61 protein-coding genes and 1 tRNA gene (2 of these 62 cut by a window edge) are annotated in these 55,350 nt (G+C 53.5%); 34 read left to right on the top strand and 28 right to left on the bottom strand.

The window, feature by feature from the left end:
- Positions 1–646, top strand: partial view of a hypothetical protein gene (locus EL386_RS04645; protein WP_126453898.1) — the 3' portion only. Its footprint begins 86 nt before the window's first position; the window shows 646 of its 732 coding nt (coding positions 87–732); the start codon falls outside the window, past its left edge; it ends in the stop codon at positions 644–646.
- Positions 647–1,056: 410 nt separating this feature from the next.
- Positions 1,057–1,677, top strand: a complete 621-nt coding sequence (locus tag EL386_RS04650; RefSeq protein ID WP_126453900.1) for a metallophosphoesterase family protein — start codon at positions 1,057–1,059, stop codon at positions 1,675–1,677.
- 98 nt (positions 1,678–1,775) lie between these two features.
- On the opposite strand, the gene EL386_RS04655 is transcribed toward EL386_RS04650, so the two are convergent.
- The gene (locus EL386_RS04655) at positions 1,776–2,372 is read right to left on the bottom strand and encodes a hypothetical protein (RefSeq protein WP_126453902.1); all 597 of its coding nucleotides are present in this window, start codon (positions 2,370–2,372) and stop codon (positions 1,776–1,778) included.
- 269 nt (positions 2,373–2,641) lie between these two features.
- On the bottom strand, positions 2,642–3,319 hold the full coding sequence (locus tag EL386_RS04660) for a spondin domain-containing protein (protein WP_126453904.1): 678 nt from the start codon (positions 3,317–3,319) through the stop codon (positions 2,642–2,644).
- Positions 3,320–3,743: 424 nt separating this feature from the next.
- Here EL386_RS04660 and EL386_RS04665 point away from each other — a divergent pair, with 424 nt between their 5' ends.
- Genes EL386_RS04665 through EL386_RS04675 form a run of 3 tightly spaced genes read left to right on the top strand, consistent with a single transcriptional unit; the run spans position 3,744 to position 4,527 of the window.
- Entirely contained in the window at positions 3,744–3,965 is a 222-nt protein-coding gene (locus tag EL386_RS04665; RefSeq protein WP_126453906.1) for a hypothetical protein, read from the top strand.
- Complete coding sequence (locus EL386_RS04670) at positions 3,953–4,135, top strand: PA3496 family putative envelope integrity protein (RefSeq protein ID WP_126453908.1); 183 nt, start codon at positions 3,953–3,955, stop codon at positions 4,133–4,135. The genes EL386_RS04665 and EL386_RS04670 overlap by 13 nt, the downstream gene beginning before the upstream one ends.
- A 2-nt stretch (positions 4,136–4,137) precedes the next feature.
- Positions 4,138–4,527: a response regulator gene (locus EL386_RS04675; protein ID WP_126453910.1), complete on the top strand. Its 390-nt coding sequence runs from the start codon at positions 4,138–4,140 to the stop codon at positions 4,525–4,527.
- A gap of 83 nt (positions 4,528–4,610) precedes the next feature.
- On the opposite strand, the gene EL386_RS15865 is transcribed toward EL386_RS04675, so the two are convergent.
- From EL386_RS15865 to purM, 6 genes are read right to left on the bottom strand one after another with little or no spacing between them, the layout of a single operon-like run.
- Positions 4,611–4,733 carry a hypothetical protein gene (locus EL386_RS15865; protein WP_269471116.1) on the bottom strand — a complete coding sequence of 41 codons (123 nt, stop codon included), beginning with the start codon at positions 4,731–4,733 and terminating at the stop codon, positions 4,611–4,613.
- Positions 4,734–4,757: 24 nt separating this feature from the next.
- Entirely contained in the window at positions 4,758–5,660 is a 903-nt protein-coding gene (locus EL386_RS04680; RefSeq protein WP_126453912.1) for a hypothetical protein, read from the bottom strand.
- 54 nt (positions 5,661–5,714) lie between these two features.
- On the bottom strand, positions 5,715–6,104 hold the full coding sequence (locus tag EL386_RS04685) for a hypothetical protein (protein ID WP_126453914.1): 390 nt from the start codon (positions 6,102–6,104) through the stop codon (positions 5,715–5,717).
- 2 nt (positions 6,105–6,106) lie between these two features.
- Positions 6,107–6,865 (bottom strand): DUF3108 domain-containing protein, encoded by a 759-nt coding sequence (locus EL386_RS04690; protein WP_172597616.1) that lies wholly within the window; start codon positions 6,863–6,865, stop codon positions 6,107–6,109.
- Entirely contained in the window at positions 6,801–7,460 is a 660-nt protein-coding gene (gene purN / locus EL386_RS04695) for a phosphoribosylglycinamide formyltransferase (protein ID WP_126457228.1), read from the bottom strand. Before purN ends, EL386_RS04690 begins: the two co-directional genes overlap by 65 nt.
- Positions 7,461–7,489: 29 nt before the next feature.
- Positions 7,490–8,542, bottom strand: coding sequence for a phosphoribosylformylglycinamidine cyclo-ligase (purM, locus tag EL386_RS04700; protein WP_126453918.1), 1,053 nt, complete (start codon positions 8,540–8,542; stop codon positions 7,490–7,492).
- Between the two features lie 167 nt (positions 8,543–8,709).
- Between purM and EL386_RS04705 the strand changes: the two genes are divergently transcribed.
- The 3 genes from EL386_RS04705 to hda are packed head-to-tail and all read left to right on the top strand — an operon-like array spanning position 8,710 to position 11,656.
- A complete protein-coding gene (locus EL386_RS04705; RefSeq protein WP_126453920.1) occupies positions 8,710–9,804 on the top strand; it encodes a DUF2066 domain-containing protein in 1,095 nt (364 codons plus the stop codon).
- 46 nt (positions 9,805–9,850) lie between these two features.
- Positions 9,851–10,945 carry an AI-2E family transporter gene (locus EL386_RS04710; protein ID WP_126453923.1) on the top strand — a complete coding sequence of 365 codons (1,095 nt, stop codon included), beginning with the start codon at positions 9,851–9,853 and terminating at the stop codon, positions 10,943–10,945.
- Positions 10,946–10,966: 21 nt separating this feature from the next.
- Positions 10,967–11,656, top strand: coding sequence for a DnaA regulatory inactivator Hda (gene hda / locus EL386_RS04715; RefSeq protein WP_126453925.1), 690 nt, complete (start codon positions 10,967–10,969; stop codon positions 11,654–11,656).
- Between the two features lie 201 nt (positions 11,657–11,857).
- Here hda and EL386_RS04720 read toward each other — a convergent pair whose 3' ends face one another.
- The 3 genes from EL386_RS04720 to arsC are packed head-to-tail and all read right to left on the bottom strand — an operon-like array spanning position 11,858 to position 13,193.
- Positions 11,858–12,229 (bottom strand): DUF2069 domain-containing protein, encoded by a 372-nt coding sequence (locus tag EL386_RS04720; protein WP_126453927.1) that lies wholly within the window; start codon positions 12,227–12,229, stop codon positions 11,858–11,860.
- A gap of 2 nt (positions 12,230–12,231) precedes the next feature.
- Entirely contained in the window at positions 12,232–12,825 is a 594-nt protein-coding gene (gene wrbA, locus EL386_RS04725; RefSeq protein WP_126453929.1) for an NAD(P)H:quinone oxidoreductase, read from the bottom strand.
- A gap of 20 nt (positions 12,826–12,845) precedes the next feature.
- The gene (gene arsC, locus EL386_RS04730; protein ID WP_126453931.1) at positions 12,846–13,193 is read right to left on the bottom strand and encodes an arsenate reductase (glutaredoxin); all 348 of its coding nucleotides are present in this window, start codon (positions 13,191–13,193) and stop codon (positions 12,846–12,848) included.
- Between the two features lie 422 nt (positions 13,194–13,615).
- On the opposite strand from arsC, the gene EL386_RS15765 reads away from it, so the two are divergent.
- On the top strand, positions 13,616–14,218 hold the full coding sequence (locus EL386_RS15765) for a LysM peptidoglycan-binding domain-containing protein (RefSeq protein WP_232020247.1): 603 nt from the start codon (positions 13,616–13,618) through the stop codon (positions 14,216–14,218).
- Positions 14,219–14,479: 261 nt separating this feature from the next.
- On the opposite strand, the gene EL386_RS04740 is transcribed toward EL386_RS15765, so the two are convergent.
- On the bottom strand, positions 14,480–15,880 hold the full coding sequence (locus tag EL386_RS04740) for an aspartate ammonia-lyase (protein ID WP_126453933.1): 1,401 nt from the start codon (positions 15,878–15,880) through the stop codon (positions 14,480–14,482).
- Between the two features lie 144 nt (positions 15,881–16,024).
- Here EL386_RS04740 and EL386_RS04745 point away from each other — a divergent pair, with 144 nt between their 5' ends.
- The 5 genes from EL386_RS04745 to EL386_RS04765 all read left to right on the top strand — a co-directional run bounded on the left by EL386_RS04745 (position 16,025) and on the right by EL386_RS04765 (position 19,565).
- A complete protein-coding gene (locus tag EL386_RS04745; RefSeq protein WP_197722150.1) occupies positions 16,025–16,525 on the top strand; it encodes a TlpA disulfide reductase family protein in 501 nt (166 codons plus the stop codon).
- 96 nt (positions 16,526–16,621) lie between these two features.
- The gene (locus tag EL386_RS04750) at positions 16,622–17,155 is read left to right on the top strand and encodes a thioredoxin family protein (RefSeq protein WP_126453935.1); all 534 of its coding nucleotides are present in this window, start codon (positions 16,622–16,624) and stop codon (positions 17,153–17,155) included.
- A 33-nt stretch (positions 17,156–17,188) separates the two neighbouring features.
- On the top strand, positions 17,189–18,514 hold the full coding sequence (locus EL386_RS04755; protein WP_126453937.1) for a TolC family protein: 1,326 nt from the start codon (positions 17,189–17,191) through the stop codon (positions 18,512–18,514).
- A complete protein-coding gene (locus EL386_RS04760; RefSeq protein ID WP_126453939.1) occupies positions 18,514–19,293 on the top strand; it encodes an efflux RND transporter periplasmic adaptor subunit in 780 nt (259 codons plus the stop codon). Before EL386_RS04755 ends, EL386_RS04760 begins: the two co-directional genes overlap by 1 nt.
- The gene (locus tag EL386_RS04765; RefSeq protein WP_126453941.1) at positions 19,290–19,565 is read left to right on the top strand and encodes an acylphosphatase; all 276 of its coding nucleotides are present in this window, start codon (positions 19,290–19,292) and stop codon (positions 19,563–19,565) included. Before EL386_RS04760 ends, EL386_RS04765 begins: the two co-directional genes overlap by 4 nt.
- A 60-nt stretch (positions 19,566–19,625) precedes the next feature.
- Here EL386_RS04765 and EL386_RS04770 read toward each other — a convergent pair whose 3' ends face one another.
- From EL386_RS04770 to EL386_RS04780, 3 genes are all read right to left on the bottom strand, one after another.
- Positions 19,626–20,258 carry a lytic transglycosylase domain-containing protein gene (locus tag EL386_RS04770; RefSeq protein WP_126453943.1) on the bottom strand — a complete coding sequence of 211 codons (633 nt, stop codon included), beginning with the start codon at positions 20,256–20,258 and terminating at the stop codon, positions 19,626–19,628.
- 26 nt (positions 20,259–20,284) lie between these two features.
- Complete coding sequence (locus EL386_RS04775; RefSeq protein ID WP_126453945.1) at positions 20,285–21,994, bottom strand: proline--tRNA ligase; 1,710 nt, start codon at positions 21,992–21,994, stop codon at positions 20,285–20,287.
- A gap of 274 nt (positions 21,995–22,268) precedes the next feature.
- The gene (locus EL386_RS04780; RefSeq protein WP_126453946.1) at positions 22,269–22,538 is read right to left on the bottom strand and encodes a DUF4124 domain-containing protein; all 270 of its coding nucleotides are present in this window, start codon (positions 22,536–22,538) and stop codon (positions 22,269–22,271) included.
- Positions 22,539–22,948: 410 nt separating this feature from the next.
- On the opposite strand from EL386_RS04780, the gene EL386_RS04785 reads away from it, so the two are divergent.
- Both EL386_RS04785 and EL386_RS04790 read left to right on the top strand, forming a co-directional pair.
- Positions 22,949–23,024: transfer RNA gene (locus EL386_RS04785), tRNA-Ala, on the top strand.
- A 108-nt stretch (positions 23,025–23,132) separates the two neighbouring features.
- The gene (locus tag EL386_RS04790) at positions 23,133–23,444 is read left to right on the top strand and encodes a hypothetical protein (RefSeq protein ID WP_126453948.1); all 312 of its coding nucleotides are present in this window, start codon (positions 23,133–23,135) and stop codon (positions 23,442–23,444) included.
- A gap of 60 nt (positions 23,445–23,504) precedes the next feature.
- Here EL386_RS04790 and EL386_RS04795 read toward each other — a convergent pair whose 3' ends face one another.
- Positions 23,505–24,188, bottom strand: a complete 684-nt coding sequence (locus EL386_RS04795) for a ParA family protein (RefSeq protein WP_126453951.1) — start codon at positions 24,186–24,188, stop codon at positions 23,505–23,507.
- Positions 24,189–24,431: 243 nt separating this feature from the next.
- On the opposite strand from EL386_RS04795, the gene EL386_RS04800 reads away from it, so the two are divergent.
- Complete coding sequence (locus tag EL386_RS04800) at positions 24,432–25,553, top strand: site-2 protease family protein (protein WP_126453953.1); 1,122 nt, start codon at positions 24,432–24,434, stop codon at positions 25,551–25,553.
- Between the two features lie 210 nt (positions 25,554–25,763).
- Positions 25,764–27,386, top strand: coding sequence for a methyl-accepting chemotaxis protein (locus tag EL386_RS04805; RefSeq protein WP_172597617.1), 1,623 nt, complete (start codon positions 25,764–25,766; stop codon positions 27,384–27,386).
- Positions 27,387–27,486: 100 nt separating this feature from the next.
- On the opposite strand, the gene EL386_RS04810 is transcribed toward EL386_RS04805, so the two are convergent.
- On the bottom strand, positions 27,487–28,077 hold the full coding sequence (locus EL386_RS04810) for a TetR/AcrR family transcriptional regulator (protein ID WP_126453957.1): 591 nt from the start codon (positions 28,075–28,077) through the stop codon (positions 27,487–27,489).
- Between the two features lie 219 nt (positions 28,078–28,296).
- Between EL386_RS04810 and EL386_RS04815 the strand changes: the two genes are divergently transcribed.
- Positions 28,297–28,953 carry a peroxiredoxin-like family protein gene (locus tag EL386_RS04815; RefSeq protein ID WP_126453959.1) on the top strand — a complete coding sequence of 219 codons (657 nt, stop codon included), beginning with the start codon at positions 28,297–28,299 and terminating at the stop codon, positions 28,951–28,953.
- A gap of 53 nt (positions 28,954–29,006) precedes the next feature.
- Positions 29,007–30,083, top strand: coding sequence for an alkene reductase (locus EL386_RS04820; protein ID WP_126453961.1), 1,077 nt, complete (start codon positions 29,007–29,009; stop codon positions 30,081–30,083).
- 138 nt (positions 30,084–30,221) lie between these two features.
- Here the strand turns inward: EL386_RS04820 and EL386_RS04825 are convergent, their stop codons facing one another.
- The gene (locus EL386_RS04825; RefSeq protein ID WP_126453963.1) at positions 30,222–30,566 is read right to left on the bottom strand and encodes a phenylpyruvate tautomerase MIF-related protein; all 345 of its coding nucleotides are present in this window, start codon (positions 30,564–30,566) and stop codon (positions 30,222–30,224) included.
- Between the two features lie 10 nt (positions 30,567–30,576).
- A complete protein-coding gene (locus tag EL386_RS04830; protein ID WP_126453965.1) occupies positions 30,577–31,041 on the bottom strand; it encodes a DUF4124 domain-containing protein in 465 nt (154 codons plus the stop codon).
- A 314-nt stretch (positions 31,042–31,355) separates the two neighbouring features.
- Between EL386_RS04830 and EL386_RS04835 the strand changes: the two genes are divergently transcribed.
- From EL386_RS04835 to EL386_RS04885, 11 genes are all read left to right on the top strand, one after another.
- On the top strand, positions 31,356–33,068 hold the full coding sequence (locus EL386_RS04835) for an acetolactate synthase 3 large subunit (protein ID WP_126453967.1): 1,713 nt from the start codon (positions 31,356–31,358) through the stop codon (positions 33,066–33,068).
- Positions 33,068–33,565 (top strand): acetolactate synthase small subunit, encoded by a 498-nt coding sequence (gene ilvN, locus EL386_RS04840; RefSeq protein ID WP_126453969.1) that lies wholly within the window; start codon positions 33,068–33,070, stop codon positions 33,563–33,565. Before EL386_RS04835 ends, ilvN begins: the two co-directional genes overlap by 1 nt.
- A gap of 35 nt (positions 33,566–33,600) precedes the next feature.
- Positions 33,601–34,617, top strand: coding sequence for a ketol-acid reductoisomerase (ilvC, locus tag EL386_RS04845; protein WP_126453971.1), 1,017 nt, complete (start codon positions 33,601–33,603; stop codon positions 34,615–34,617).
- A 69-nt stretch (positions 34,618–34,686) separates the two neighbouring features.
- Positions 34,687–35,316, top strand: coding sequence for a phosphatidylserine decarboxylase (locus EL386_RS04850; RefSeq protein ID WP_126453973.1), 630 nt, complete (start codon positions 34,687–34,689; stop codon positions 35,314–35,316).
- 36 nt (positions 35,317–35,352) lie between these two features.
- On the top strand, positions 35,353–36,141 hold the full coding sequence (gene pssA / locus EL386_RS04855; RefSeq protein WP_126453975.1) for a CDP-diacylglycerol--serine O-phosphatidyltransferase: 789 nt from the start codon (positions 35,353–35,355) through the stop codon (positions 36,139–36,141).
- A gap of 274 nt (positions 36,142–36,415) precedes the next feature.
- Positions 36,416–37,960 (top strand): 2-isopropylmalate synthase, encoded by a 1,545-nt coding sequence (locus EL386_RS04860; protein ID WP_126453977.1) that lies wholly within the window; start codon positions 36,416–36,418, stop codon positions 37,958–37,960.
- On the top strand, positions 37,960–38,736 hold the full coding sequence (locus tag EL386_RS04865; RefSeq protein WP_172597618.1) for a uracil-DNA glycosylase: 777 nt from the start codon (positions 37,960–37,962) through the stop codon (positions 38,734–38,736). Before EL386_RS04860 ends, EL386_RS04865 begins: the two co-directional genes overlap by 1 nt.
- Positions 38,733–39,212: a ribosomal protein S18-alanine N-acetyltransferase gene (gene rimI / locus EL386_RS04870; protein ID WP_232020248.1), complete on the top strand. Its 480-nt coding sequence runs from the start codon at positions 38,733–38,735 to the stop codon at positions 39,210–39,212. The genes EL386_RS04865 and rimI overlap by 4 nt, the downstream gene beginning before the upstream one ends.
- A 60-nt stretch (positions 39,213–39,272) precedes the next feature.
- Complete coding sequence (locus EL386_RS04875) at positions 39,273–40,853, top strand: peptide chain release factor 3 (protein ID WP_172597620.1); 1,581 nt, start codon at positions 39,273–39,275, stop codon at positions 40,851–40,853.
- A 144-nt stretch (positions 40,854–40,997) separates the two neighbouring features.
- On the top strand, positions 40,998–43,859 hold the full coding sequence (locus tag EL386_RS04880) for a VWA domain-containing protein (protein WP_172597621.1): 2,862 nt from the start codon (positions 40,998–41,000) through the stop codon (positions 43,857–43,859).
- Positions 43,856–44,482, top strand: coding sequence for an EGFR-like transmembrane domain-containing protein (locus EL386_RS04885; protein ID WP_126453983.1), 627 nt, complete (start codon positions 43,856–43,858; stop codon positions 44,480–44,482). The genes EL386_RS04880 and EL386_RS04885 overlap by 4 nt, the downstream gene beginning before the upstream one ends.
- Here EL386_RS04885 and EL386_RS04890 read toward each other — a convergent pair whose 3' ends face one another.
- The 9 genes from EL386_RS04890 to EL386_RS04930 all read right to left on the bottom strand — a co-directional run bounded on the left by EL386_RS04890 (position 44,483) and on the right by EL386_RS04930 (position 51,353).
- Positions 44,483–45,238 carry a sulfite exporter TauE/SafE family protein gene (locus EL386_RS04890; protein ID WP_126453985.1) on the bottom strand — a complete coding sequence of 252 codons (756 nt, stop codon included), beginning with the start codon at positions 45,236–45,238 and terminating at the stop codon, positions 44,483–44,485. It lies immediately after the preceding gene.
- A 15-nt stretch (positions 45,239–45,253) separates the two neighbouring features.
- Positions 45,254–45,745, bottom strand: coding sequence for a FixH family protein (locus tag EL386_RS04895; RefSeq protein ID WP_126453987.1), 492 nt, complete (start codon positions 45,743–45,745; stop codon positions 45,254–45,256).
- 2 nt (positions 45,746–45,747) lie between these two features.
- Positions 45,748–47,142, bottom strand: a complete 1,395-nt coding sequence (gene ccoG / locus EL386_RS04900) for a cytochrome c oxidase accessory protein CcoG (protein ID WP_126453989.1) — start codon at positions 47,140–47,142, stop codon at positions 45,748–45,750.
- A gap of 88 nt (positions 47,143–47,230) precedes the next feature.
- A complete protein-coding gene (locus EL386_RS04905) occupies positions 47,231–47,482 on the bottom strand; it encodes a hypothetical protein (protein ID WP_126453991.1) in 252 nt (83 codons plus the stop codon).
- 48 nt (positions 47,483–47,530) lie between these two features.
- The gene (gene ccoP, locus EL386_RS04910; protein ID WP_126453993.1) at positions 47,531–48,445 is read right to left on the bottom strand and encodes a cytochrome-c oxidase, cbb3-type subunit III; all 915 of its coding nucleotides are present in this window, start codon (positions 48,443–48,445) and stop codon (positions 47,531–47,533) included.
- Positions 48,438–48,614, bottom strand: coding sequence for a cbb3-type cytochrome oxidase subunit 3 (locus EL386_RS04915; protein WP_172597622.1), 177 nt, complete (start codon positions 48,612–48,614; stop codon positions 48,438–48,440). The genes ccoP and EL386_RS04915 overlap by 8 nt, the downstream gene beginning before the upstream one ends.
- A gap of 12 nt (positions 48,615–48,626) precedes the next feature.
- On the bottom strand, positions 48,627–49,244 hold the full coding sequence (gene ccoO, locus EL386_RS04920; protein ID WP_126453997.1) for a cytochrome-c oxidase, cbb3-type subunit II: 618 nt from the start codon (positions 49,242–49,244) through the stop codon (positions 48,627–48,629).
- Positions 49,245–49,254: 10 nt separating this feature from the next.
- Entirely contained in the window at positions 49,255–50,682 is a 1,428-nt protein-coding gene (gene ccoN, locus EL386_RS04925) for a cytochrome-c oxidase, cbb3-type subunit I (protein WP_126453999.1), read from the bottom strand.
- 38 nt (positions 50,683–50,720) lie between these two features.
- Positions 50,721–51,353, bottom strand: coding sequence for a Yip1 family protein (locus tag EL386_RS04930; RefSeq protein WP_126454001.1), 633 nt, complete (start codon positions 51,351–51,353; stop codon positions 50,721–50,723).
- A 330-nt stretch (positions 51,354–51,683) separates the two neighbouring features.
- Here EL386_RS04930 and EL386_RS04935 point away from each other — a divergent pair, with 330 nt between their 5' ends.
- From EL386_RS04935 to EL386_RS04945, 3 genes are all read left to right on the top strand, one after another.
- Positions 51,684–54,137 (top strand): heavy metal translocating P-type ATPase, encoded by a 2,454-nt coding sequence (locus EL386_RS04935; RefSeq protein ID WP_232020249.1) that lies wholly within the window; start codon positions 51,684–51,686, stop codon positions 54,135–54,137.
- A 1-nt stretch (position 54,138) separates the two neighbouring features.
- Entirely contained in the window at positions 54,139–54,297 is a 159-nt protein-coding gene (ccoS, locus tag EL386_RS04940; protein WP_126454004.1) for a cbb3-type cytochrome oxidase assembly protein CcoS, read from the top strand.
- A 195-nt stretch (positions 54,298–54,492) separates the two neighbouring features.
- Positions 54,493–55,350, top strand: partial view of a crotonase/enoyl-CoA hydratase family protein gene (locus EL386_RS04945; RefSeq protein WP_172597623.1) — the 5' portion only. The gene runs 63 nt beyond the window's last position; only the first 858 of its 921 coding nucleotides appear in the window; the start codon lies at positions 54,493–54,495; the stop codon falls past the right edge of the window.

Here is a 55,350-nt window from a genome sequence, read left to right on the forward strand (position 1 = left end):
AGATCTTGATTATCATGTTCATGAATATACAGAAGTTGGATGTACTACATGTAATGTACTATTTCGTGGAGAAGAAGATAGGTATGCAGTTTCTGACTGGAATAGATATGTAATATCAGAGAACGAGAAGAAAGGAATTACAGAGTCACATGCAGACTTATATAGACTTCTACATGAGCACTATATAAATGAGAGAAATGAGAAGGATTCGAGACGAAAAATAGATGATTATTTAAAGGCGCATATTGCATCAACATGCCCTTTTAAAAAAAGTGATAGATTTAAAATACGTACTCGCCAAAACGGAATATGGTCTGTTGAATCAGTATATGCAGTATATGATTATACTAAGGGGCCATTTTGGATCATTAAAGCAATAAATGTTTTAAAAAGTGGCCGGATCGGGGATATTAGGAGAGAGATATGGCAGCGTGATCAACATTTGTTGACACCTCTTAAGCCATTTTGGAAACCATATAAGTGGAGTCAAGTAGTTAAAGGTGATACATGCCTATACAAAAGTAATACTGGTGAAATCGTCAATGTAGATCGCTTCTCGCGAGAAATAGAAATAGAAATAAATGAGAAAATAATAAACTTGAGTAGAATTAGCGATTTAATGGTACCAATATCAAGAGTTGAATAAGATGTCACCTAACAAATTATATGGACTCCCTCCCGAGTCAAGTGATCAATAATAAATAATCATTGCTGATCTCCTATCTGTACTGACACACGCAATAGATGAAGGCAGGATCAATAACTGGGGCCAGAGCACACTTAGAATCTCTAACGAGCTTCATTAAGTACTTTCTTGACCAAAGAACCCTTGCAGGTTTCACCATAGAACCTTCGCAGGTTACACCATAGAGCCTTGCAGGTTCATTATGGATACCCTATTCCTCCGGAGTCAGGGCAATTATGGATACCTTACCCATCTATGAAGGGTCAAGGCAATTATGCTGTCTTGCAGAACCCTTCGGGTCCAGGCAACTCATGATATTCGTTCTGGTCACAGTTTTCTTTAATATAGGGGTGAGGTTAATATAAGTCACCATGACAACCCGAATCGGCCTGATCAGTGATGTCCATGCCACGCCTGCTCCGGTGGCGGAGGCCCTGTCTCTGTTTGGCCTGCAGGGGATCGAGCAGGTCTTCTGCTTGGGGGATATCGCCGGTTACGGTGAGGCACTCGAACCGACCGTCGCCTTGTTAGAGGAGAGCGGCTGCCTGTCTATCCTCGGCAACCATGACCAGTGGTTTCTTGAAGACCATGCCGACAGTCCCCTGGCCGATTTCTTCCAGGCCTTGCCGACCTCAAGGCAACTGACGATTGAAGGCGTGTCGGTTTATATGGTGCACGCCAGCCCACCGGATTCCTGTATCGACGGCATTCGTTTACTCGACCAGCAGGGCGAGAAGATCCTCGTGCAACAACTCGCCTGGGCAGGGGAGTTGGAGGGTTTTCAACATGATGTGTTGATCGTCGGCCACACGCACCAGGTCTTTGCCGAGCCCATGGCCAACACGCTGGTGATTAACCCCGGCAGCACCGTCTTCAACCATAGCTGTGCCATCCTAAGCTTGCCCGACTGCAGCGTGGAATGGTTAGCCTTATCCGGCGAGGAGATACAGCGCAGCTGGAACTGGAGTGGCGGTATGCCCGGCACGCCCTAACAGAAATAAAAGCGGTCGGTGACCAATGGGCATGATCCTGATTGGTCACCGGCCCTTATTCCTATAATGCCGTTAAGAAGCGGGGAAGACAGCTGTAGCTATCGGGTGATATGTCGGCATTCGTACAGGTGCCGGCTTCTTTCTTCGCGTATTCTGAAATCAGGCAGCTCCGGGGTACCCACGTTCTCGCGTCTGCGTATTATTCGCACCAGCACCATATCCGGTTTAAGCACTCTTGATGCGGCAGACCAATCTATCCGCAATTGGATTGGGCGATTATTTCTGGGCAAACTTATATCGCCTATAACATCGTCAAGTGACAGGTGGGCGGTCTGATTGGGCTCTATGATGTTATCGGGGCCGAGTACGTCATTATTAAAAGTCGGTAGTCCACTGATGGCGGTATCGTAAAGCGTTGCCCCCTGGGCATCGAAGAATTGCATGCGGTCAATGCTGATATTACCGTTCGCATAGTTTCTAAACACATAGTTGGCGCGGTGTGCCTCAGTGCCGTTGGCGGCGTTTGCATCGCTCCCCGGCAGGCGGTTGAGTTGGTTACCACCACACACTACGGTACCGCTACGGGCCTTGTCATCTTTGTCGGCATGACCGGCCAGGCTCAAGGCAGGCATGCTTAGTAAGATAGCAGATACGGCGGTGATCAGGGTTTTATTCAATACATTAGATGTGTTCATTGTAGTCCCCCTTGCGAATTGAGTTATTCCACTAGACGTACACAGATTAATGATTGAACGGTGCGATTAATTTGATCTCTGTCAATATTTTTGCCGGGCAAATAAAAATCAAAAGCTATTGTTATGCTTGCAAATTCTCGGTTGAGCAGGCCGTTTAAAGCCTTGGGAACACGTCGGGAAGGTTAGTCATTGCTGATATACGCGGCAAGGGGACGGAGGGATGAACGTCCATCCACTCCGCCCGTTTGGCTTACTGCCGCCGGTTACTGTTAGTCGTCGAGGCGTTTTACAACAATTTGCGCAACCGGGTTACGCCAGTCATTGTCAGCGGCGTTGAGATCGCCAATACCGTGAATGCCCGCATGGATGTGCACGTAGCCTTCACCATCTACCTCGGGTGAGTAGCCCTCGCCACTACAAATGGTGTCGGGGCCGGGGATGGAAACACAGAGTTCGTCATTCGGTTCGCTGCCGGCATCGTAGGCAGGCGAGGTGTAGGTCACGCTGCGCTTGCCCTTGGGTAGTTTGACACCATTGAGGGCAAAGAAGCCGTCGTTGGTGGGCAGGAGCATGGCGACAAGGCTAAGACGCCTGGCGCGTTCACCATCGAGGGTCAGGGTGACGGACTGACCCGGGCCGAGCAGACCCTCCGAATGGGTGATGGCGGTTACATTGCTGCGCGTCGAGAGTTCGGCCGCTAACGGTGCGATATTTCCACCTTCTGCGATCATTGCCAGATTATCGCTGGCGGGTGTGCCGAGGGTGAACAGGTTGATCCCCCCTCTATGTGTGGCCGTCAGGATCGGGGTAAAGTTCTGGCCCCGGGTAATATTGGTAATCGTGACACTGTATAACGTGTCCTCATCAGCGGCCTGTACGAGTGGTGCAGTGACAATCAGCGTTGAGGCGAGTAGTAATGGGCTGACAAATGAAAGGGACTTTTTCATGGTATATCTCCTTATACGTTGTTATATCCAGATTAAAGAACAGCCTGTGGGCACGCTTATAGCGGGCGTGTATTAACACAGAGAAAATATATAGACAGAGTCTAGGGACGTTCGTTCAGCAAAGACGAAAGAAATGTTTCCAAGCGGGTTATGGCGTGGCGTCTTTCAGGTTTTCTATCCATATAGCAAGGATGATCATGGCAAGGGGAGAGGTTGAGGTAACCGCTATCACAGTGGGGTAGAAGGGGCTGGCGACATTTGTTTTTTATCTCCCTGTTGTGACGAAAAGCATAACACCCCGATATTATAGAGCCAAGGTTCCCGTCAGAATGAGATGTCACTAAACTGCCGTGCCGGGTTCATCATCTTGTCATAATCCTTACCGAAAATGTACTTCATCTACTGATGAGAAGGAGTGTACAGGATGAATACACAGACAGAAGTCAACCAGGAAAATATTAAAAAGACCCTCGGCAAGCTGGAGTGGCTATTGGCACGCTCGGAACAGGCAAACCGCCGTTATTCCCGTGCGCAGATGGAGGCCTTTGCCATCCTGCGGGATAGCTTCAAAGAGCGTCTGGATAACAGCGATGTCAGGGGTGCAGGTGTTCACAGGGAGAGGAGAGACGAGACATGTCACGCATAAATGATTATTACGATGAAGCCTTTCCGGAAGACATGGAGCAGCTGGCGAAAAATCTTGACAGGAAAGAGACGTCTGGAAAAAAGCGCCTTAAGGCACGTCGCAAGATTGAAGATATTCGCGAACAGCGACGATTGAAACGGCAACTGGATTTTTATGGAACAGATGGCTGATCATGTCCATGGCGAATAATCATTACACCATACTGGTCGTTGACGATGTGGAAGAAATTGCCGAGCTGGTTGCCCGGGTACTGAAAACGGCAGGTTACCAGACGCTGATCGCCAATGATGCGAAAACGGCACTGGGGTTTATGGAACAGCAGCTCATAGACCTGGCTGTAGTGGATATTAATATGCCGCTGATCAATGGCATTCACCTGCTCAGGCAGATGCGTCAACGAGCAGAGACAGAACGTATCCCGGTTATTATGCTGACCGCATTGAGCGACAGTGATACAACGCTGGAGTGTTTACGCAGTGGGGCCTGTGGTTATATCACCAAGCCCTTTAATATGAAGGGCCTGCTCGGTCAGGTGGATCACTGCATCGCCAGGCCTGCCTAGTCGTTGACGACATCCATTTCCATTTCGGCATCCTTGCGTGGTTGGATACATTCTTTCGGACCGAGGTCGTACAAAGGCACTTTTCAAACGGCTTCTTTGGTGGCATGGAGTTCCTGGGCAAACTCAGGCGGGCTGGGTAAATTCAGATGGCCAGATTTGGCATCGGCAAGAATTTTATTAATCATTTCGGTATCGATTCGTTTCATATGCCATTCCCGGGATGGGCGACACTACTTGTACTTATCGATATCCTTCCAGCGAACATTCACCGGGCTGGCCAGCCAGTCTTTGAGACGACTGTAAAAACCACGGTGCATCCGGTTCTGTTCGGTTTCTGCTTGCGTCTCATCCGGGATGACTTGCTCTTCATTGAGCGCATCACTGCCCAGGTCATAGATCTTACTTTCATCACCCATCTCGATGATCTCAAAGACAATGGGCATCTCTTCAATCGGCCTGCCTGCCAGGAGGTGCTGGCGATTCTTTTGCAGGGAGGCCTTAACTTCTCGCATCTCTTCGCAGGTGGACGCAGGCAGGCCTTCCGTTTTCAGCAGGCTGTCAACATACGTCTCCATAATGTCGATTTCATTCTTGATACGTTGCCGACAGTGTTTCTCCTTGCCTTCCAGTTCAGTGATTTTGTCAGTAATGCTCGATTCGGGTATCGGCAGGCTGAAGGGGGCCGTGTTGATACCGCGTTTACGCAACAGTAGCCTGACAACGACCGCAGTCTGTGACTTGCGGCGAAAGGTATTCAGGCGACTGTGAATGTCTTTGTGTATATTGCCGAGTTTTCCGGCATCAACATCGTCTTCGATAAGCAATGTTTCACCCTGGGCAACTAGGTCCATGACACTATGCAGGGCTGTGTTGATATAGGAGTCCAGGTGTGTGAGGGCGCTTTTTAGCTTGTCTGTCGGCAGGTGCTTGATGCTCTTGCTGATGATCTCAAAGGTTTTTATGTGCCCTTGCGAGAGCTGGCTTGTTTCCTGGCCCAGTATCAGCATGCTTTCCAGGCCGCTTTGCAGGCGAGTAATGGCCAGGCTGATCTTGACGACCTTCTCCAGCGCAGAACGCTGTTCGGTGATCAGGGCCAGCTTATTGGCTGAACTAGCAGCTTTGTTATCATCCATACGGGTTATTATTTTATCTGTGCTTGTTGTTCAGAGTTTAATTACAGCCTGATTTCACTCAATTGCAAGTATTTTATAGCGGATAACCGTATCACCTTGCATCTGGCATTGAAATCGCTGGCGGACCGGGACGTTTTCCTTCGTCGTATAGCGAATCAGGCCATCAATGCTGTTGTTGCCGACAGGGGGTTGAGCCTCTGGTGAACGACTGATGCTGGCATTCTCGGGAATTTCACCCGACTCCAGCAGGGCCTTATTACAGTACAGGTAGGGACAGGCCATAGCGGCATGTTCATCTCGTGGCTGTTCACAATTCACCACGCTAAAGATATTGTTTTTCAGCTTGAGTCCGGGTTGCGACGTCACCTGGTAAAGTCGCAGGCTAAACCAGCTGATGAGAATGAGCAGCGCAATACCAATAATAGTGCCAAGAGTCTTATGCACGCCTAAGGTCCTTCAATTTTCTGGATGAGCATGGTGTAAACCGTGTCTTTTTTATGGCGTTCGATTTTTACCGGCAAGTAACCCAGTGACGGGGCGCACCAGATAAATATCTTGCGATTTTTCTTGCCGACACGAATACGCTGCAGCTTGATGGTCTCAAGTTTACCCAGCACGGTATCGAGCAAGACCTTGCCTTCTGATACGAAGCGATAGGTTTTAAGTCGGCCACCATCGGCAATCTGGTATTCAGGTGCGGTATTGCCCTGTTGCAGGTCGTGCATGAGGGCCAGCATGTAACCGAATTTATCCTGCGTGCCGGTCGGGATATCCATGCCCCAGGGTTTGTCGCCAATGCGATTGGTGACGCGCTGATGCTGCCAGTCAAACTGGAGCCTTGTGGTGCGCGAGTTATCACTACTATCGAGGTATTCGTAATGTTGTGGCTGGACGCGGTTATTGTTGAGCAGCCAATGACTGCGTTCGGTGACTTCGCCCGGTTTTAACAAGGCGGCCAGCCCGGTGGTATGCATGCGTGCCTCGAACAGGTAGCCATCGCCGGTTTTACTGAGTTGGTGTATACGTTCGCCGATCTTGCTGTCATTGCGACTGACCTCATACTGCGCGGTGAACGGGCGGGTAATCGTCTCGGCGTGAAGGAGGCCGGGGAGGCACAGGCTAAACCCCGCAAGCAGCAGGCTAATCGGCCGAATCAGCAGGGATGTCCGCAAAGTCGATGCCGCTTGTCGGTAGAGGTTTATCATCAAGTAAGACTTTATCATATTGCATCTTCAGGCGACCCTCGGCAAACCAGCGAATCGCTTGTGGAAATATCCGGTGCTCCTGTTCCAGTACCCGTGCAGCGAGGTCGTCCGGGCTGTCACCTGCCCGTACCGGCACACGTGCCTGGAGTACCCGTGGGCCGCCATCCACCTCGGTGGTGACAAAGTGCACCGTGGCACCGTGTTCTTGGACACCATCTTGCAGGGCGCGTTCATGTGTATTCAGGCCGGGGAAATGTGGCAGCAGGGCCGGGTGGATGTTGAGCATGCGGCCAAGGTAGTGTTCGACAAACGCGTGGCTGAGGATACGCATGAAACCGGCGAGTATGACCAGCGCCGGCTCGTGGGCATCTATGGCCGCCTGCAGGGCACGGTCAAAGTCTTCCCGGCTCGGGTAGTCACGGTGGTTGACCACCTCGGTATGGATGCCCGCGGCCTTCGCACGTTGTAGCCCGTGGGCCTCGGCCTGGTTGCTGATGACGGCGCGGATGTCGATAGGCAGGTCGCCGGCCTGCACGCCATCAATGATGGATTGCAGGTTACTGCCACTGCCCGAGATCAGGATAACCACCGGCATGGCGTTAGGCGCAGGGGGAGTACTCACGTTTAGTAGAGCACGACCTGTGGGCTGTTACCTTCGGCGGCAACGATCTCGCCAATGCGGCCGGCCTGTTCACCGCTGTCATTCAGAATTTCCAGGGCCTTGTCGGCATCGGCAGCGGTGACACACACGACCATGCCAATGCCGCAGTTAAAGGTGCGATACATCTCGCTGTCTTCGACATTGCCGTGTTGCTGCAGCCAGTCGAACACGGCCGGGCGTTGCCAGCTCGAGGTATCGATACGGGCGACGGCATTGTCCGGCAGCACGCGCGGCAGGTTTTCGGTCAAACCGCCACCGGTAATGTGGGCCATGGCGTGTACATCCACCAGGCGACACAACTCCAGCAAGGGTTTCACATACAGGCGGGTCGGGGCCAGCAGGGTCTGGCCAAGTGTGCTGTCACCGAAATCATCACTGAGTTTGGCGCCGCTGACCTCGATGATCTTGCGGATCAGCGAATAACCGTTTGAATGCGGGCCACTCGATTCCAGGCCAATCAGGACATCGCCGGTGGTGACCTTGCTGCCATCAATAATGGCCGCGCGCTCCACCGCACCAACGCAGAAGCCGGCCAGGTCGTAGTCACCCTCATGGTACATGCCGGGCATTTCGGCGGTCTCGCCACCGATCAGGGCACAGCCGGCCAGTTCACAGCCACGACCAATACCTTTAATAACGTCCGTGGCCGTGTCGAGGTCGAGCTTACCGGTGGCAAAGTAGTCGAGGAAGAACAACGGTTCGGCACCCTGCACGATCAGGTCATTGGCGCACATGGCGACGAGGTCGATGCCGATAGTGTCATGCAGGCCGAGGTCGATGGCCAGTCTCAGCTTGGTGCCGACCCCGTCGGTGCCGGAGACCAGTACCGGGTCAGTGTAATTTTTCGGGATCTCGAACAGGGCGCCAAAACCCCCCAGGCCGTCAAGCATGCCACTGCGCCGGGTGGCGGCGGCAATCGGCTTGATACGCTCGATCAGGGCATTGCCCGCATCGATGTCAACACCTGCATCGCGGTAACTCAGCGATGAAGAAGGCGGTTGGTCGTTTTGGCTCACGTGTATGGCTCCGGCTGGAAGAAATCAGGGCGCTAATGGTATCGGGGCACCCCGCCTTGTGCAAACAAAGCAGACGATTTTGCCTTGCAGGGGGGGCAGATGGGTATAATCAGGACAGGAAAATGGCCATCACCGGGTGGTGGTGCCGAAATCGAGGATGTTGAAACGTGCGAGCGTTGATTTTACTGGTGTTATTGGGGATCGGTGCATGTCCGCTGTGGGCGGTCGAGGTCACCGACCTCTATGAAACCGAATTGCTGGTGAGCGGACAGGGCCGTACCGAGCGCCATAATGCGGTGCGTCAGGCCCTCGCCGAGGTCATTATAAAAGTATCGGGCAATGAACAAGCGGCCCTGCTACCCGGGGTTCCGGGTTTGCTGGATCAGAGTCTGCAACTCCTTCAACAGTACCGCTACCGCAACGAGGCACCGGCGGCCAGCAGTCCGGACGGGGCGCCCCAGCAATGGTTATGGATGCGCTTTAACCAACAGGGACTGGATAAGGCCCTGAGAGCGATCAATATCCCCGTCTGGGGACGGACACGGCCGAGTACCGTGTTATGGCTGGTCGTTGACGAGGGTGGGCAACGTCGCCTGCTGGGGGGCAGTGATGAATCCGAGTTGTTGGCAGGATTACGAGACAGTGCCCGTCGACGTGGGATCCCGCTGGTGTTGCCGCTGTTGGACCTTGAAGACCAGCAGCGATTGAAGGCCACCGATGTATGGATTAACTTTCAGGAGACCATCCGCGCCGCCTCGCAACGTTATGCCCCGGAGGCCATCCTTGTCGGCCGTTTGTTGGAACTGGACGGGGGACGCTGGCAGGCGCGCTGGAGCCTGAACCTGGCCGGGCAGGTTTATGACTGGTCACACACGGGTTTGCTGGAAACGGCCCTGAATATGGGCGTCGAAGGGACCGCCTCAACACTGGCGGCGCGTTTTGTCCGCCAGCCACTGGCGAATAACCAGTCCGGCGTGTTGCGCATCCGCTTGCGGGATATTCGTAACCTGGCCGATTTTGCCCGCAGTGAGCGCTACCTGCGCGGCCTTAGTGGCGTGACCGATGTCCAGGCCGGGCAGATTGATGCCGAGCAGGTGCTTTTTACCATCAAGACACGTGGTGACCGCCAGGGCCTGCTGGATGCGGTGCGCCTCAGCAGTCAGCCGGTTTTACAGCTGGCTGAGACGGCTGGGGAGCAGAGACCCGCACCGCCCGCAGCGGTCACCGATGCCGCCGACATCGTCTTTCGGCTTTTACCCTGAACACAGTCGTTACGGATAAAAATGAAGCATTATGGGGAGACTAGACGTGACTGATAATCGTACCTGGCTGGTGCTGGCCCTGCTCAGCGGGGGCGGGGTCCTGCTTTACCTGTTGGCACCGGTATTGACCCCCTTCCTGCTGGCGGCGCTGCTGTCTTATATCTGTGACCCCCTGGTCGACCGGATGGAGGCCAGAAAATTCTCGCGAACCCTGGCGGTGAGTGTGGTGTTTATCAGCCTGAGCCTGTTGCTCCTGTTATTGCTGCTGATACTGGTGCCCTTGATCGAAAAACAAATGGGCACCTTTATCTCACGCCTGCCCGCATATATCGATTGGTTACAGGCTACGGTCCTGCCTTGGGTGCAGGCGCGCCTTGGCCTGGAGACCGTACCGGATATCAGTGCACTCAAGCAGGCCTTGCAGGCGCACTGGCAACAGGCCGGGGGTCTGGCGGTGAGTGTCCTGACCTCCATCAGCCAGTCCGGTGCCACCCTGTTTGCACTACTGGCGAATATCGTCCTGGTGCCACTGGTGACCTTTTATATGCTGCGCGACTGGGACGTGATGATGGCGCGGATACGCGAGTTGTTACCACGCTCCATCGAACCCCTGTTGGTAAAACTTGCGACGGAGTCGGATGACGTCCTCGGTGCCTTTATGCGTGGCCAGTTACTCGTCATGTTGAGTCTCAGCGTAGTTTACTCGGTAGGTTTATTGCTGATGGGGCTCGACTATGCGGTGCTTATCGGCCTCATCGCGGGTCTGGTGAGTTTCGTGCCCTATCTGGGCATGATCATCGGTGTCTTGCTGGCGGTGGCCGCGGGCCTGTTCCAGTTTCAGGATATTGTTGCCCTCTGGCCACTGCTCGTCGTATTCGGTGTCGGCCAGTTGCTGGAAAGTTTTGTGCTGACGCCGTTGCTGGTCGGTGACAAGATTGGCCTGCACCCGGTGGCCGTGATCTTTGCCATCGCTGCCTTTGGTCAGTTATTCGGTTTCTTTGGCATCCTGCTCGCCTTGCCGGTGGCGGCCGTGATCGTGGTGATTATCCGTCATGCCCATGACAGTTATCGTCGCAGTGAGCTCTACGGCGCGACAAACCAGGGCGAAACGGACAATGGCCAATGTGGTGATGGTTGCTAACGTAGCCTCAATACTTTTTCTATGCCTGCTCAATTACCCCTGCACATCGGCCTGCGTGACAGCGCAACCTTTGACAATTTTTATCCCGCCGATAACGAACAGGTACTGGCGCAGTTGCAACAGTGCGCGCGACTGGAGGGCGAAGGTTTTATCTTTGTGCACGGTGCTGTCGGCAGTGGTAAGAGCCATCTGTTACAGGCGGCCTGTCATGCCGCCAGCGAGTCGGGCCAGTCGGTGGTCTATCTGCCATTGCGCCAGCGCGAACAGTTCAGTGTTGAGATGCTGGAAGGTCTTGAAGACATGCACCTGCTCTGTATCGATGACCTGGATGCCATTGTCGGTGATGCCGACTGGGAAGAGGCGATCTTTCATCTCTATAATCGTGTGCGCGATGCCGGGGCACGGCTGATCGTTGCCGCCAATACGCACCCGACAGCACTGGCCGTGAAACTGCCTGACCTGCAATCACGCCTGGTCTGGGGGCTGGTATTTTTGTTGCAGTCTCTCGATGACGAACAACTCACCGCGGCCTTGCAGTTAAGGGCCAGGGGCCGTGGCCTGGACCTGCCGGGAGAAGTGGTGGCCTACCTGCTCAAGCGTTGCGCGCGGGATATGAACAGCCTGTTTGACCTGCTGGAAAAACTCGATCGCGAATCACTGGTTGCACAACGCAAGCTGACCATTCCCTTCGTGCGGCAGTTTGTTGATTAAACGATAAGCTATAAAAATAACTAACCGCAAAGTTCACGAAGGGACACAAAGTAAATCTTTATAATGTCACGTTCGCATGCTTTAAATATATTCACTTATCAGTAGGGTGCGCTTTGCGCACCACTAACAAACGGACATACTTTTATTTAATGGTGCGCGAAGCGCACCCTACATGCTGACCCAAGAATAATCCGGTTAATCCTATAAGTTCTGTGCGTTCATTCTTTGCTCTCTTGCCCGGTAACGCACATACAACATACTCCCCATAAACAACATGATACTCAGCACCACCTGGGCGATGGCATACCAGCGTTCTTCACGGTTGGCCGCGGCGATCATGACCCCGACGGTAAAATAAAACAGGGCCAGGAAATGCACCCAGGCATGGGTATACAAACGCCCGTGTAGCAGGCCTTGCAGGGGCAGCAATAAAGGTCCGATATAAAACAGCAGGACAATGGCCACCGGGAAGATGGTCGGCGGGTACAGCCACACGTTCCAGACGATTAGCAGACCGAGCAGGCCCAGGTGCCCGCACAGGGCGAGGACATAATAAAACCGGCTGTTACTCATCGTCAGGCTTGTTGTCGGTGGGCAATCGTTGCCAGGCGCTTACCGAGTGCCAGGCAGAGGTGCGCCTCTTCTTCAGACAGGGGCAGTTTGCTTTCGGTACCGGCGAGGTGACTGGCACCATAGGGTGTACCGCCGGTCTGGGTGCTGAGTAATTCGGTTTCCGAATAGGGCAGACCGGTAATGAGCATGCCGTGATGCAACAGCGGTAGCATCATCGACATTAGGGTGGTTTCCTGGCCACCGTGCAGACTGGAGCTGGAGGTAAATACCGCCGCCGGTTTATCAATCAGGGCGCCACTCAACCAGAGACTGCTGGTCGAGTCGATGAAGTACTTCAGGGGCGCGGCCATGTTGCCAAAGCGGGTGGGGCTGCCGAGCGCCAGGCCCGCGCAATCACGCAAGTCATCAAGCGTGACATAAGGGTCACCACTCTCGGGGATAGTGTCTGCCGTGGCCTCGCAAACAGCAGACACCTCGGGCACCGTGCGCAGTTTTGCCTGCATGCCGTCAATTTCACCGACACCGCGGGCGATACGTCGTGCCATTTCAGCGGTGGCACCATAGCGGCTGTAATAAAGGACGAGAATGGTCTGCATAAGGGCTGGCCTTGGGGAATTCAGAGGATGGATTTTACATTAACCGGCGGACGACCAATGACGGCCTTGCCGTTACTGACCACAATCGGTCGTTCTATGAGTTTCGGCATGCGTAGCATGGCATCAATCAGCGCATCGTCGCTGAGCGTCTCATCGTCGAGATGATTCGCCTTGTATTCCTCTTCGTGGCGGCGCATGAGCTGACGTGGCCGCATATCAAGCATCGCCAGGATCTCGACGAGTTCCTCGCGGCTCGGTGGTGTGTTCAGGTATTCGACGATCTCGGCCTCGACATGGGCATCATTTAGCAAGGCCAGGGTCTCGCGACACTTGCTGCAATGTGGATTGTGATAGATGCGGGTGCTCATCGGGTGCTCCTGTCAGTGCAAAGATCAGCATATTTTACCTTGTGCGTGCCTGGCAGCCTAGAGGCCGGCAGCTGGTTTTAGCCGACATTACCCGATATTAGCGGCAAATTGCGGCTGCAGATTATCGGCGCGGGCCTGGTGTACAGAGGATAATGTCTGCTCGCTGAGGTCGCAGGCAGGCTAAGGGCAAGCCACCAGGTCCAGATGACGGCGGTCGTTTGCTGCACGAGGCCGGAAGGCAGGGCTTTGGCAATAAAAAAAACCGCGTTATAACACCAAATAAGCGGGTAGTTACTTGACAGCCCGCGGGAACGGATGCTAGTTTTTGAATTAGATATAAGCTGGAAAACCAGCATCTTAGACACATAGTTTAATGACCTATGTACATTGCTGCGATGAGCGGCCTTTGGAGTTATAACACAATGAAAACAACCAACATTCTCAAGCACGGTGCCCTCAGCGCACTGGTCCTTTCCGTCGCTGTCGGTTGTGCCAGCACTCAACAGGAAGAGCCTGCCGCTGCACCGGCTGCCAAAGACACCACTTGTCAGGCCGAACTGGCCGCTGCCGAGGCTGCCCGTAAAAAGGCTGCCAGTATTGGTGGTGAATGGCGTGATACTGGCAAGATTATCAAAAAGGCCAAGGCTGCCCTGAAAGCAGGTGATGCCAGCAAGTGTGTGAAACTGGCTAACCAGGCGCGCCGTCAGGCAGAACTGGGTTATGCACAGGCCCTGGCCGAACAAACCAAGTCAGCAAACAGCTACACGGTTCAACGGGGCGATAACCTGTGGAACATCTCTGGTAAGGACAGCATCTATGGCGACCCATACCAGTGGCCACTGATCTACAAGGCTAACCGCAGCCAGATCAATGATGCCGACCTGATTTTCCCGGGACAGGACCTCTCCATTGACCGTGCCGCCTCATCTGCTGATGTCGATGCCGCAATTCGTCATGCCAAGACCCGCGGTGCCTGGGCCATTGGTGTTGTCGAGGAATCTGACAAGGCTTACTTAGCACGCTAATAAAGCTAAGGCTTTATGATAAAAACGCCCGGCATTGCCGGGCGTTTTTTTGGATCGATGATTTGTACATGGATGTACTTATGCCGTGAAGGCCATGGATGGCCGGGAACGGCTCGCAGATCGATGGTTGATGAATTCTTAAATTCATCAATGGTGGTACAAGCCTATCTGCCCATGTTGATACAGGCCGTGGATTGCGCGTTATGCGCTGAATTGGCCTTCACAATCATCGATCAGCACTCATATAAATCATCAATCACCTTACTCTACGATCCCATCCCGCGCGGCCTTGAGCACAATGGCATCAAAGTTATCAATGTCCATAAGCCCCTTTTCAGCAACGATGTCACGCACCGGCTTACCACTTTTTTCAGACTCCTTGGCGATCTCGGCGGCCTTGGCATAACCAATATGTGTATTCAGCAGGGTGGCGAGCCCGACGCTGTTATGCAGGAAACTGGCGCAGCGTTCACGATCCACACGGATGCCTTTGAGATTCTTCTCGGTGGCGGCATTCATGGCATTACTGAGCCAGTCCATGGCGTCAAACAGGGCCGAGCCCAGGGCCGGCATCATGACGTTGAGTTCGAGCTGGCCGGCCTGGGTCATGAGGGCAATGGCGTGGTCCTGGCCGAGGACCTGATAACAGACCTGGTTGAGCATCTCGAACATAACCGGGTTAACCTTGCCGGGCATGATACTGGAACCGGGCTGCACCGCCGGCAACATGACCTCGCCGAGGCCGGTGCGCGGACCCGAGGCGAGCAGGCGCATGTCGTTACTGATACGCGTCAGCTCCAGGGTCAGGCCGCGGATCGCCGCGGAGAGGTTTTGCACGTCGCCCATCGACTGCATCTGCGCGGCCAGGTCAGCGGCCGGGCGAATCGCCTCGCCGGTGAGGCGGGCCAGTTCTTTGGCGACGTTTTCGATATAGCCGGGTGAGGTGTTCAGGCCGGTACCGGCGGCCGAGCCGCCAAGGCCGATTTCACACAGGGGGTCATGGCAGGCCTCGATTTGCCTGGCCATCCGGCGCAGGGTAAAGGCATAGGCAGCAAACTCGCGACCCAGCGTGGTCGGTACGGCATCCTGCAGGTGGGTACGGGCGCTTTTGACCGTATCGACCTCTTGCTCGGCGATACGGGCATATTCCGCCGCCATGCGCTCCACGGACTCAAGCAGGCGGGGCAGCTTGGCCAGTGCGGCAAGGCGAATGGCTGTGGGGATGGTGTCATTGGTGCTCTGCCCCATATTGACGTGATCATTCGGGTTAACCGGCTGATATGCCCCGCGTTTACCGCCGAGGGCGACATTCGCCAGGTTGGCAATGACCTCGTTGCTGTTCATGTTGTGGCTGGTGCCGGCACCGGCCTGGAAGCGGTCGACGACGAACTGCTCCAGGTATTCGCCGGCGAGGACCTTGTCGCAGGCCTCGACGATGGCGTCGCGTTGTTGTGCCGTTAACCAGTCCGGCTGGCAATTGGCAACGGCGGCGGCGCGTTTGATGCGGATATGGGCATGGACAAAATCGACATCCGGGCGGCGGCCACTGATGGGGAAATTGGTGATGGCGCGGGCGGTCTGGATGCCGTACCAGGCATCGGCGGGCACCTGGAGCTCGCCCAGGCTGTCTTTTTCGATGCGGGTCTTGTTATGATCGTCCATCTTTAGGGGTCTCGTAAGCGCTTGATTGATATATAATAGGGGCAATTATCCCACAATGCGGCGGCGAACTCAGCCTCGTAGGGAACAGATATTGGCTTTACCGGTCTTAACTTGGGTAGAAAACCGGCAGGCCAGGAGAATACAATGCGTTTTGCAGTACACAAACTGATTTTTATACTGGGCATCAGCGGCCTGTTGATGGGCAATGTACAGGCCGTGGATTTTTCTATCAAGGATATCCATGGCAACACGCACAAACTTTCCGACTATCGCGGTAAGTGGGTGGTGGTGAATTACTGGGCGACCTGGTGCCCACCGTGCCTGGATGAGATCCCGGACTTGGTGGAGTTTCATGACAAGCATAAAGACAAGGATGCCGTGGTGCTGGGTATCAACACCGAGGCCCTGACGCCTGAACGATTGCTCGATTTTTCTGATACCTATTTCATCAGCTACCCGGTATTGACGGGGGTCCCGGATGCCGAGGCCGAGTATATGCTGGGGCCGATACCGGGCCTGCCGACCACGTATATTGTTTCGCCAAAGGGTGAGGTGATGGCGCGCAACGTTGGACCCCTGACGGGTAAGATGATAGAAAATTATATGGCCGAGGTTTGCCGCGATAAATCCAGCCAGGTATGTTGACTGTTAGTCTGCACAGTCCTGGCTGTGCATCCGGGGCTGGTGTCCTGCCGGGCAGTCGACTATGTTGATGACAGGTTCCTTATAAGGATTTAGCCTATGTTGCTGCGAAATGTGTTTGCCGGTGTGCTTGCCATGCTGTTTAGTGTTGCCGTTCAGGCCGAAGAAGCGCCGCGTGACCCCTATGTGCATTTCTTCAACCAGTCACTGGGGGATTTCTCCGAGGAGCTGCAGGTTGCCAGGGAAGAGGGCAAGAAGGCGGTCATGCTGTTTTTCGAACAGGATGAATGCCCGTTCTGTCATTACATGAAAAATACCGTGCTGAATCAGCCCGAGGTACAGGACTACTTCCGTAAGAATTTTGCCCTGTTCGCCATCGATATCGAGGGTGACGTGGAAATGACCGACTTTGAAGGTCAGACCATGAAAATGAAGGATTTCGCCTTCAAGCTGAACCGTGTGCGTGCGACACCGGTTATTGCCTTTTACGATATGGAAGGCAAGCGTGTCGTCCGCCATATTGGTAAGACCTCGGGTAAGGATGAATTCATGTTGCTGGGACGCTTTGTCGCGGAAGAGACATACAAAGAAATGCGCTTTACCAAGTACAAGCGCGAACAACGAAAAAAATAAAAATTATAGAATGCGTTCGGGTAGGTTCTGTTGATGTCACGTACTTCACTGTATAGCCGGTGTGTGTTGGTAGCGCTAGCTGGCATCGCTACACTGGCCAGCGCCGAAGATGAAACCCTCACCATGCCGGAAACGATTACGCTGGAGTTTGCCCTGCAACAGGCAGACAGCAGCCACCCGGAACTCGAACAGGCGCGTGCGGCGATCGACCTGGCCGAATCAGAACGTCTGAATGCCGAGGCCCTGACCGGCACGAATGTCTCTATCGACGCGCGCGTCCGTTACGTCGAGCCGAGCACCAGTGCTGCGGACCAGAGTCACGATGACAGCAGCATCAGCCTGCTGGCGAGTAAAAACCTCTACGACTTTGGCCGTAGCGCCGCTGCCGAACAGGCCGCCGCCGCCGTCATACAGGGAGAACAAAAAAACCTCATTGATGCGCGCAACCAGCGGCGTCTGGAAATCATGCAGCGCTATTTCGATACCTTGCTGGCGGACCTCGAGTACCTGCGTGATAACGAGGATATGGCCACGGCCTTTATCCGTTTCGACAAGGCGCGTGATCGCCGCGAAGTAGGGCAGCTCTCCGACATAGAAGTACTCGATGCACAAAACGGTTACGAACAGGTACGTCTGCGGCGCTATCGTAGTGAGGCCAGCCAGCGCAGTACCCGGGCACGCCTGGCATTTGCCATGAACCTCCCCAACCAGTTACCCGCCACCCTGCAAGCCCCCGAGCTGGCATCCTTGCAACGTGAGCTCCCGGATATTGAGCTATTGCAGGAGCAGGCCAGAAAGAATAATCCCCTCCTGCATGCCGCCAAGGCGCGCATACAGGCCGCACAGGCCCGTGTTGATGAGGCGCATGCTACGTATAACCCGGTTCTGAGTGGAGAGTTCGAGGCCAGTGAATACAATCGTACCTTTGGTTCGCGCGACGATGTGCGCGTGGGTCTGCGCCTGAATATCCCGCTTTTATCCGGTGGCAGCGACAAGGCACTGGTTGCCCAACAGCGGGCAAAGTTACGTCTGGCACGGGCAAGCCTCACTGAGCAACAATGGATACTGGAGCAGGCTGTGCTGGATACCTGGCTGGAACTGGGTTCATTAAAGGCGCAAATGGATCAGGCCACCGCACAGTTGAATTACCGCGAGTTATACCTGGACCAACGCCGGGCGCTCTATGAACTGGAGACCGAGGCCAATCTCGGTGATGCCATGGTGCAGATTTCAGAGGCACAGCGTTACATGGCCGAAACCCGATTTAAAACCGCGATGGCATGGGCGCGTCTTGATGCCTTGCTGGGTAAACCCGTCTATGCACAGGCACCGGTTGCGACCGGGGAGGGCAAACAATAATGGTGTGTTCACGTAATATTTTTTTGCAAAGTCTAATCGTCGGCGTATCGCTGCTGCTGAGCCTTAATACGGTGCTGGCGGCGAATATCGACGCCACCGTGAACTGGTCGCAACGCGTGGAAATGAGCACAGGGGTGTCGGGCATGGTCGCCGAGGTCAATGCGAAGACCGGTGAACGTGTCGAGAAGGGGCAGCTGTTGTTGGCGCTGGATGCCACACGTTACCAGGCGGCAGTGTTACAGGCCCGGGCCGCACAACGCACCGCCCGATACGCCCTGGCGGAGGCCAAGCGCGAATGGGAACGTGCCCAGGAACTTTATGACCGTACGGTATTGTCCGATCGTGACCTGCAACTGGCTGAAAATGCCTACGTTGCCGCACAGGCCAGTCAGGCAAAGGCCGATGCCGCGCTGGCCAATGCCGACAAGGACCTGGCTGACAGCATGATCCGTGCACCCTTTGCCGCTGTAGTGATCGCTCGTCAGGTCGAGGTCGGACAGACCGTTGTTAGCCAGTTACAGGCCGTGCCCATGTTGACCCTCGCCGCCAGTGATGCCTACATCGCCCGGGGCCGGTTAACGGTTTCCGATCTGAGTGCCCTGCGTATTGGCGAGGCCGTTGATGTCAGTACCGGTGGCCAGCGTTACCGGGGTGAGATCGTTGAACTGGGTATGGAACCGGTCGATGCCCAGCAAGGGCTGTATGCCGTCGCCGTCCGCTTCCCTGCCGCCACCGATGTGGTACGTTTCGGGCAACACGCGGTGATCCATTTGCCATGAAGCCGTGTGTCCACTGTATCGTGAGTGGGCATGTGCAAGGGGTGTTTTACCGTGCCGCCACCCAGGAACAGGCACTGAGCCTGGGCCTTAAGGGCTGGGTAAGAAACTTGGCCGATGGCCGGGTCGAACTCAAGGCCTGTGGTCCGGCACAACAACTGCAACAACTTCAGGACTGGCTCTGGCAAGGTCCGCCGCATGCGCAGGTTAACGACGTGGTGTGCGAAGAAGTAGAGGCGCTTGAAGTCAGCACGACATTCGAAGTGCGAGTTTAAGTACACCCATGTGCATCATCAGTAGGGTGCGCAAAGCGCACCCTACTTCTAATTCATAAATTATCTGCGATACCAACGCTTGGCCAGCGCATCCAGGACCTTGTCTGAATAACGGGTGCTGCCGAGGCTGCCGTTATAACGCGCCAATCCGCGCACCAGGTTACCCCGTTCCTTGTTGATATAGTGTCGCAGGATCGTGCAGCCCATACGCAGGTTGGTGCGCAGGTGAAACAGGTTGTCATCCGGCTTGCCGATCTCCTTGAGCCAGAAGGGCATGATCTGCATCATGCCGCGGGCACCGACACGCGAGATGGCAAAACGATCAAAATTGCTCTCGACATGAATCACGGACAGGACCAGCTCGGGGGGCAACTCGGCACGGCTGGCTTCGTAATGGACGTGCTTAAGAAGGTTCAGGCGTTCCCGGGTATCGGGGACACGTTTCTCAAGTCGGTTCGACATGTCCAGCAGCCAGACCTCGGCATCAAAGCGGTCTTCAAAACTGTCGGCACTGTTAATGGCCTTGCTTAGCAGGTCACGCAGTTCGTTATCGGGGTGTTCCTGTGTGGCGGCAAGTGCATGCGAGGAAACTACCAAACCGGTGCACACCAGCAGCAGCGCCGCCACGCCGCGCCGTAACCGCAAAAGGGCGGTTGGAGAATAGAAGGCAAAAAATCGATGTACGGCTATCATCTTTGCACCCTTAACCAGAACTCTCGTCAGAGACAAATTTTCTCTTTCAGGAACTCAATCACGCTGTCCAATGCAATCTCGGTCTTGTCGGTATCGCGGCGGCCCTTGTACTCGAGCGTGCCGGCATCCAGGCCTTTCTCGCCGACGACGATACGGTGTGGAATACCCACCAACTCCATATCCGCGAACATGACGCCGGGGCGTTCCTTGCGGTCATCAAACAGCACATCAAAACCGGCCGCCTGTAACTGAGTATAGAGGCTTTCCGTGGCTTCGCGAACGCGCTGCGACTTATGCATATTCATCGGCAGCAGGGCGACGTTAAACGGCGCGATGGCATCCGGCCAGATAATGCCGTTGTCATCATGGTTTTGCTCTATGGCGGCAGCCACCACGCGGGTCACGCCGATGCCGTAACAGCCCATGGTCATGGTCTGCTGCTTGCCGTTTTCATCCAGCACATTGGCATCCATGGCGGCACTGTATTTCTGGCCGAGCTGGAATATGTGACCGACCTCGATGCCACGGGCGATCGACAGTGTGCCCTGGCCATCCGGGCTGGGGTCGCCTTCAAGCACGTTACGTATGTCCACTATAGCAGCCGGTTCCGGCAGGTCGCGGACCCAGTTCACACCGGTGAGGTGTTTGCCCTCTGTGTTGGCACCACAGACAAAGTCGGCCAGGGCCGCGGCGGCGCGATCCACCATGACAGGAATATTAAGTCCTATCGGGCCGAGCGAACCGACCTTGCAGCCAATAGCCTTGTGGATGATTTCTTCATCCGCCATGGTCAGCGGGCTGGCCACGCCTTCCAGCTTTTCGGCCTTGATGCTGTTCAGTTCGTGGTCACCACGTAGCACCAGGGCCACCAGGCCATCGTCCTTACCCTTAACAATCAGGGTCTTCAGGCATTGCGAACTCTCCACCTTGAGGAACTGGCTGACCTCCTCAATGCTGTGCTGGTTGGGTGTCTCCACCGTGGCCATCTCGGCCATAGCGGCAGGGCGTTCGGTCATGCACACGGCCTCGGCCAGCTCGACATTGGCGGCGTAGTCGCTGCCGTCACTGAAGGCGATGGCATCTTCACCGGAGGCGGCGAGCACGTGGAACTCGTGCGAGACGGCGCCGCCGATGCTGCCGGTATCGGCATGCACGGGACGGAACTCGAGGCCGAGGCGGCTGAAGATGCGCGTGTAGGCCGCGTGCATGATGGCGTAGGTCTCGTCGAGCGAGTCCTGATCGAGGTGAAAGGAATAGGCATCCTTCATCATGAACTCGCGGGCGCGCATGACACCGAAGCGCGGCCGGATCTCGTCGCGGAACTTGGTCTGGATCTGGTAGAAGCTGGCCGGCAGTTGCTTGTAGCTGCGCAGCTCGCGGCGGATAAGATCCGTGATAACCTCCTCGTGGGTTGGGCCAAGGCAGAACTCGCGGCTATGGCGGTCATGGATGCGCAGCAGCTCCGGGCCATACTGCTCCCAGCGGCCGGACTCCTGCCACAGCTCGGCGGGCTGGACCACCGGCATGAGCAGTTCCTGCGCCCCGGCGCGGTCCATCTCCTCGCGGATAATGGCCTCGACCTTGCGCAGCACGCGCAGCCCCATCGGCAGCCAGTTATACAGGCCGGCGGCCATCTTGCGGATAAGCCCGGCGCGGAGCATGAGCTGGTGGCTGATCACCTCGGCATCGGCCGGGGTTTCCTTGACGGTGGCGAGCAGGAATCGGGAAGTGCGCATAGCAGTAGTCTTTATATAAGGTGATGAAAGAGGGGCTATTCTACTTGGTTTTGGGTCTCTCAGGTACACGCAGTTACTCAAATGCGGCTTTCGATTCTCCCCCTTGACGGGGGAGGGCTATCTACAATACTTCCCCTCCTCCTCGAAGGGGAGGGCTACCTATAATACTTCCCTTCCCCCTTGACGGGGAGGGATACCTACAATACTTCCCCTCCCCCTTGACGGGGGAGGGCTAGGGTGGGGGGGGGTAATATATAAAGCAGACCTGAAAAAACTACTTATTCTTCAACTCATCCGGCACAGGCAATACATTCACATCACTGCGCGCCTCCACGCGCTCAAACGGCGTGCCCTCGGGGGGCGGGGCCTGGGTGTACTGCCACTGGCCAGCGGTATCACGCCATTTATACACCGCCATCGAGGCCGGCTGCAGGCCCGAGGATTTCAGCAAGTCGGTGGCCTCGCGGCGCAACGCTGGATTCAGGTAAAAAAACACCGCGGCGGCAAGACCGAGTAAGAGCAGGATGAGAAGGAGTTTTTTCATAGTGATTAATTATAGGCCTTTGTAAGCCGAAGCCTACCCCTATATGGGAGTTATTCTGAAAGTTAAGGAAGATGTTTGACAGGGCTGTGGGCGAGGGGTTTAATCGGCTGAAGGGAAGATATCACTTATAAGGGAATGGTCGGGGGCTCAGGGATGAATAACTATTTCTCATACATCTTATCCATCTAGCAGGGCTTTTCTTTTACATGATGGCCTCCTGGCAGAAAAATTTAATAAAAATTGATCCTTAGAGTGTGAAGGTTGGGAAGGTGAAACGGGGTAGACCGAGGCAGGGTATTGAAGTGCCCCCACTTTTCCGGACACTCGGTTAAGCAACATTTAGCGTCTCAACCGCTACTGGCGAGTGATAGCTTATAAATCGGGGAGATAGGTATTTTAATTTCAGATACGGGGCCGTAGCTCAGCTGGGAGAGCGTCGCGTTCGCAATGCGAAGGTCGGGAGTTCGATCCTCCTCGGCTCCACCATTTATAAATACAATGGCCCACAGGCAGGCCAGAGTGGAGCAATAGGTCAGTACACTTGAAATTGCCTGCATATATTCTCACTCAGTCATCATTCAGGGAGAAATGACCATGCCAGTGATCATCGATTGTCCAGGACAACACACCTTTACCAGTAGCAAGACCCGTACAAGTTGGGGTGTCTCCACGTCTTCAAACCGCAGGACGGCGATTGCACGTGCGCAGGCAGCGGTATTGAACGACTTAACCAATCAGATCAATGCGGCGCAGTGCGCGCCGGGTTGCCTGAAGGTGCCGGGCGGAACGAATGCCCCGGTGCCGACCGCGACATGCGAGCGCAAGTGGTGGGCCTTGTGGATTGTGGTGCGCTGCGCATCCACCGCCACCGCTTCGGCCACGGTACAATGCACTGTTCAGGGTTAGTAGCCATTGAAAAAATCAACTTGATGGCGCGCGGGGTCTTGCCGTGAGGCCAGGGATCGTTCAGGCGTGTTTTTGTTGTTCCTGAAACGTGGCTTCGGCCTCAATCCAGTCGGTCAGGGCATCCCACTGTAGAATATCGGCCTTGTTACTCGAAGATTTGATCTCCTGAATGCCGCAACCCTGTTCGGCAGCGCGGGTGTAGTTTTGTGTGTCGCGCAGTCGAGCGATAACGGGGATATCGAGGCTTTTCAGGAAGCGTTCCAGCGCGCGGAAGGAAAGGGTGTTAATGCGCACACGGTTGGCAACAATCCCGAGGCGGATGCCTCGTTCGCGGACTTTTCCAATCAGTAACAAGTCGCGAATAAAATCTGCCGTGGTTTGAATATCGATAGGCGAGGGCAGTACCGGCACGAGGATGTCGTCGACTGCCTGCAGTTGTTGCAGTAGGTCAGCCACCTTCAGCCCCGCCGGGGTATCAATGATCGCCCGTTCGGTATTGTCCGGTACACGCAGCAACCACGAGCGGGTAACGTTCTGCGCAGGGTTGTGCGAGGCATTAATGCCGTGGATAGGGGGATGGTTGGTTTTTTCACGTTGGCGTAACCAGCGTAGACTGGAGAGCTGTTCATCGTAGTCGAACAGCGCGGTGCGATAGCCCTTTGAGGCATAGGCACTGGCGAGATTGGTAGCAAGTGTACTCTTGCCACACCCGCCTTTTGCATTGGTGATGAGAATACGACGCATGTCTGGTTCGTCCTGAACGTCTATTCAGTTAGATTGACTAATTAAAATTCTAGTCCAATCTTAGGGCTTTTCATAGTGTTTATATTGTGCCCCTGGCGGGTAGGGATGCCAGAGCTAAATAAGCTACTGCTGATATAGCCGGCATGGCTCGGCCAATACCTTTCCTTAAGCCCCCGATTTTTCGCTAAAATTAGGTTAGTATTTATTGTCAGATCAATATCCCTGAAAAAAGTGGTTGTCTAAATGCTGGAATCGTCCTTTCGTATAGGTACCATCGCGGGCATCCGCATTGGTGTGCATTACACCTGGTTCATCATTTTCTTCCTGTTGAGCAGTTCGCTCCTGGCCCTGTTTATGGACAGACACCCGGAGTGGGATACCCTCACCTCGTTGCTGACGGCGGCGATCACCACGCTGTTGTTTTTTGCCAGTATCATCCTCCACGAACTCGGCCACAGCCTGGTTGCCATTGCCCGCGGTATCCGTGTGCAATCGATCACATTGTTTATTTTCGGTGGTGTGGCACAGACGGAAAAGGAATCCGCTACCGCCGCTACCGAGTTCTGGATTGCGATTGCCGGCCCGGCGGTGAGCCTGGCCCTTGCCGGCCTGTTTTATCTCCTCAAGTGGTGGTGGGGCGGGTACAGCGCTATCGCGTTCGAATCACTCGACTGGCTGATGACCATTAACCTGGTCGTGGCGCTCTTTAACCTTATACCCGGGTTCCCGCTTGATGGCGGGCGCGTGTTTCGTGCCCTGGTGTGGATGGCCACGGGCAACGCCATGAAGGGCATGCAATGGGCCGTGCTCGGTGGCAGGCTGGTTGCCTACGGCCTCATGTTCATGGGCCTGTTGACCGTGTTGCAGACGGGTCTGTTGATAAACGGTATCTGGCTCATGGGTATTGGCTGGTTCCTGCTCAGTGCCGCAGAGGCCAGTGGCCGCGCCTATGTTACCGACCAACTCGTCGGCGGGCTTAGCGTTGGCGATATTATGCGCAAGGATGTGCCCGTGGTGTCCGCACAGATGAGCGTACTCGACTGGGTTGATGAACACGTGTTGCTGAGCAGTCAGCGCGCCTACCTGGTCAAGCAGGGCGATAGCATTATCGGCCTCGTAACCCTGAGCGATGCCACCGCGCTGCCGCGCCAGCAGTGGGCGGATACTTCGGTGCGGGAGATCATGACGGCACGCGAACGTCTTTATACCGTTAAACCCTCAAGTGGTGTAAAGGAGGTGCTCATTCTGATGCGCGACCATGCCCTCAATCAGGTGCCGGTGGTTGAGGCTGGCGATATCGTCGGCTGGATAGATCGCGAGTACCTGCTGAAGATATTGCAGTTGCATAGTGAGACCGGGCGTTAATCGTACTCTCGAGGTGTTTCTGGTTTCATCTGTTCAGCGAATACAAACAGCATTCAATAAACCCTGTGATCACAGGGGTAAATCATTATTGTCGGGACATATAACAATACTGAATTAATGGTAATGAATTGAATATTCATGCCGATAATAAGGTACCAGTTTCATCGTCACAGCATCGCAACACCAGACCAGTTGTCGGGAGTAACCTTTATGTTTCGAAATCTAAGTATCCAGCTAAAATTAACCGCTGCAAACGGGATTGTTATAGTCTTGTTTGTTTTGGCACTGTGGAGTGCGTTGGGCGGAATGTTCTCGGCAGCAGAAGAGTCAGACCGGTTCTTTAAGGACAATCTGGTTCGCCAAACGGCGTACCAGAATATGTTTTCCGATGGCCTGCTGTCAGGTGTGGCGCTGCGTAACCTGGTGCTCAAACCACACTTGAAAAAACCCTATAAGGTTGTACCTGCAGCAATCAAGCGTTTTGACGAGGCGTTTAGTCTTGCCCAGTCTGTTTCGTCACAGGATGCCTCAAGACAAGAGAGTTATGCGGTAATCAAGAAACACTGGGAGTTATGTCGTAAAGCAAAAATGGAGGTGCTTGATCTCGTCAAGTCCGGTGATATCGAAGCCGCCACAAATAAGCTTACAACAGAAGAGCACCCTAACTGGCAGAAAGTCCGTGTTGAGGTTCAGAAACTGACTAATGCCGAACAGGCACATAATAGTGAGGTTCAACTAAACATGGTTTCACGCAATAAAGAAACCCTGAATAGAACGCTGATTATTACTGTTATTGCGATATTCACAAGTGTATTGATAGGCTTCTTTATTATACGCAGTATCAAAAAGGCGTTTACCAATGTGGTGACGTCGCTTAATGATATTGCCAGCGGTGAAGGTGATCTGACCCAGCGTATGGAAGAAACCGGTGCAAAAGAAGTCGTTGAGCTGTCTGCCAGTTTCAACGTCTTTATCGCCAAAATCCAGAACTTGATCAGGGAAATAGCGTCAACCAGTGAGCAGTTTATCATTTCCGTTAAACAGTTAACGGAACTCAGTGTGGAGACAAAACTTAATATCAATCAACAGGAAGACAAGATTGAGCAAGTTGCCACGGCCATGAATGAAATGACTGCAACGGTTCAGGAAGTTGCGCGAAATGCCAGTGATGCCTCTGCATCGGCACAGGCTGCAGATAAGGAGTCTGAAAATGGCCAGCAGGTTGTTGCAGAAGTGACCAAGTCGATAAATGACCTGGCGGCAGATGTGCAGACGACCTCAACAGCCATTAACACCCTGGAAAAAGATACCGAACAAATTGGTTCTGTCCTGGATGTTATTAAGGGTATTGCCGAACAGACTAACCTGCTGGCACTGAATGCCGCGATTGAGGCCGCCCGCGCCGGGGAACAGGGTCGTGGTTTTGCGGTCGTTGCCGACGAAGTGCGTACATTGGCCAGCCGTACCCAGGAATCTACCCAGGAGATTCAGGAAATGATTGAGCGCCTGCAGATAGGCGCCAAGGGTGCCGTTCAGGCCATGGAACACGGGCAACAGAAAACCCTGACTACAGTGGATAAGGCCCAGCTGGCGGGGCAGGCACTGACGGCCATTACCCGTGCGGTTTCAAATATTGCAGAGCAAAATGGTCAAATTGCGGTGGCGGCAGAAGAACAGTCGTATGTGGCTGAGGACATAAACCAGAACGTTGTCGGTATTAACACGCTGGCCGTACAGGCGGCACACGATGCCGAAAAGGCCGCTGCTGCCAGTCAGGAGATGGAACGCACGGCGTATGACCTGCAACAAATGATTAGTGTGTTTAAAGTATAAGTATCATGGATGTAAATTGAGCGCTTGTTGCCGGGGTGTAGACGGAAGGGATTCCAGCTGTGCCCCGGCATGCTTGGTTTTGTATTGCATTTTCAGATTATTAGGGCTTAAGACTGTTAAGAAGGGCCTTAATGCATTGCACATTACTTTTTACCATGCGGGTACCCTGTTCTATCTTGGCCGTTGCGACCATGCCCCGGCTGACCGTCAGTAGAAAATGCGAAAATTCTTTCAGATCCATATCGCCGGGTAGCTCAGCCCTTTGTTGTGCATTTTTCAGCACGGCATAGAAGGCGTCTTCATGATGGTGGGCAAAGCCTTGTATAACGGAGCGTGCCTCCAGGTCTGCAGAGCATAATTCCATGGAGGTATTGAGCAGAAAACAGCCGTTCACCACAGACTGATTCTCCAGCACCCCCTGCAAGACATCGAAAAAGCGGTGCAGTGATTTAATCCCATCTTCCGCCACCAGCGAATCAAGCAGCACCTGCCCGGCACCGGCGGCATAACGCTTTAACGTGGCCAGAAACAGTGCATGTTTATTGCCAAAGGTATTGTAAATACTGAATTTGTTGATCCCCAGCCCCTGCTCCAGTTCCTTCATGGAAGTGGCCTCATAGCCCTTCTCCCAGAACAGGTGCATGGCCTTGTCGAGGACCTCATCAGGATCAAATTCCTTGCTACGCCCCATCTTGGCACCATTTCGTTTAATCTAACCGTATAGTTATAAATATTGCACCATAACTGATACTAGTCAAGTTACTATAATCATAGATCTATCTAATCCTCTGTAAAACAAAAGAAATCTTGTTAGGGGAAACCACGAGGAGTTTTTCTTGACCGGATGGTTAGCTTCGATCTAATATCTAACCGTTCGTTTTGATAATAACAGTCAACAAAGGAGACCCGAATGTCCCAGTCCAGCTCTCTCAATGAGCAATGTCAGGCCACCGTCGCCAATTTCATGCAGAACCTGGATGAACCGCAACGCCAGACCGTGACGCAGAGTTTCGAGAAGATCATGCAGTCTGAGCTAGGTATAAAGGCGAAAAGACCTGGCGACACGGCACCCACCTTTGCACTCACCAACAGCCGCGGCGGTATGACAGAACTCCCCGACTTGCTGGAGCAAGGCCCGCTGGTGATCAGCTTTTACCGTGGCGGCTGGTGTCCGTTTTGTAACCTCGAATTTCGGGCCCTGACGGATATCCTGCCGGAGATACAATCCCTGGGGGCAAACCTGATCGGTATTTCACCAGAAACCCCGCAGAATGCAAAAGAGACGGTTCGCGTCCATGAGCTTGGCTTTGATGTGCTCAGCGATATAGGCAACAAGACCGCGCGTGGTTACGGCCTGCTCATGGAGGTTTTCGAGGAAATGCGACCTTTGTACCTGGAGTGGGGAATGGATATACCGGCCGCCAATGGGGATGCCAGTTATGAGATCCCCATCCCGGCAACCTACGTTATCGCCACCGATGGCACGATTGTCGCGGCGCACGTCGATAAAAACTATACGATGCGCATGGAGCCGGTAGATATTCTTGATGCCTTGCGCAATCTTTAACAACACGATATAAAAAAACATATTCATACACAATGAATAAAGCGGAGTATTACATGACGACGACAGATCTTTTTACCCCTTTGCAACTCGGCCCAAGCCTGTTAAAAAACCGGATGGTTATGGCCCCACTGACACGCAATCGTGCAACGACCGAACTGGTGCCACAGGCCATCAATGTTGAATACTATAAACAACGCGCCAGTGCCGGGTTGATCATCACCGAGGCGAGTCCGATCTCAACACAGGGCGTTGGTTATCCGCTGACGCCGGGGATTTTCACACAGGCGCAAACCGATGGCTGGAAAAAAGTGGTGGATGCCGTGCATGAGAAGGGCGGCCACATTTTTATACAGCTATGGCATGTCGGCCGTATCTCGCATCCCTCTTTCCATGAAAATGATGCCTTGCCCGTTGCACCTTCCGCGATTCGCCCTGCAGGTGATGCCTTTACCTATACAGGCCTGCAGCCATTTGTCACACCGCGCGCACTGGCAACCGAAGAACTTGCCGGCATTGTTGAGCAATATCGTAAGGCCGCTGAATACGCCAAACAGGCGGGTTTTGATGGCATTGAGGTCCACGCGGCCAATGGCTATCTGCTGGATGAGTTCCTGCGTGATGGTACCAACCAGCGCACGGATGAGTATGGTGGTTCCGTGGAAAATCGCTGTCGCTTGTTAATGGAGGTCATTGATGCGGTCACTAGCGTCTGGCCTGCTAATCAGGTGGGTGTACGCATCTCACCTGAAAACAGCTTTAATGATATTCGTGACTCAGATCCACAGACAACCTTCAACGAGGTTGCCAAACGCCTGAGTACTGTTGGCCTGGCCTACCTGCATGCTGTTGAAGGTGACATAACTACGGGTGAACGCAAGGTGAATTATCGTGAAATAAAAGACCATTTCGGTGGCCTCTATATGGCGAATTATGCTTATGACCGGGAGCGGGCGCAAGCGGCCATTAAACAAGGTGATGTCGATATGGTCGCGTTTGGTGCCTTGTATATCGCCAACCCGGATCTGGTTGAACGCTTCAAGGTTAATGCCCCCCTCAACGCACCGGATCAAAATACCTTTTATGGTGGCGATGAGCACGGCTATACCGATTACCCGTTCATGCAGGCATAGTGACATCTGATGGGGTATCAGAAAATTATCGCTGCTATGCATCCCCGGTGATCGGGGCAATAGATATTATTCAAAATGCCTATCAGCCGCCGACCACTTGCCGCGTCGTTTAGCCAGCAGCAAGAGTCGGGTTCCGGCTTAGAAGGTGCCGCCGTTCCAACCCCACATCTTGCGCGGGGCATCGGCAAACTCGATATAAACCCGCTCTTTGGCCACACCGAGTTGTTTTTCGATTTCCAGACTCAAGATACGCGACAGGTCAGCGGTTTTGGCCTCCGGCAGGCCAATACTTTTCAGTTCTATGTAACAGGTGGGGTCAGGGCTGCCGGCAAACAGCATCGGCGTGGTGGGTTCGATGGCGACCATGACATAGCGTTCAGGTTTGCCCAGTTCCTCGGCAGTGAGGCTGGAAATGGCCTTGAGCAGGCTTTCACAGTGGGTTGCATCGAGTTCGACATTACTCTGGATCTTCACGAGGGGCATAGAGGCTACCTTACTTGCAGTATTGTTTGATCGCCTCGTTGGCCTGTGTGATGCGGGCCTGACGCTCTTCTTCCGCGAGCTGGGTGGCCTTGCCGTCTTTATCAATGGCGCGTATCCGAGGATGGGTTTGCAGGAATGTCAGGTTCTTGCGGGCCTGTTCACACTTGGCGGCCTGTTCGGCCTGTTCGGCAGCCTTCTTGTCGGCCTCGGCCTTGGCCTTGGCCTCATTCTCACGGCGCTCCTGAAAGCCCTCGAGACGTTTTTCCAACTCGCTCTGCACCTGCTGTGGATCAACGGCGGGTTTGGGCGGGGGCGTTACCTGGCTGAAGTCGCCTTTCGGCGGCGGGGTCTGGGTGTACTGGGTGATACCGTTTTCGTCCACCCACTTGTAGAGCGTGGCCATGGCCGGACTGGCCAGGCAGAGCAGGCCGGCAAATATGCTGGCGATTACGGTAGAGAACAGCTTGTTAGACATGCATAAGCCCCTTGTGCTGGTTTTGCCCAACTATAGCGCGAATGTGGAAAAGTCGTTAGTGACGCAGATCATGTGTCATGATTTTTTCCAATTTGTATCGAAAGCCCCGTTTTTTCAATGATATGCTTGACCCGGCGGCCCATTATAAGTACTTTCTCATATTGGCTTGGTATATGTGAAATGCCCTCATTTCGGGCAACTTTTCAGCCTTTTGTATGATTTTTGCTGACCGGAGGGCTCTATCTGGTCGGTGACGGGCTGTTAGTACTTCTCTATGTGCCTGTTATATAAGAATTTAATCGGAGATTCAAGACGTGCAACTGAACGGTGCCGAAATCCTGACCCATTTCCTGAAGGACGAGGGCGTAGAGTACGTCTTTGGCTATCCAGGTGGCGCGGTACTCTATATATACGATGAGCTGTTCAAGCAGCACGATGTGAAACACATCCTCGTACGCCATGAGCAGGGTGCCACGCACGCGGCCGACGGTTACGCACGTTCCACAGGCAAGCCCGGCGTGGTGCTGGTGACCTCAGGCCCGGGCGCGACCAATGCCGTCACCGGTATTGCCACGGCCTATATGGATTCAATCCCCATGGTCGTGATCACCGGCCAGGTGCCCACTTATGCCATTGGCTCTGATGCCTTCCAGGAAGTGGATGCGGTAGGCATTACTCGCCCGTGCGTAAAACACAACTTCCTCGTCAAGGATGTTAAGGACTTGGCCGAGACCCTGAAAAAGGCCTTTTACGTGGCGAGCACGGGTCGTCCCGGCCCGGTGGTGGTGGATATTCCAAAAGATGTCACCATGGCGAAGACCGACTATATGTTCCCGGAACAGATCGAGATGCGTTCCTATAACCCGGTCGTGAAGGGTCACCCCGGACAGGTCAAAAAGGCGGTTGAGCTGCTGTTAAAGGCCAAGCGCCCGATGATTTATTCCGGCGGTGGCGTAGTGCTCGGTGACGGCGCCAAGGAACTGATCGATTTCACCCAGCAACTGGGTGCACCGATCACGAATACCCTGATGGGCCTGGGGGCCTACCCGGCAACCGAAAAACAGTTTGTCGGCATGCTGGGTATGCACGGCACCTACGAGGCCAACATGGCGATGCACGAGTGCGATGTACTCGTCGCCGTCGGCGCGCGCTTCGATGACCGGGTGGTGGGCAAGATTGAACAGTTTTGCCCGGATGCGACGATTATTCATATTGATATCGACCCGGCCTCTATCTCAAAGAGTGTGGTCGTGGATGTGCCGATCGTCGGTGATGTGGCGACCGTGCTGAAAGACATGAGCACTATCATTCGTGACAGTAGCATCAAGCAGGACGAGAAGGCACTTAAGGCCTGGTGGAAGAAGATCGATGCATGGCGGGCTGTGAATTGCCTGAGCTATGATCGTCACAGTGCATTGATCAAGCCACAGTTTGCGATCGAAAAACTCTATGAGATCACCAATGGTGATGCTTATATCACCTCGGATGTCGGCCAGCACCAGATGTGGGCGGCACAGTTTTACAAGTTCGATAAGCCGCGTCGCTGGATCAACTCCGGTGGTCTGGGCACGATGGGCTTCGGCATGCCTGCCGCCATTGGTGTGCAGTTGGCGCATCCGGATGCGACCGTTGCTTGTGTGACCGGTGATGCAAGTATCCAGATGTGTATTCAGGAACTGAGTACGGCATTGCAATACAACACGCCGATCAAGATCATCAGCCTCAATAATCGCTATATGGGCATGGTGCGCCAGTGGCAGGAGTTCTTCTACGAGTCACGTTATTCGCACTCTTACATGGAAACGATCCCGGACTTCGTCAAGTTGACCGAGGCCTATGGCCATGTCGGCATGCGCATTGAGAAGCCGGCTGACCTGGAAGGGGCCATGCAGGAAGCCTTCGCTATGAAGGACCGCCTGGTCTTTATGGATATTGTTACCGATCAGGCTGAGAATGTTTATCCGATGATTGCCGCCGGTAAGGGGCACCACGAGATGCACCTTTCACCTGAGAGAGATTTAGCCTGATGCGACATATTGTTTCTATTTTGCTTGAGAATGAAGCCGGTGCCCTGTCTCGTGTGGCGGGCCTGTTTTCTGCGCGCGGTTATAATATCGAGTCATTGACCGTTGCACCGACAGAAGATCCATCATTATCACGGATGACACTGGTTACCCGTGGTTCGGATCAGATTATTGAACAAATCGTTAAACAACTGAACAAGTTGATTGATGTGGTGAAATTGATTGATTTGGCGGATGGTCCGCACATCGAGCGTGAAATGATGCTCATCAAGGTGCGCGCCGAAGGCAATGATTCCCGTGAAGAGATCAAGCGTCTGATTGATATCTTTCGTGGCCACATTATTGATGTCACAGACAGTAGTTACACATTGGAACTGACCGGGCCGGGCGAAAAGCTGGATGCCTTTATCCAGGCAGTTTCCGCGACGACTACGATTCTTGAAACAGTACGCTCTGGAGTATCCGGTATCGCCCGTGGTGCCAAGAGCCTGCATATTTAACAGATTTATTTTGAATATTATTGATTGAGGATGCCATGAATATTTATTACGACAAAGATGCTGACCTGAGCATCATCAAGGGCATGAATGTTGCCATTATTGGTTATGGTTCACAGGGCCATGCTCACGCCAACAATCTGAAAGACTCCGGTGTTAACGTGGTCGTGGGTCTGCGCAAGGGCTCTTCCTCTGCTGCCAAGGCCGAGGCCGCTGGTCTTGCCGTGAAGGAAGTGGCTGCTGCCGTGGCGGCTGCCGACCTGGTCATGATCCTGACACCGGATGAGTTCCAGTCAACGCTATACCGTGACGAGATCCAGCCAAACATCAAGCAGGGTGCGACACTGGCCTTCGCCCACGGTTTCAGTATTCACTACAACCAGGTGGTTCCACGTGCCGATCTTGACGTTATCATGATCGCACCGAAGGCCCCTGGTCATACCGTACGCAACGAATTCACTCGTGGCGGCGGTATCCCTGATTTGATCGCGATATACCAGGACGCCTCTGGCAAGGCCAAGGACACTGCACTGTCTTATGCCTCTGCCATTGGTGGTGGTCGTACCGGTATTATCGAAACGACCTTCAAAGATGAAACTGAAACAGACCTGTTTGGTGAGCAGGCCGTGCTGTGTGGCGGTGCCGTGGAACTGGTCAAGGCCGGTTTTGAGACCCTGACCGAAGCCGGTTATGCCCCGGAGATGGCTTACTTCGAGTGCCTGCATGAGCTGAAGTTGATCGTCGATCTCATGTACGAAGGTGGTATTGCCAACATGAACTACTCGATCTCGAACAATGCCGAGTATGGTGAATATGTGACAGGTCACAAGGTCATTAACGAAGAGAGTCGTTGGGCCATGCGTGAAGCCCTGGAAAATATCCAGAACGGTGAGTACGCCAAGCGCTTCATCCTTGAAGGTCAGTCCAATTACCCTGAAATGACTGCGCGTCGTCGTAACAATGCGGCCCACCCGATCGAGCAGACCGGTGCCAAGTTGCGTAGCATGATGCCCTGGATTACAGAAAACGCCCTGGTCGACAAGAGCAAAAACTAAGTTCAAAATAATCAAGCGATGCGGTCATATGACCGCATCGTTTTTTCTAGTCGGATGTCATAAACCACTGTGCAAAAAAAACATACCTTTATCGCCCAGGAAGGACGCCCGTATATTCTGCTTAGCCTGGTCCTTGCAGGTCTGGTCTGGTTTTACCTGGGTCTTACCGCAAGCCTGCCTATCTGGCCCGTGCCTTTTATCCTGATTTTTCTGTTCCGAGATCCGGTTCGAACTATCCCTGCAGAACCCTTAGCCATTGTTAGCCCGGTGGATGGCGAGGTCATCGAGGTGGAAGCGGTACGTGACGGTTTCCTGGATCGTGATGCCATCAAGATCGTCTTGTCGATGGGATTGATGGATATGTATTCCATTCGCAGCCCGATTGAGGGCAAGGTTATGAACCAGTGGCTGGTAGGCAGACGCTTTGCCGTATCGGATGCACCGCGTTTTGCGCAATGGATCCAGACCGATGAAAATGATGACCTGTTAATGGCCATCTACACAAGCGTTTTACCCCGTCACCCGCGCTGTTATGTACAATCAGGCGAACGTGTCGGGCAGGGGCAGCGTTGCGGCTTTATGAGTTTTGGTGCCCGTCTCGAAATCTATGTGCCCGCTGAGAGTCGTATTGAGGTAAAACCCGGGCAGCCCGTGCGCGCCGGTGAGAGCGTGATCGCGCATTTTATCCATCGAAGCTAGTTGCGAAAGCCACGTGAAGCAGCCAATATAACAACCATGAGCGAAACCCAGCAAAACGAAACCAGTCCGAAAAGGCGTCGTCGTGGTATCTACTTGTTGCCAAACCTGTTTACTACGGCAGGCCTGTTTGCAGGTTTTTACGCAATTATTGCCGCCATTGGCGGGCATTTTGAGAATGCCGCCATGGCGATCTTCGTCGCCATGCTGATGGATGGCTTTGATGGCCGGGTCGCGCGCATGACCCACACGGAGAGTGACTTTGGTGCTGAGTACGACAGCATGGCCGATATGGTCTCCTTTGGTGTGGCCCCGGCGCTGGTGGTTCACCAGTGGGCCCTGACCAGTATGGGCAACATCGGCTGGTTTGCGTCATTTGTCTATACTGCCGGTGCAGCCCTGCGGCTGGCCCGTTTTAACACCCAGTTGGGTATCGCCGACAAGCGTTACTTCCAGGGCCTGGCCAGTCCGGCGGCGGCGGCCCTGATAGCCGGCCTGGTCTGGCTGGGGGCCGACCTGGGTTGGGAGGGCGCAGACAAGCGCGTTATTGCCTTCCTGTTGACCTTCTTTGCCGGTGTGCTCATGGTCAGTAATATCCGTTACCACAGCTTCAAACAGTTCGACCTGCATGGCAAGGTGCCGTTTATCGTCATGGTTGCACTGGTGCTTGCGTTTGCGGTGATTTACCTGCACCCGCCTATCGTCCTGTTTGCCGGGTTCCTGCTCTATGCCGTTTCAGGTCTGATTCTGACCTTATGGCAGCTGCAACGTCGCCGTGCCGAACGAAAGCAGGAGCAGCAGACTTCCAGGAGCAATCCCGAGGCCTGAAGCACTTGGCAAATGCCACTGTCGGGGCTATAGTTAGTTTCATGAATACCTTAATACACAAGTCAGCTGTCCAGAAGGCCCGTCCGGGTCAGGCTGCTCTGTGTCTGGCACTCTCCCTGCTCCTGCCGTAAGGCAGACTATACAAACCCCATACCCTGGCGAGGGTCAGTAAAACGCAAAAATTATCCAAGAATCAATAGAATACCTGCCGCCTGAGCGTGCCCATTGGGGCCTGTGAGTGGTAAAATGCCGGCAGTATTGCCTGGAGTCAGACATGAGTGACAAGTTAATTATTTTCGATACGACCTTGCGCGACGGGGAGCAGAGCCCCGGTGCCTCGATGACCAAAGACGAGAAGGTGCGTATTGCCAGGGCGCTGGAGCGCATGCGCGTGGACGTGATCGAGGCCGGTTTTCCGATTGCCTCACAGGGTGATTTCGAGGCGGTCAAAGCCGTCGCCGACACAGTGCAGGACAGTATGATTTGCGGCCTGGCGCGTGCGCTGGATAAGGATATTGACCGGGCCGGCGAGGCCCTGAAGGGCGCCAATTCGGCACGTATCCATACCTTTATCGCCACCTCGCCGATCCATATGCAGGAAAAACTGCGTATGGCACCGGAGCAGGTATTGGAACAGGCCGTGCGCGCCGTCAAACGCGCCCGCCAGCATACCGATAATGTCGAATTTTCACCGGAAGATGCCGGGCGTTCTGAACTGGACTTCCTGTGCCGTGTACTGGAGGCGGTGATCGACGCCGGTGCGACGACGCTGAACATCCCGGATACGGTTGGCTACAATCTGCCGCACCAGTTCGGTGAGTTGATCTACAACCTGCGGGAAAAGATCCCGAATTCCGACAAGGCGGTGTTTTCGGTGCACTGTCATAACGACCTGGGTCTGGCCGTCTCGAACTCCTTGTCCGCGGTATTGAATGGTGCACGCCAGATCGAGTGTACGATTAACGGTCTCGGCGAGCGTGCCGGTAATGCCTCGTTGGAAGAGGTGGTCATGGCGGTGCGTACGCGTCAGGATATCTTTGACTGCGATACTACGCTGGACACGACGCAGATCATGACCTGTTCACGTCTGGTCTCCAGTATCACCGGTTTTGCCGTGCAGCCGAACAAGGCGATTGTCGGTGCGAACGCCTTTGCCCATGAATCCGGTATTCATCAGGATGGCGTACTGAAAAATCGTGAGACCTACGAGATCATGCGCGCCGAGGATGTGGGTTGGGCGACCAACCGCATGGTGCTGGGCAAACACTCCGGGCGAAATGCCTTCCGTACCCGTATGCAGGAGTTGGGGATTAGCTTTGCCAGTGAGGATGAAGTGAATGCTGTCTTTTCACGTTTCAAAGATTTGGCAGATAAAAAGCATGATATCTTTGATGAAGACTTGCAGTCACTGGTGACAGAGGTGGGTATTGAGGCCGAGAATGAACGTTTTAAGCTGTTGTCATTGAAAGTGTGTAGCGAAACCGGCGAGACGCCGGATGCAAGTATCACCCTGTGGGTGGACGGCGAGGAAAAGTCTGCCCACGCCCAGGGTGGCGGACCGGTGGATGCCACTTTCAAGGCTATAGAAGAGATCGTACATAGTGAAACCGAACTGCAATTGTACTCGGTGAACAATATCACCTCGGGTACTGATGCGCAGGGTGAGGTGACAGTGCGTCTGGAAAAAGGTGGCAGTATTGTGAATGGCCAGGGTGCCGATACCGATATCGTGATTGCCTCGGCCAAGGCCTATATCAATGCACTGAACAAGATTGTTCATCCGGTTGAACGTGCCCATCCACAAGGTGCCGATGTGTAATGCGTGACCCGTATCTTCAGGCGATGGGGATTGAACAGTGGGTGCGGCGTGAGCCGCACCTGCATCAGTCTGATGTTGCCGAAGAGAAGCATGATGTTCCGGTTAAAGTCCTGCCAGCGGTTGCTGAATCGAGCGCCGAGGCAGTCACGCCCATCCCGGTTATGGAACTCAGCCCAACACAAAGTCGTCAGTCACATAATGTCGACGGACTCGACTGGTCCGGTCTTGAAAGCCGCGTTAGCGAATGCAGGATTTGTGACCTGCATGCAACGCGAACCCATACCGTATTTGGTATGGGGGATCGCAACGCCGACTGGATGATTATTGGCGAGGCACCCGGTGCCGATGAGGATAAGCAGGGCGAACCCTTTGTTGGTCGCGCCGGTGAGTTACTCACTGCCATGTTGCAAGCCATGAAGCTGAGACGTGAACAGGTCTATATCACCAATATCCTCAAGTGTCGCCCACCACAAAACCGTGACCCAAGCCAGGATGAGATACGGTGTTGCCAGCCCTATCTGCATCGCCAGATTGAATTGCTCCGGCCGAAGGTGATCCTGGCCGTCGGTCGTATCGCGGCACAAAGCCTGCTTGAACGTGACGAGACCATGAAGGCCATGCGCGGTCAGCGTTTTGAATATGCCGATACCGGTATCCCGGTGGTGGTGACCTATCACCCGGCCTACCTGCTGCGTTCGCCGACCGAGAAGCGCAAGTCATGGCAGGACCTGCAGTTTGCCCTGCGACGGTTTGCAGAGCAGGGGGGGAGATCTTGAGTGCCATCCTGCAAGCTGTGCCGATACGTCTACGCCCCATGCGAGAGACCGATATCGATGCGGTGATAGCGATAGAAAATGCTATCTACCCCTTTCCCTGGACAGAGGGCATCATGCGTGACTGCCTGCGAGTGGGCTATTGCTGCTGGCTGGCGGTACAGGAAGAGCAGGTGGTCGGTTACTGCATCATGTCAATCGGAGCCGGTGAGTCACACCTGTTGAATATCTGCATTCACCGTGACTGGCAACGACAGGGTGTCGCCAGCCAGTTGATGAAAAACATGCTCAATATCGCCAGACGTCATGGTGCCGAGACCTGTCTGCTCGAGGTGCGTCCATCCAACATCGTCGCCATCGAGCTGTACGAAAAACTGGGCTTTTCCCAGGTCGGCCTGCGCAAGGCCTATTACCCTGCGGAAAATGGCCATGAGGATGCCTTGATCCTGGCCTACCCCTTATCAGATTATGAGGAATAGCCGTTTAGTCGCGCCGCCGTTTCAGGTAGAATTGCGCCCAGTTTCACAGTAACGAAAATCATGTCCGAGATTGCAGACCAAGCGGCCCTGCGCCGCACCTTCGCCATCATCTCCCACCCCGATGCCGGCAAGACCACACTCACCGAAAAGCTCCTGCTTTATGGGGGTGCGATCCAGCTCGCCGGTACGGTGAAAGGGCGCAAGGCCGACCGCCATGCCACTTCCGACTGGATGGAACTGGAAAAACAGCGAGGTATCTCGGTGACCTCCTCGGTCATGCAGTTCCCGTATGCCGGTAAGATCATCAACCTGCTGGATACGCCGGGCCACGAGGACTTCTCGGAAGATACCTACCGCACGCTGACTGCGGTGGATTCGGCACTCATGGTGATCGACTGTGCCAAGGGTGTAGAGGCCCGTACCATCAAGCTGATGGATGTCTGTCGTCTGCGTGATACGCCGATCATCACCTTTATCAACAAGCTGGACCGTGAAGGTCGTGATCCACTCGAGTTGCTCGATGAGGTTGAGAATATTCTCAAGATCCGTTGTGCCCCGATCACCTGGCCGATTGGCATGGGTAAGAATTTCAAAGGTGTCTTCCATTTGTATAATGATTGCGTCCACCTCTTCAGTCCGACCCATAAGGGAAAGTTGCAGGAAGGCGAGATCATCCTGGGCCTGGATAATCCGCGTCTTGATGAAGTGCTCGGTGACAAGGTGGATGAATTGCGTGAAGAGATTGAGCTCGTGCGTGGTGCGAGTAACGAGTTTGATGTTGAGGCCTATCTTAAGGGTGAACTGAGTCCGGTTTCATTTGGCTCGGCGATTAATAATTTTGGCATTAAGGAATTGCTGGATACCTTTGTCGAATACGCGCCACCACCCCTGCCACGCAAGGCAGATACCCGTATAGTGAAACCGGAAGAAGAAAAGTTCAGTGGCTTTGTATTCAAGATTCAGGCAAATATGGATCCTGCTCACCGCGACCGTATTGCCTTTATGCGCGTGACCTCGGGAAAGTTCAGCAGCGGCATGAAGATGCGTCAGGTGCGTATCGGTCGAGACGTTCAGATCGCCAATGCGATTACATTTATGGCCCGTGAGCGTGAAAACGTTGTTGAGGCCTTTCCCGGAGACATTATTGGTCTGCATAACCATGGCACGATCAAGATTGGGGATACCTTTACCCAGGGTGAAGATCTGAAGTTTACGGGTATCCCGCATTTTGCTCCTGAAATGTTCAGACGTGTGGTCCTGCGTGACCCATTGAAAATGAAGGCCCTACAAAAGGGTTTGATTCAGCTCTCAGAAGAAGGTGCAACCCAGGTCTTTCGGCCCATGAACAGCAATGACCAGATACTTGGTGCAGTCGGTGTGCTGCAGTTTGATGTGGTCGCCTATCGACTGAAGGATGAATACAATGTCGAATGCAGTTACGAGCCGATTCAGGTCGCCACAGCACGTTGGGTAGAGTGTGATGACCCGAAGATGCTCGAAGACTTCCGCAAAAAGGCCTTTGACAACCTGTCACTCGACGGGGCCGAGGAGCTGACCTACCTGGCACCGAGCCGGGTCAATCTTGAGCTGACCATGGAGCGTTGGCCAGAAATAAAATTCCACGCCACCCGGGAACATTGATAACATATCAATAAGTTGTTGTAATATAAAACAATTGCCTTGAGGGCGGCGACGTCAGTGCGCTATCCGTGCGCTCGACTTTCCTAAAGTTATTCAGTAGCTTACCGATAGCCTATGTATGTAGATAGGTGTATAGGTATATGCATGCACATTTTCAATAATAATAAGATTACTCGATGTTTTCTGGGCCTGGTTTTACTGGGCCTGTTGGTGATACCTGCCGCGTTGGCGGCAGGGCAAAAACAGGCGAAGACGGATCTGCGCGTACTGGTCGATGTTTCCGGCAGTATGAAACAAAATGACCCTGAAAATCTGCGACGCACGGCCTTGCGTCTGTTAATCGGTCTGGTACCAGAACAGGCCCGCGTCGGCATCTGGACCTTTGGTCAATACGTGAACATGCAGGTCAAACCAGGATTTGCCGACGAGGCCTGGAAGAAGACCGCGCGAGAGGAGGCCGACAAGGTACATTCGCGGGGCCTTTATACCAATATCGAGTCAACCATTGATAAGAGTACCTGGGATTGGCGCAAACCTGACCCAAGCTGGAATCGACATCTGATTCTCTTGACCGATGGACAAGTGGATATCTCGAAAGACAAGGGTAAGAACCAGGCCTCCCGTAATACAATCCTCAAAGACCTGTTACCGAAGTTAAAGGCGGCGGGTGTAAAGTTACACACCATCGCTTTGTCAAAGAATGCCGATCATGAATTGTTAAAGAAACTCGCTACTGAAACCGATGCCTGGTATGAGCCGGTGGAGTCAGCAGAAAAGTTGCAGAAGGTCTTCCTGCGATTATTTGAGAAGTCCACATCGACAGATAATGTACCTCTTATTGGTAACCATTTTGAGGTCGATGACAGTATCAATGACATGACCCTGTTGGTATTCAGTAAGCAAGGGGATAAACCAACTCGGGTTATTCGACCGGACAACTCCAGTTTTCAGTATGGACAGATACCCAAAAATGTCTCATGGCATCATGACAAGGGTTTTGACCTGATAACAGTATATAAACCCGAGACCGGTAGCTGGGCGATTGATTCCACCGCAGACCCGGATAATCGCGTACAGGTAGTGACAAATCTCAAGCTGCGTGTCAGTGATATGCCGAATAATATTTTGCGCGAAGAAGCCCTGAATATTTCAGCTGAGCTAATCGAAAATGATGGCCCGCTATCCAACAAGGAGATCCTGAACCTCGTTGAGATGAGTGCGGAAACACGGCAGGGTGAGCAATCAGTCAGCAAAAAAATAGAACCATCGGACAAGCCGGGTACGTATTCAACCGAGATAATTGGCTTGGATACAAAGGGTGCTATGGAGCTGATTGTCAGGGCAAATGGCCCGACATTCAAGCGTGAAAGCCGGCATACAGTGCGTATACATGAAAGTCCCTTGAAACTTGATATTACCGAGAAAGATGACAAGTTCCTGATTACGTTAACAGAGAACCCGGAGATTATACAGGCAGGTACATTGCGCTTGGCATTAAAGTTTAGTGACGATGAACAGGTTTACCCTGTGCCCAAGGCTGGCGCACATTCATGGCAAGCAAAAGTAGGTCACGAATTTGCCGGGCGCAAGATAAATATCCAGGCTAATGCCAGTCTTGTCGGTGGTCGTGAATTTACGACTGAAATGCATGCTGAGTTGCCAAAAGCCGAAGCCCCTTTTGTGGACCCAATCATGGTTTGGGCGGAAGAGTATGAAGGTAGTTTTGTGATCCAGGTATTGGAAACCCCGGGTGTTTTCCAGGTAGGCACCCTGGACCTGAGCCTGGCACTGCCCGTGCTTGATAGTGGGGATGTTGGTGAAACCAATAGCTTTCGGCATGTTAACGCCAATCTTTGGCGTATTGAAGTCAATCCGCTATATGCAGAAAAATCCGTCGTGATAAAAGCCAGTGCGCATATCCTCACAGGCAAACCCTATAAAAAGGTACATAGCCTGACCTTGCCTGGAATAACTAAAACAGAACATATGGATAATATGTCAGCGCCTCTATCAGAACAGGAAAGTGGCCATGATGAAAAAACGGCGGAGGCCGAAGCTGCCGTCGAAGATATTGCCGTAACGGCTGAAGAAAAACACGAAGACAAAAAAGATAAAAAAACAAACTGGATATTGATTATTTCAATACTGGTAATGATCAATGCCTTGATTGGTGTTGGGGCCTATTTTGCATATCGACGTTGGATACGTCGAGATAGCCAGGTCGATGATGCACTTAACGAAGAAGAAATTGAAACTTCGCAGCCGGCAAAAGCAGAGGCGGTCGAAGATATCAGTTTTGATGAAGATGTTGAAGAGATCATAGATAGTGCTGCCGGTCAGGATGCAGCAGTGGAAAATACAACTGCTGTCGATGAAGAACAGGACTTTTCCGAACAGCGACGCACCGAGTCATCAAGTGTTGACGTGGAACTCGGTGATGAAGAAACCACTGTAGATGCTGAAATGGCACAGGACACTGACGAGGTGATCCCGACCTTGACGGAGACTGCAGAAGATGAGGTTACGGAGAATGGTATTGACAGCAGCGATGAGGCCGTTGCCGATGCCTGGGCCGAGGCCCTGGACGAAGCAGGTGATAGCACGCCTGCCGAGGACGTTGCTGAGCCGGCTGAGGTGGCCAATAGCGATGAGGCCGTTGCCGATGCCTGGGCCGAGGCCCTGGACGAAGCGGGTGACACGACACCTGCCGAGGACGTTGCCGGGCCGGCTGAGGTGGTCAGTAGCGATGAGGACGTTGCCGGGCCGGCTGAGGTGGCCAGTAGCGATGAGGCCGTTGCCGACGCCTGGGCCGAGGCCCTGGACGAAGCGGGTGATACCACGCCTGCCGAGGACGTTGCTGAGCCAGCTGAGGTGGCCAGTGGCGATGAGGCCGTTGCCGACGCCTGGGCGGAGGCCCTGGCTGAATCAGAGGATACTGCTACGATTAAGGATGACAATAATGTAAATAATGAATCAGGTGGTGACTCCGGGGATGAGAAAAAATGAGTGAGTCTGTTTTGTCTATGTTGATAGTCGGGGCCGAGTTTGGCGCCATGGCTATACTGATCCTTCTTGTACTTGGCTTCTTTGTCTTGCGTCGACGCAGGGCAAATAAGCAGCATGTTGCTGAATTTATCAGTAGTTACAAAAAAGATCGCTCTGAGCGTATTGATAATTTCAAGGAGCGACTTGAGGGAAATTTTTACCTCGTTGGCGAGGATGCTGATGAAGCACTTAACAAGATATCAAATTCAGAGTCTCGTCTGCATAAACGGGTGTTGAATATGTACCTCGGAAATGATCGAGACTGCCTCAAGGATATACGTAAGGATGTCGCATCTCTGAATGAGAACTGGATGTCGATTATGAATGATAGCCTGGCTAATGCATCTGAATCATTAGGAAAAACCGAGGTGATTACGCAGATGCAAAAAGAATACAGTGAGCTGAAGCAGGAAAACGAATCCATGCGAAAAGAACTTGCCGAAGCGATGCAAAGCATGGAGGAAATGCTTAAAGAGTATTCATTACTCTATGCGGGGCGTGATGAGAAAAATGAAACCATGGAGCGTCTTTCAGGGGAATTTGATGAAATGAAGAAAAAAACTGATTCTCAGGACACGGACTAATTACCCGCACTTATGTTCCGCATGCGAATTTTTTCCTGTCATATCCATATCCATGCTGCCATGATCGTGATGCTCATGTGCCCCGGGTGCGAACAGGCTATATAAACCGAATAATAAGATCAGTGTCCCTGCAAGTTGTCGAACCAGTGGTTTACGGACAAAATTACTCAGATGTGAAGCGGCGCTACCCATTAGAAATAACATGGGCAAGGTGCCAAGGCCAAATGCCAGCATAATGGATGCCCCCTGAACGCTGTCCTGTGAACTGAGGGCAAAGGCGAGCATCGCATAAACCATACCGCAGGGCAGCCAGCCCCAGACGAGGCCCAGGCCAAAGGCCTGAAAGGGATTTGTCACCGGCAGGAAACGCCGGCCTAGTGGTTGCAGGTACTTCCAGACATGATTGCCGGCGCGTTCCAGTATGGTAAGCACTTGCCACCAGCCAGCAATATAGAAACCGAGTGCGACCATAAACAAGCCACTGAGCCATTTGCCAATGGCGTTGACGGGTTGGCCAAGCAGGCTGGTGGTTTCTGCGCCGAGCCAAGCCAGCAATGCTCCTGCAATGACATAGCTCAGAATACGACCACTATTATAGAGTAGCTGATAGGGGAGCAGTCGCCAAAGTGTGCGGCGGGTCTTTTCTGGCAGTCCCATACTTAGGGCACCGACGATACCGCCGCACATACCGACACAGTGCAGTGATCCGAGTAGGCCGGTTATGAAGGCCGCTATCAGGCTAATCTCATTAGTCATGGGGAATTGCGAGGCTTATTGACCGAAGACAACCTGGTTATTGTCCGGTAGTTTCAGGCTACCGGTTAAACGCCATTCTGGCGTACTTACCTGCGTATGCCAGCGCCCGGGTTCTAGTTCGGGCAGGATGGCAAAGTAGTCACCCTGCGGTGTGCGTTGCAGGGTCATCCTACGGTCAAAACCGGCACGGGTGGCGTGCAGCATGGCCAGATCCAGTTTATCCGGCAGGCTGGCCTGTTTGTGTGACTTTAATGTTAGCAGAACGGTAGCCTTAGTCTGCTCAAGGTGCAGGCTGCCATAAAGTCCCAGTTTTGTCGCCGCCAGGTCGCGCTCTATAACCAGGTTTATCTCTTTGCCTTGTTTATAGTAATCATCTATGACCAGACCATCATAGGATACGATGGCAAAGTAGAGCAGGAAGCCTCCCATGACCACAGCGGAAAAGGGGATACCAATCAGCATCCATACATAGGGCGTACGGTACCAGGGGCGTTTTATGCTATCCATATTTATTTGATTCCGGTTGGCGCGAGGAAGCGACTTTCAGATTCTATCTGAATGTCGGCATTATCCTTGGCCTGTAATTTGAAGTTAATGCCGGTACTGCGCGACTTCAGGTCATAAGGGTCTGCCTGCAGGCGCAGTGAGATATCGGCAACCTCACCGGAGGCAACCCTTATTTGCGGACGATTCATGATGACCTTTATGCCTTCAATGCCAGAGACAGACAGCGTGTAATCATGGGTGTTTTCGTCCATGTTGATAATCTTTAGTGTATAGACATTTTCAATCAAGCCTTCCTGGGTCTCATCATAGAGGCGGTTACGGTCACGCAGGATATCCAGACCCAGCGGTACACGTGTAGCGATGGCATAAAATATCGCGGCCGTAAACCCAAGCAGGATGAGAGCATAGATAATGACGCGCGGTCGCAGGAGATGTGAAGGTTTACCTTCATCGGCATGTTGCGTGGTATAACGAATCAGCTTACGCGGGTAGTCCATCTTGTCCATAATGCTGTCACAGACATCAATACAGGCCGAGCAGGCGATACACTGGTATTGCAGTCCATCACGGATATCAATGCCCGTTGGGCAGACCTGCACACACAGGCCGCAATCGATACAGGATCCAAGACCCTTTTCGGCCAGATTCTCGCCACGCTTGCGCGAACCGCGAGGTTCACCACGTTTCTCGTCATAGGAGATGATCAGGGTGTCCTTGTCGAACATGGCGCTTTGGAAGCGCGCATAAGGACACATATAGATACAAACCTGCTCGCGCAGGAAACCGGCATTGCCCCAGGTGGCAACGCTGTAGAAGATCACCCAGAACCATTCCCAGCCACCGAGTGATAAATCGGCAATACGTCCGGCCAGTTCCATGATCGGAGTGAAGTAACCGACAAAGGTAAAGCCGGTAAAGGCGGCAAAGATGATCCAGACGGTATGTTTACTGCCCTTAATTATGAACTTGCGAGCGGTCCAGGGGGCCTTGTCGAGTTTCATCTGCTTGGTGCGGTCGCCTTCTATCTTGCGCTCAAACCACAGGAAAATCTCGGTCCAGACGGTCTGCGGGCAGGCGTAGCCGCACCAGAGTCGACCGGCGACGGCGGTAAAGAAAAACAGGGCGAGGGCGGCAACAATCAATAACAACGCGAAGTAGAAAAAGTCCTGCGGCCAGAAGGTCAGGCTGAAGATGTGAAATTTTCGATTCGGCAGATCCAGTAGCACGGCCTGGTGACCCTGCCATTGCAGCCATGGGGTCAGGTAATAGATACCGAGCAGGATAAATACCCCCATACTACGCCAGAAGGCAAAGATGCCATGGACTTCACGCGGGTAGATCTTCTCTTGCTTGGCATAAAGAGAGCTTGAAGTATCGGTGTTCTTTTCAGTGCTCATATCTCTGACTCAGTAAATAAATATCCGTTTTGCCAATGCACAAGGCATTTGCAAAGCAGGCCAACACGTGAAGAAAAACGGGTGTACGTTACTTGGGGTTCGGGTTACAGGGCTTGCGGAAGAAGCAGGTTAGCGCGCAAGACGAGGTAGTCAGTAACCAGAAAAGAAAGAACCCGATGGTGTAGACACCCAGTCGAGGCATATCGGCGAAGCGTGTTTCCTGCAACAGTGTGACAGGGTCAAAGGCAGCGAAGAACAGTACCGTGGCGAGTCCGGCCATGAGAAAGGCCGGCCAAAGAACAGAGATGGTTTTCTGACATTTGGGGATTTCTTGTTCCATCCTACTCGCCTCGATACTGTCTATTATCTGCCTATATCATACTGCCGTTTACTCTTTGTCGCCAGTCGACAGGTTGTAAACATAAGCGGTCAGCAGGTGGATTTTCGCCTCATCGAGGAAGCCCTCATGTTTCGGCATGCGACCACCACGGCCAGCGCTGATAGACTCGATCACCGCACGCTGTGAACCGCCATATAACCAGACCTTATCAGCCAGGTTTGGTGCCCCCAGTGCCTGGTTACCTGTCCCATCAACCGCGTGACAACTGACGCAAAGCTGCTTGAATTTGTCCTGTCCCAGACGGGCGGCCGTTTGATTGACCTTGCGGCCACTCAGGCTGAGGACATATTCAGTCACGTTGAACACACCTTCCTTACCAAGAATCTGTTCCCAGGCCGGCATGGCGCCGTTACGACCGTGGGTAATACTGGCCTTTATCGCTTCAGGGCTACCGCCATACAGCCAGTCTGTGTCGGCTAGGTTCGGGAAGCCACGTGAACCACGGGCATCTGAACCGTGACAGATGGCACAGTAGGTACTGAACAGACGGTGGCCGGTCTTGCGGGCCTCGTCGTTATTACCCAGTGTATCAGCATCCTGTTTCAGGTATTCGGCGTATATGGGGCCATAGGTATCATCGGCCTTTTTCAGTTCAGACTCGTACTGACCTGCCTGTGTCCAGCCCAGCAAACCCTTCCAGCTACCCAGGCCCGGGTATAAAGCCAGGTAAATAGCCGCAAACACCAGGGTGATGATGAACATATTTACCCACCAGCTAGGCATCGGATTGTTCAGTTCAACCAGGGTTTCGTCCCACTTGTGGTCCAAAGGTTTTCCATCCATTGAAGAACCATCTTTGGGTTTTTTGCTCATCCACATGATCAGCACAACCATGCTGAAAAGACCGACCACGACTGGCACAGTGATGAACCATGGCCAGAAATCACTCGTGAAATCAAACATGATGTTTATCTCCAGAATCTTGTTCAAGCTTGTGCATGTCGTCTTCTTCAAAGGCCAACATCGAGGCTTCATGGAAATCTTGGCTACGCTTGCTACTGAATGCCCAGATCACAATCCCAACAAACACGACAAAGGCGACCAGGGTCCATACAGCTTGTATGCTATTCATATATTCCATGGCTTATCTCCCTGCCTTGATAGAAGTTCCAAGGATCTGCAGGTAAGCGATGAGGGCGTCCATTTCGGTCTTGCCTTCAAGCTGCTTTGGCGCATTCTCAATTTCTTCTGGCGTATAGCCGTGCCCCATGATGTTCAGCGTTTCCATTTTCTTGCTGATGCTTTCGGCATCTGCCGGTGCTTCTGTAAGCCATGGGTAGCCTGGCATGATGGAGGCAGGCACCACATCGCGCGGGTTAATCAGGTGCACTCGGTGCCATTCATCACTGTAACGACCACCTACACGGTGCAGGTCAGGACCGGTACGTTTTGATCCCCACAGGAACGGACGGTCATAGACGAACTCGCCTGCCACAGAGTAGTGACCATAACGTTCTGTCTCTGCACGGAACGGACGGATCATCTGTGAGTGGCAGGAGTTACAGGACTCGCGAATATAAATATCGCGGCCGCTAAGCTCGAGTGCGCTATAAGGCTTGAGACCTTCAACAGCTTCGGTTGTGTGTTTCATAAAGAACAGCGGAACGATCTGTACCAGGCCACCCACGCTAATGACGAGGATAACGAGGATGATCATCAGGCCGATGTTCGATTCGACTTTTTCGTGTCCAGTTGTTGACATGATTATTTCCTCAGTGGGCCGCAGCCGGAGCGAGAACAGGGGCGTCATTGACGGCCTTGCCACTCATCACGGTTTTGTAGACGTTGTATGCCATGATCAGCATGCCACTCAGGAACAGGGCACCACCGACGAGGCGAACAATATAGAACGGGTGCATGGCTTCAACACTTTCGATGAAGCTGTAGGTCAGGGTGCCGTCGGCATTTACCGCACGCCACATCAGACCCTGCATCACACCCGATACCCACATGGCAACAATGTAGAAGGCAATACCAACGGTTGCCAGCCAGAAGTGCCATTCAATCAGTTTGATGCTGTGGATGTCACGACCAAACATACGTGGGATCAGGTAGTACATAGCACCGATGGAGATCATGGCTACCCAACCAAGGGCACCGGAGTGCACGTGACCAATCGTCCAGTCGGTGTAGTGGGACAGTGCGTTAACGGTCTTGATCGCCATCATCGGACCTTCGAAGGTGGACATACCGTAGAAGGAGATGGATACGATCAGGAAGCGCAGGATAGGGTCAGTACGTAACTTTTCCCAGGCACCGGAGAGGGTCATGATGCCGTTGATCATACCACCCCAACTCGGAGCCAGCAGAACTAGCGAGAAGACCATACCCAGTGACTGTGTCCAGTCTGGCAGGGCCGTGTAGTGCAGGTGATGCGGTCCGGCCCAGATGTAGGTGAAGATAAGTGCCCAGAAATGGATAACGGACAGACGGTAGGAGTATACCGGGCGGCCAGCCTGCATTGGCACGAAGTAGTACATGATGCCAAGGAAACCTGCGGTGAGGAAGAAGCCCACGGCATTATGACCGTACCACCACTGAATCATCGCATCCTGTACACCGGCATAGGCAGAGTAGGACTTCAGCCCGCTAACAGGCAGTGCGGCACTGTTGAAGATGTGCAGGACGGCGACGGTCAGAATAAAGCCACCAAAGAACCAGTTGGCAACGTAAATGTGTTTAACCTTACGTTTCAGAACCGTACCGAAGAAGACGATGGCGTAGGAGACCCAGACCACGGCGATGAGGATATCAATAGGCCATTCGAGTTCAGCGTATTCCTTCGACTGGGTGAAACCCAGTGGCAGGGAAATGGCGGCTGACAAAATCACTGCTTGCCAGCCCCAGAAGGTGAACGCCGCGAGCTTGTCACTGAACAAACGAGTGTGACATGTGCGCTGCACTGCATAGTATGATGTGGCGAACAGGGCCGAACCACCAAAGGCGAAGATCACGGCATTGGTATGCAGCGGTCTTAAGCGGCTGAAGGTGAGATAAGGGAGATCAAAGTTCAGCGCCGGCCAGGCCAGTTGTGCCGCAATCAGCACCCCTACGCTCATGCCAACAATGCCCCAGATGACAGTCATAATAGCGAACTGTCGTACAACCTTATAGTTGTACATATCTTGTGTAGCAGTCATATGCCTACCTGTCTAAAGTTAACGAAAAGAAAAAGGGTTTAGCCAAAGGGGCTTGGAAATGCGCCAAGGCTACTGGTGAACACTGGACCGATCCCGTAACCCCATAAAATCACGGTTGTGGCCATCACGGCGACCAGCACCACGAGGCCAACACCGAGGACAGCACTGGCGAACAGGAAGCCCTGTTCCTTGGTGACCTTCATCATGGTTGGCAGACCGGTATACAGCAGGTAAATGCTGTAGGCGAGTGCCGGCATGCCGACAATCATGTTCAGCCACAGAACCGGATAGAGTGCCATCAGGCCTATGAGAAACATCGGTGTGGCAGAGAAGGCGGCGAGGGCTATGCCCTGTGGCAATTCCTGTTCGGTGCCGTAGGTCTTGCCCATCCAGTGGATCATCCAGCCGATAGAAAAGACCGCCACGAGCATGGTGACGTAGGTGGCAATTGCGATCATCAGGGCGCTTTCGACGGTCAGCATTTTGACTTCGCTGGTACCAATCTGCCAACCGATCTGGGTGGTGCCGATAAAGCCGGAAATGGCCGGGATCGCGGCAAGGAAAAGAACATGTGAACAGTAGCACTTACCCACGGAACAACGCTCTTTACGAATATCTTCCCATTCCTGGGCAGGGTGTGCGAATAACCCCCACACGTGTGATAAAAACATTTGCGGCCCTCACCTTATTTTTGATTTAAAAAACAACCAGTCTGCAGTCTGGTTGCCGGACAAAATACTATTTGTAAACCATGGATTAACCCTGTAACCCTTGGATTAACCTAGTAATTAAGTAAATTATAATATATTAAATTATAATCCATTGCTTGGTATGATGCGAGTCTAATGATGCATCCATCGACCCGCCTTGATCTGGATCAAAGTGATAAACGGCCGACACCACAACAGATTTTGCTACTCTGCACAGTATCGGTGCCATTGTATAGGTCTTAGTGCCTGGAATTAAATAGCGAATATAGTAAGGAAATGGGTCCTCAAACCGTGTCAGAATTCAACGCAACACAATGTTTTCACTGTGGTTTACCGGTTCCCAAAGGGGCTGAGTTCACGCTGCTGATCGATGGCAAGGTCCGGCCTATGTGCTGTAAGGGTTGCGAGGCCGTGGCCAAGGCGATTATCGAGGGTGGCATGGGTGATTATTACAAGTTTCGCACCGAAAATGCGCCAACGGGTCGCGAACTGGTGCCGGACTTCCTGCAACAGGTCGCGATCTACGATAACGAGACGGTGCAGGGTAGCTTTGTCCGTCGCGACACAGCCACGGGGACAGACGAACGCGAGGCGGACCTGATCCTTGAAGGCATTACCTGTGCCGCCTGCATCTGGCTCAACGAGCGGCACCTGGCTGCCTTGCCCGGGGTCCTGGAAGTGGCCATCAACTACACTACCCATCGGGCACGCGTGAAATGGGACAACGGCCGGATCCGGCTTAGCGAGATACTCGAGGCGGTTAGCCGGATCGGCTACCTGGCTCACCCCTACGACCCGAACCGCCAGCAACTACTCCTGGAACAGGAACGACGCCTGCATATTCGCCGACTCGGCCTGGCTGGTGTGCTCGGCATGCAGGTTATGATGATCGCCGTGGCCCTGTACCTGGGGGCCTTTTCCGGTATCGAGGAACATTTCCGGCAGTTTTTCCACTGGCTCAGTCTGGGCCTGACCCTGCCGGTGATCCTGTACTCCGCGCAGCCGTTTTTCCGCACCGCCTGGCGCGACCTGCAACGTCTACAGGCCGGTATGGATGTGCCGGTTTCGCTAGGCATGTCGCTGGCCTTTGCCGGTAGCGTCTATGCGACCTTCACCGGTCATGGCGAGGTCTATTACGATTCGGTATGCATGTTCGTCTTCTTCCTGCTCACCGGGCGTTACTTCGAACTGGTCGCGCGTAAGCGCGCCGCCGAGGCCTCGGAGTCATTGGTACACAGCGTACCGGCGATGGCGACCCGGCTCGGGGACGATAATGAGGAGTGCCTGGTGGCCGTGGCTGAACTTGAAGTTGGTGATCGGGTGCGGGTGCGACCCGGTGAAACCGTGCCTGCCGACGGGCTGATTATTGATGGGCAGTCGAGCATCGATGAGTCCCTGCTGACCGGTGAGAGCCTGCCGGTGAAACGTGGCAGAGAAGAACATGTTATTGGTGGGGCGATTAATATTGAAAGCCCCTTGCTGATCCGCATCGAGCAGGTCGGCCAGGATACGGTCTTGTCCGGTATTCTACGCCTGCTGGATCGGGCGCAGACCGAAAAGCCACGTATTACCCAACTGGCTGATCGCACCGCGGCCTGGTTTGTACTCGTGGTATTGATGCTTGCGGGCAGCGTGGCCGTCTACTGGTGGCAGGCCGACCCGGCGCATTGGTTACCGATCACCCTGTCAGTGCTGGTGGTAACCTGTCCCTGCGCCTTATCCCTGGCTACACCGACGGCGGTGACGGCGGCCACCGGCAAGTTGATCCGTAGCGGCTTATTGGCCACACGTGGTCATGCCCTGGAAACCCTGGCGCGTGCCACGCACATCGTTTTTGATAAAACCGGCACCCTGACGTATGGCCGGCTAAACCTCATCGATAGTGTTGTGGCTGATGGGCATGATGAGCAGGGGTATTTGGCGATTGCCGCCGCCCTGGAAACCGGTTCGGAACACCCGATTGCCCGTGCCATACGTCGAGCGGCCGGTGATGGCAAACGACAGGCAAGCGATATACAGAATACCCCGGGCGCCGGTTTGACGGGCGATATCGATGGCCAGACATATTGGTTGGGAACGCCTCTGTTTATAGAGACAGAAACCGCTCAGAAGTGTAATGCCGAGGCATTACAGCGGTTAAGGGTCAGTGGTAATACAGTGATTGCGCTGGGGAGCCGAAAATCGGTTTTGGCCCTGTTCGCCTTCGGTGATGAATTGCGTAATGATGCCGCTGAGGCCGTGGCCGACCTGAAGGCGGCAGGAAAACAGGTGGTGTTATTAAGTGGTGATCACCTCGCCGTGGCACAACATGTCGCCGGAAAAATTGGTATTGACGAGGTCTATGGTGACCTGTTGCCGGAAGACAAACTGGAGCAGGTAAGTCGTTTGCAGAAACAAGGGGCCGTCGTCGCGATGGTCGGGGACGGCATTAATGATGCCCCCGTGCTGGCGGCCGCACAGGTCTCGATTGCCATGGGGGGGGGTACCCAGCTGGCTGCAGCCAGTGCGGACATGTTGTTATTGTCGGATCGTCTCACAGGCCTGCCTGAAGGGCTGCGCATGGCGCAGCGCATGTTATGGGTGATTCGACAGAATTTATTTTGGGCGATCGCATATAATCTACTGGCTTTACCTGCTGCCGCGGCCGGCTACATTGCACCGTGGATGGCGGCACTGGGGATGTCGGCCAGCTCACTCATTGTTGTGGGTAATGCCTTGCGCCTGCTGCGAAACCAAAGGAACTAGAATGGAAGTTTTATATTTATTGATCCCCGTCGCAATGTTGCTCGTGGCAGCGATCGTTGCAGTGTTTTTTTGGGCGGTGCGCTCAGGTCAGTTTGATGATCTTGAAGGACCCGCACACCGAATCATCATGGACGATGACAAACCCAAAAACGACAAGTAGTTAATATTATTAGAATAGGCGAGATACATATAAAAAAATTCCATCGCATGGCAAAGGTTTTGTGTAAGTTTTTTACTTGTGATTTATTTTTATAAGACCATAATGAAGTCAGGTATCCAAATGGGCTAAGCATTACCCTAGGGTACTTACACAATGTATATTTCAGTTCAATCGAAGCTAAGGAGGGCTTTCATCATGACTGCCAAGCTCACTACCGTTGATCATATTTATCCAACCACCAACACATCGTATCAGCATATGGAATATCATCTTGAAGAGGATACGCAAGCCCTCTGGTGCTATATGACCCCAAAGCCCCGGCCGTGTTTCTCAGACGCTTTACTTGATGACATGGTAAGTGTGCAGAAGATGATCGAAAATAAATGCGACCCGGCTTTCACCCCGGCCAACGAACACTTGCATTATGTGGTGCTGGGTTCAAAAACACCGGGGGTATTCAGCCTGGGCGGTGACCTGGAGTTGTTTGCCAGGCTGATTGAGGCCGGTGACAGGGAGGCCCTACGTACCTATGCCATCAAGAGTATCGAGGTCCTTTATCATCACTCGGTAAATTATAATCGTCCCATGACCACCATTGCTCTTTTGGAAGGGGATGCCATTGGTGCCGGTTTTGAAACTGCGCTGGCCTGTGATGTGATCGTCGCGGAACGCCATGTAAAAATGGGCTTCCCCGAGGTGCTGTTTAACCTGTTCCCGGGCATGGGGGCATACAGTTTTCTTGCCAGACGACTCGACCCGGCGAAAATTGAGAAAATGATCCTGACTGGCACCATCTATAGTGCAGAAGAGATGTATGAAATGGGACTGGTCGATATTCTTGTTGATGAAGGCGAGGGGGAGGCAGCCGTGCGTCAATATATCAGGAAGGCGAAACGCTCACGCAATGCACGTGAGGCCGTTTACCGGGTCAGGCATCGTGTCAATCCGGTGACCTTTCAGGAGTTAGCCGATATTGTCGAGATATGGGTTGATGCGGCTATGCAACTCGAGGCCATCAACCTGCGTACCATGCAGCGTCTGATTCGCGCGCAG

The sequence above is a fragment of the Sulfuriflexus mobilis genome (assembly GCF_003967195.1).
GTDB lineage: Bacteria > Pseudomonadota > Gammaproteobacteria > AKS1 > AKS1 > Sulfuriflexus > Sulfuriflexus mobilis.

What these genes read in the sequence shown, in the direction of transcription:
- EL386_RS04650 (WP_126453900.1), top strand. Translation starts at nt 1,057, where the DNA reads ATGACAACCCGAATCGGCCTGATCAGTGATGTCCATGCCACGCCTGCT.
- EL386_RS04655 (WP_126453902.1), bottom strand. Translation starts at nt 2,372, where the DNA reads ATGAACACATCTAATGTATTGAATAAAACCCTGATCACCGCCGTATCT.
- EL386_RS04660 (WP_126453904.1), bottom strand. Translation starts at nt 3,319, where the DNA reads ATGAAAAAGTCCCTTTCATTTGTCAGCCCATTACTACTCGCCTCAACG.
- EL386_RS04665 (WP_126453906.1), top strand. Translation starts at nt 3,744, where the DNA reads ATGAATACACAGACAGAAGTCAACCAGGAAAATATTAAAAAGACCCTC.
- EL386_RS04670 (WP_126453908.1), top strand. Translation starts at nt 3,953, where the DNA reads ATGTCACGCATAAATGATTATTACGATGAAGCCTTTCCGGAAGACATG.
- EL386_RS04675 (WP_126453910.1), top strand. Translation starts at nt 4,138, where the DNA reads ATGTCCATGGCGAATAATCATTACACCATACTGGTCGTTGACGATGTG.
- EL386_RS15865 (WP_269471116.1), bottom strand. Translation starts at nt 4,733, where the DNA reads ATGAAACGAATCGATACCGAAATGATTAATAAAATTCTTGCCGATGCC.
- EL386_RS04680 (WP_126453912.1), bottom strand. Translation starts at nt 5,660, where the DNA reads ATGGATGATAACAAAGCTGCTAGTTCAGCCAATAAGCTGGCCCTGATC.
- EL386_RS04690 (WP_172597616.1), bottom strand. Translation starts at nt 6,865, where the DNA reads ATGATAAACCTCTACCGACAAGCGGCATCGACTTTGCGGACATCCCTG.
- purN (WP_126457228.1), bottom strand. Translation starts at nt 7,460, where the DNA reads ATGCCGGTGGTTATCCTGATCTCGGGCAGTGGCAGTAACCTGCAATCC.
- hda (WP_126453925.1), top strand. Translation starts at nt 10,967, where the DNA reads ATGCCTGCTCAATTACCCCTGCACATCGGCCTGCGTGACAGCGCAACC.
- EL386_RS04720 (WP_126453927.1), bottom strand. Translation starts at nt 12,229, where the DNA reads ATGAGTAACAGCCGGTTTTATTATGTCCTCGCCCTGTGCGGGCACCTG.
- wrbA (WP_126453929.1), bottom strand. Translation starts at nt 12,825, where the DNA reads ATGCAGACCATTCTCGTCCTTTATTACAGCCGCTATGGTGCCACCGCT.
- arsC (WP_126453931.1), bottom strand. Translation starts at nt 13,193, where the DNA reads ATGAGCACCCGCATCTATCACAATCCACATTGCAGCAAGTGTCGCGAG.
- EL386_RS15765 (WP_232020247.1), top strand. Translation starts at nt 13,616, where the DNA reads ATGAAAACAACCAACATTCTCAAGCACGGTGCCCTCAGCGCACTGGTC.
- EL386_RS04740 (WP_126453933.1), bottom strand. Translation starts at nt 15,880, where the DNA reads ATGGACGATCATAACAAGACCCGCATCGAAAAAGACAGCCTGGGCGAG.
- EL386_RS04745 (WP_197722150.1), top strand. Translation starts at nt 16,025, where the DNA reads ATGCGTTTTGCAGTACACAAACTGATTTTTATACTGGGCATCAGCGGC.
- EL386_RS04750 (WP_126453935.1), top strand. Translation starts at nt 16,622, where the DNA reads ATGTTGCTGCGAAATGTGTTTGCCGGTGTGCTTGCCATGCTGTTTAGT.
- EL386_RS04755 (WP_126453937.1), top strand. Translation starts at nt 17,189, where the DNA reads ATGTCACGTACTTCACTGTATAGCCGGTGTGTGTTGGTAGCGCTAGCT.
- EL386_RS04760 (WP_126453939.1), top strand. Translation starts at nt 18,514, where the DNA reads ATGGTGTGTTCACGTAATATTTTTTTGCAAAGTCTAATCGTCGGCGTA.
- EL386_RS04765 (WP_126453941.1), top strand. Translation starts at nt 19,290, where the DNA reads ATGAAGCCGTGTGTCCACTGTATCGTGAGTGGGCATGTGCAAGGGGTG.
- EL386_RS04770 (WP_126453943.1), bottom strand. Translation starts at nt 20,258, where the DNA reads ATGATAGCCGTACATCGATTTTTTGCCTTCTATTCTCCAACCGCCCTT.
- EL386_RS04775 (WP_126453945.1), bottom strand. Translation starts at nt 21,994, where the DNA reads ATGCGCACTTCCCGATTCCTGCTCGCCACCGTCAAGGAAACCCCGGCC.
- EL386_RS04780 (WP_126453946.1), bottom strand. Translation starts at nt 22,538, where the DNA reads ATGAAAAAACTCCTTCTCATCCTGCTCTTACTCGGTCTTGCCGCCGCG.
- EL386_RS04790 (WP_126453948.1), top strand. Translation starts at nt 23,133, where the DNA reads ATGCCAGTGATCATCGATTGTCCAGGACAACACACCTTTACCAGTAGC.
- EL386_RS04795 (WP_126453951.1), bottom strand. Translation starts at nt 24,188, where the DNA reads ATGCGTCGTATTCTCATCACCAATGCAAAAGGCGGGTGTGGCAAGAGT.
- EL386_RS04800 (WP_126453953.1), top strand. Translation starts at nt 24,432, where the DNA reads ATGCTGGAATCGTCCTTTCGTATAGGTACCATCGCGGGCATCCGCATT.
- EL386_RS04805 (WP_172597617.1), top strand. Translation starts at nt 25,764, where the DNA reads ATGTTTCGAAATCTAAGTATCCAGCTAAAATTAACCGCTGCAAACGGG.
- EL386_RS04810 (WP_126453957.1), bottom strand. Translation starts at nt 28,077, where the DNA reads ATGGGGCGTAGCAAGGAATTTGATCCTGATGAGGTCCTCGACAAGGCC.
- EL386_RS04815 (WP_126453959.1), top strand. Translation starts at nt 28,297, where the DNA reads ATGTCCCAGTCCAGCTCTCTCAATGAGCAATGTCAGGCCACCGTCGCC.
- EL386_RS04820 (WP_126453961.1), top strand. Translation starts at nt 29,007, where the DNA reads ATGACGACGACAGATCTTTTTACCCCTTTGCAACTCGGCCCAAGCCTG.
- EL386_RS04825 (WP_126453963.1), bottom strand. Translation starts at nt 30,566, where the DNA reads ATGCCCCTCGTGAAGATCCAGAGTAATGTCGAACTCGATGCAACCCAC.
- EL386_RS04830 (WP_126453965.1), bottom strand. Translation starts at nt 31,041, where the DNA reads ATGTCTAACAAGCTGTTCTCTACCGTAATCGCCAGCATATTTGCCGGC.
- ilvN (WP_126453969.1), top strand. Translation starts at nt 33,068, where the DNA reads ATGCGACATATTGTTTCTATTTTGCTTGAGAATGAAGCCGGTGCCCTG.
- ilvC (WP_126453971.1), top strand. Translation starts at nt 33,601, where the DNA reads ATGAATATTTATTACGACAAAGATGCTGACCTGAGCATCATCAAGGGC.
- pssA (WP_126453975.1), top strand. Translation starts at nt 35,353, where the DNA reads ATGAGCGAAACCCAGCAAAACGAAACCAGTCCGAAAAGGCGTCGTCGT.
- EL386_RS04860 (WP_126453977.1), top strand. Translation starts at nt 36,416, where the DNA reads ATGAGTGACAAGTTAATTATTTTCGATACGACCTTGCGCGACGGGGAG.
- EL386_RS04865 (WP_172597618.1), top strand. Translation starts at nt 37,960, where the DNA reads ATGCGTGACCCGTATCTTCAGGCGATGGGGATTGAACAGTGGGTGCGG.
- EL386_RS04875 (WP_172597620.1), top strand. Translation starts at nt 39,273, where the DNA reads ATGTCCGAGATTGCAGACCAAGCGGCCCTGCGCCGCACCTTCGCCATC.
- EL386_RS04880 (WP_172597621.1), top strand. Translation starts at nt 40,998, where the DNA reads ATGCACATTTTCAATAATAATAAGATTACTCGATGTTTTCTGGGCCTG.
- EL386_RS04885 (WP_126453983.1), top strand. Translation starts at nt 43,856, where the DNA reads ATGAGTGAGTCTGTTTTGTCTATGTTGATAGTCGGGGCCGAGTTTGGC.
- EL386_RS04890 (WP_126453985.1), bottom strand. Translation starts at nt 45,238, where the DNA reads ATGACTAATGAGATTAGCCTGATAGCGGCCTTCATAACCGGCCTACTC.
- EL386_RS04895 (WP_126453987.1), bottom strand. Translation starts at nt 45,745, where the DNA reads ATGGATAGCATAAAACGCCCCTGGTACCGTACGCCCTATGTATGGATG.
- ccoG (WP_126453989.1), bottom strand. Translation starts at nt 47,142, where the DNA reads ATGAGCACTGAAAAGAACACCGATACTTCAAGCTCTCTTTATGCCAAG.
- EL386_RS04905 (WP_126453991.1), bottom strand. Translation starts at nt 47,482, where the DNA reads ATGGAACAAGAAATCCCCAAATGTCAGAAAACCATCTCTGTTCTTTGG.
- ccoP (WP_126453993.1), bottom strand. Translation starts at nt 48,445, where the DNA reads ATGTTTGATTTCACGAGTGATTTCTGGCCATGGTTCATCACTGTGCCA.
- EL386_RS04915 (WP_172597622.1), bottom strand. Translation starts at nt 48,614, where the DNA reads ATGAATAGCATACAAGCTGTATGGACCCTGGTCGCCTTTGTCGTGTTT.
- ccoO (WP_126453997.1), bottom strand. Translation starts at nt 49,244, where the DNA reads ATGTCAACAACTGGACACGAAAAAGTCGAATCGAACATCGGCCTGATG.
- ccoN (WP_126453999.1), bottom strand. Translation starts at nt 50,682, where the DNA reads ATGACTGCTACACAAGATATGTACAACTATAAGGTTGTACGACAGTTC.
- EL386_RS04930 (WP_126454001.1), bottom strand. Translation starts at nt 51,353, where the DNA reads ATGTTTTTATCACACGTGTGGGGGTTATTCGCACACCCTGCCCAGGAA.
- ccoS (WP_126454004.1), top strand. Translation starts at nt 54,139, where the DNA reads ATGGAAGTTTTATATTTATTGATCCCCGTCGCAATGTTGCTCGTGGCA.